Genomic DNA, 57,671 nt, shown 5'->3' on the forward strand with positions numbered 1-57,671 from the left:
AGCACGTACGTACTCAGGTAATACCAGAAGCCCAACCCATCTATCCAAAGCATCGGATACACGAGCATCAGCGGAATACCCATCATGATGAAAAAACGGCGTCTGCCGAATTTACGACCTAAGCGGGTTCGGTGAAAGTTGTCGCTGATAAAGCCCATGATCGGATTGCTGACCGCATCTATGATGCTGGCAACAGAGAAAATGGCTGCGGCCTGAACAGGAGACAGTCCGCAAAAGGTTGTATAAAAGTACATTAACCATGCACCGCTAATAGCAAGTGCACCACTTCCCAGCATGTTACCGCTTCCATAGGCAAGTGTATGTTTCAGTGTGATTTTTCGTTCCATGATCTGTTCACCTCATATTTTGTCTGGTTATGAGGACAATCACCGGTCGCTATATTATGCAGAATGGTCTAGGTTGGTAGATGGGCCAGGCGTCCTGATTAGGTGGGGCTTTTACCGTGCCCCTATATTTCCGCTCGGAGTACCCGAGCCAATCAGATCGCTTCCTTTGGCCAGCTTAAGGAAATCACCCAGCTGGATGGAACCGTCTGTACTTCGAGTGATGGAAGGCACGAGACTAACAAAGTCGTCTGCACTGGCTGCGAGACCTTTAGCATTCGTCGTTTTTTTGTTTTTCCACCAGACGTTTGAGTTATCTTGATCCGTACCACTTGTTTTATCACTTGCTGTTCCCTCGAAAGAAAGATTGTTAATGAACACGTGTTCACCCTTATCAAAGGCGAAATTGCTTTGTCCATTGTCCCATGAAGTATTGTTGGTCAAAGTAATGGTGCCAGGGTTGCTATTGTAGGTGAAACCGTGTTTTTTGTTTTGGAAAGCAATACTGTTTTTTACAATATGGTTGACCTTGATTTTGTCTCCACCCAGCTTAAAGCCGTTGCCGTCACTGTTCGCAGTAGACGTTCCATCAGAGGTTTGCCCGTTGTGATGGGCCACACTGTTCAAAATGGTTACGGCACCGATAGGGCCTGTTTCCGTTTTACTGTACAGATCCCAGCCATCGTCTACGTTGTATGCTGCCAAGCAGTTATCGAACACATTGCCTGATCCTACAGTCAGTTTAGCCGCGAAGCCATCGGCATCCTCGCCATTATCGGGATCGGCGTTATCGTGAGAGTAGGAATTCAAAATCAAATTGTTTGCAGGCCACTCACTGGTGGAAGCGTTAGGGGAGTAGCGTCCGAGTTGGAGCCCGGTATCCCGATTGTGGTGGGTCTCGACGTTTTCAATTCGGTTATTGCTGCCGCCAATATAGATACCGTTATCTCCGGCACCTTTGACTTCAAGACCTTTCACCAGCCAGAAGTCCCCGTTAAGCTGAAGTCCCCGATTAGCTGAACCAAAGGCCTGAGCAGAGAAATCAAGTACGGGTTTTTCACTACCGTAAGCGACTAATCCTTTGAGTGAGCCGTTATTGCCGTTATTTCCACGCTGAATTGTAATCGTTGAGGAGTAGGCGTATTTACCACCGCGCAGGTAGATGGTTTTGCCAGGAGCAATTTGTGTCAGTGCTGCTTCGAGGGTGGTAGGACTAGATATGGTACCCGGATTGGACACGTTACCATTTGGAGCCACATACAAATCGCCTGCCGCTAACGTGGTGGAAACAGTTGTTGAATCGGTTGCACTAACTGCCTCCTCTGTGAGTGTGGTAGAGGGGAGGTTGTTGGATGGAATATCCGCGTAAGCGGTTCCAATAAGACAAGAAGAAGCAAAAACAAAAGAAACACCGAGTCTTAGAGCGTTAAAGCCGTTTTTTGAACGATCATTCCGTTTAAACATGTAAATTCCTCCTTATCTGAGCTCATATTTTAAAAGAAGATAGCACATATAAAAGTCGCTCATGCTGTCTTTCCATTAAAAAAACAGGACACCTCCTGGGGGGACAGATTGATCTATCATAAGTCCAAAACGCTCTAAGAAGTATATGCACAGTGTAATATATGTTAACGTTTGCATCAACAGTTTTTTATTGTTTTTTTAATATTGTGAAAAAAAGTTCACACTTTTGTTTCAACTAAAAATACAGTTTTGCTAGACTGGGAAAATTTGATTATACTTAAACATTATACATATAATAGAAATGAAAACTGTGAGAAAAGGTGGGTTTAGCGCATGGAGAGCGGGAAGCATTTGACAAGTTCAACTTCCGAACCATTGCAGGAAAAGCGACCGCGAATGAACAAGGAGATGATCGATTGGCTTAAGGCAATTATTGTTGCCATTGTGCTCGTGTTCATTATACGTTGGCTGTTATTTGCGCCATTTATAGTTGAGGGAGCATCCATGGAACCGAATTTCAAAACAGATGAACGAGTGGTCGTGAATAAGGTGATTTACGATTTTCGTGACCCCAAGGCAAGTGAGGTGGTTGTATTTCATGTAAAAAAGGAACAAAAGGACTTTATTAAGCGTGTGATTGGAGTGGCTGGAGATACGATTCAGTATCAAGGTGATCATCTTTATGTGAACGGTAAGAAAGTAGAGGAGCCATACATTCAAGAGGCTATCCAAGATGCTCACGCCAAGGGAGAATTATATAACAATGTGGACTTTCCAAACGGAACCATATCCGATTCCAAGGTTCCTGATGGGTATATTTTTGTAATGGGTGACCACCGCAATAATAGTAGGGATAGTCGTGCAATTGGTTTTGTTTCCATCAAGGATATTGTCGGACGTGCGGATGTGATCTTTTGGCCGATCGATAACGCGCAATGGGTTAAGCATAAATAAGGCCAGAGCGCCTAAGATGGGAGGTAGTTGCTCACTTTAGGCGCTTTTTCAAACTCATTATATGTTTTTCGTAAACGGGTCAGGTAACTTGCGCCAGTCCTGTTCCATTTCTTCAGGGGTTAGCAGTGTCTCATCTAAGCTACGCTCGATTTCTTCCCGGTTCATATCGATACCAATAAATACGAGTTTGGTAACCCGGTCGCCATATTTCTCATCCCAATCGGGTGTTTTTTCAAAGTTTTCACCGAGATAGTATTGTCGTTCTTCTTCAGTCAAAGCAGACACCCATAGTCCTGCGCGTGCGAATTGTTTGGAGCTACCCGCCTGACTGAATGTAAAGGCAGTACGGTTTTGCGTGGCGAGCCACACTAATCCCTTGGAACGTACAACCTCAGTAGGCCATTGAGCCAGCCATTTCAATAAACGTTCGGGATGAAATGGGATTTTGCGCTTGTACACAAACGAAGCAATGCCATATTCCTCTGTCTCCGGTACGTGTTCATCCTTGTTCATTTCCTGTATCCAGCCCGCAGCCTGACTAGCTGTTTCAAAATCAAAGCGATGCGTGTTTAAAATCTCCTTTGGGTCCACTCTACCGTATTCGGAACGGATGATTTTGGCGTTCGGTTGAATGCCGCGTAGTGCCTTTTCCAGTCGTTCGAGTTCCTCTAAGGATACCAGATCGCATTTATTAATGATTAGCACGTCACAAAATTCCACCTGCTCTATGAGCAGATCAACGATGCCACGTGCATCCTCCACAGCCACTTCCTGCCCACGATCCTTAAGGGAGTCTCTAGAGTAGAAGTCTTTCCAAAATTCTGGCGCGTTCACGACAGTGACCATTGTGTCCAATCGGGTCAGCTTGGTCAAATCAATTCCATTTTGCTCATCTACATAACTAAAGGTTTGGGCCACTGGAATGGGCTCACCTATACCTGTGGATTCAATAAGAATATAGTCAAACTTTTTTTCGAGCGCCAGTCGCTCTACCTCTTTTAATAAATCTTCGCGCAAGGTACAACAGATACAACCGTTGGACATTTCCACCAGCTTCTCATCCACACGGGATAATCCTCCACCGTCGCGAACGAGATCAGCATCCACATTAACCTCACTCATATCATTGACGATGACAGCTACCCGTAAGCCTTCCCGGTTATTCAGTACATGGTTCAGCAGTGTAGTTTTGCCGGAACCGAGGTACCCACTTAGTACCGTGACCGGTATTTTCTCATCTCTTTCCATAGCGTTTGCCAACGTAATCACTCATCCCTTCGAAAGTTTCATAAAATGTTGACTGTGCAGTAGTAACTGTAATGCGAGATAGGAAAGCAGCAGCACTTTCTGTTTGATAACTTAATCGTAATAATTACTAATAATGAAATTAGTAAATCATTTATGTGGAGAAATGTCAAGGAAGGTGGAGCCAATCAGTCAAAAGGACTTGCGTAAACTTTACGCAAGTCCTCTGGGGGTCATCTGTCATGATGTAATTGCCTCAGCCTTTGACGGCCCCGGCCACTACACCTTTAACAATGTATTTTTGCAGAAAGATAAATACGATAATGGAGGGCAGTACAGCCATTACCATTGCGGTCATAGCATACTGCCAGTCTGATGTATATTGCCCAACGAAGGTATAGGCAGCCAGCGTTAGCGTTTTGGTGCTGGGTGAGCCGTTAACCATGAGCAGCGGAAGCAGAAAATCGTTCCATATCCACATCACGTCGATAATAACAATAGTAGCGGTGACCGATTTCAGCAAGGGAAAGATCACAGAAAAGAAAAGCCGAAAGCCTGAGGCTCCGTCGATCTTGGCGCTTTCGTCAATCTCGACTGGAATGCCTTTCACGAAGCCGTGATAGATAAACACTGCCAGTGGGGCTCCGAAACCCCAGTATAGCAGGCCAAGCCCCCAAGTGCTGTCTGCCAAATTCAAGTCTTTTGCCAGGCGCAAGACGGTCAGCATAATTGACTGAAATGGGATCAGCATCGGCATAATGCACAGCATGTAAATGGCGGAGCTCCACTTGCTTTTTGTCCGTGCCAGCTTATAGGCAGCGATGGAGGATATTAGCACAATGCCTGCCAGCCCGAGCACAGTAATAATCGTGTTATTCAGAAATAAGCGTGGATAGTCAATGAACTTCCATACGTATACGTAGTTATCCAGCGAAAGCTGCTTGGGCAGCGCAATGACGTCGGTCATGACCTCAGCGAAGCTTTTGAACGAATTGTTAATGGCGAGAAACAGCGGGTACAAAAATAACAGCGACAATACAATCATGCCCGCTTCCAGCAAAATACGTCCCGTACGGCTGCGTTGCATCAGGCTTCAACCTCCCTGCGTTTGAAAATAGACAATTGAATAATCGTAATGACCAGCACTGCAACGAATAAAATCAAGGCTTTGGCTGTTCCGTAGCCATACAGATTGTTCTGGAACGTGTCTCGGTAAATATCATACGCAATGCTGTATGTCGTACCTCCTGGCCCACCGCCAGTCAGCGATAAAATAACGTCGAACACCTTGATCGAGTTGGTCAGTGCCATGAAGACCGAGATTGTAATCGAGGGTGCGAGCATCGGTAAAATAATACTGAAAAATCTCCGAATCGGTCCTGCCCCATCCACGATGGCAGCCTCTTTTAGATCCTCAGGTACAGATTGCAGGCCTGCGATATAAATGACCATGTAAAAGCCAATGGATTGCCAGATGGATACTGCCAGAATGGAAATAAACGCGAGCCCTTCCTCGCCTAGCCAACTGAGCTGGAAGATGCCCCAGCCTGTACTGTGCCCCAGTGACTCAAAGCCTTGCATAAAGATGAATTTCCATATAAAGCCGACAATGACGAGGCTGAGGATATAAGGAATGAAGAAAGCCGCGCGCAACCAAGCCGAGCTTTTGAGCTTCATGTCGAGGACGAGCGCCAGCAAAATGGCCAGCACGTTTACCAATACAATGTACAGAATGGCATATTTGATCGTAAACCAGGCTGCATGTGCAAAGTTAGCGTCTCCGAGCAGGATTTGCTTGAAGTTATCTAGACCTACGAATTTCGGATGTTTGGATATGCCGTTCCACTTGGTCAGGGAATAGCGTATCGTCATCAAAAACGGAATATAAAATGCAATTGTAATGCACAAAATTACGGGCAGTGTGAACAAACCAAATTCCAGCTTACTGCCCTTGTCGCCCCATGTTCCCCTTTTTTTCAGCATAACGCACCTCTTTTTCTCAGCATTTTCCGGTCTTTCGCTCCAAGCTGTTTAAGATATAATGAAAGTATAGGATAGCCCCTAGGGCCGGACCAATGGATTTAAGAAAACAGTTGAGGGTAAAAATGTGTACGCTTTCAAAAGGGGCGGTTATCATGATGTCAGGGCATGTAGGAACAATCCTTCGATCCATGTGGAGGCGGATTACGCAAAAATTAGTGAACAAGCTCATTCTGCTTTTTACCTCGGTGATTATTCTGGTGGTGGGCTCACTCACGATTATTTCCTATCAGATGATTGAAAAGGAGTCGGTCAATCATAGCATCGCCAGCACGACGAATAATCTGCTGCTGGTCAATCAGAATTTGGAGGATTACTTGGAGGGAATGCAGCAGTTGGCCCTTCCGCAGCTTCGCTATAACGATATCATGAACGCGATTGCCAATGAGAACCGGGACTACGCTGCACGAATGGTCATTGAAAATTACTTGCGCAACATGTTCTATTCCCGCAATGATCTGGAAGCGATTTATCTGTATGTGGCGGACCGGCATCAATACTACGTGGTGACTAGGGAAACGTACAATATTACAGTACGCAAAGGAATAAACACGGATATTCCCAAGCTTCCCTGGTATAAAGAGGCGATGGACAGTACCGCTAACGAATCTTTTCAATCCTTTGTGGAGTCCCGCTCTGATATGGGCTATGTGGCGCCACAAGCCAGCTTTATGGCTTACCATCGAGTGCTGAGATCGATTGCATCCCGTCACCCGCAGGCAGTGTTGTCCTTTTATTACAACACGAGTGCCGTAGATGAAATCATGCGAAATATTCCACTGGGTAAAGGGGATCAACTGATGCTAATCAGCCCCAAGCGGGTTCCCTTTTATGTGAACAGCCTTCCGCTGTACGAACGAATGCGTGATTCTGGCGTATTGGCCCAGATCGGAGAGGGAGGAAGCGGACAAGTAACGTGGTCAGACAGCAACAGCAACCAGGAGTATTTAGTCGTGTATGATGCAGGTGAAAAGGATGGGTGGCAGCTCATCAAGCCGATTCCATATCGCCAAATTTATGAGGCAGCTACGACCACACGGAATTGGAGTTATGTCATCGGGGCTTTATTTTTAGGTGTGTCTATTATTTTGGTGACCCTGACCTCGAACGCAATTACCCGACCTTTACATAAGCTATCTACCCAGATGAAACGGTTCAGCACCGGAGATTTTGAGGCAAGGGCTCCTGTGAAGGGGCATGACGAGATTGCATATTTGTCGCTGCACTTTAACGAAATGGTCCAAAGAACCGAAGAACTTATTAATGAGCGCTATCGCATGAAGCTGGTCGAAAAGAATGCCATACTCAAGGCGCTGGAGGCTGAGATTAATCCCCATTTTCTGTACAATGCCCTACAAGCCATATCTACACAGGCATTAAAGCGGAAGATGTTCGATATGGCGGATATGGTGGATGCATTGGCCCAAACTTTGCGGTATTCCATCAACGGCAAGGATATCGTAGCTGCCCGCGAGGAGCTCAAGCATATTGAACGATATATAGGTCTGCAAAAGGCAAGATTCGGGGCGAGACTTCAGGTCGAAGTGGTATGGGAGGACACGCTGATGGAGCTGCCAATTCCGAGATTATCCGTGCAAACGTTGGTAGAAAACTCTATCAAGCATGCATTAGAAAAAGTATCAAGTGACATTCTGATCGTCATTTCAGCCGAATCGGGTGCTACAGACGCTACAATTTCAGTCAGGGACAACGGACCCGGAATTTCAGAGGACAAGCTGAAAATAGTGTTGGATTCGTTCCACGAAAAATGGGAAGAGCGGGAGAGCGAGCATATTGGCTTGAAGAATTTGAACACACGGTTGAAGCTTTTGTATGGAGATCAGGCAGGATTATTCATACTTACGGATGAAACGGGCACGGAAATGAGAATGCAAATTCCCCGGGGAGGAGTCGACCATGTATAACGTATTGATTATTGACGATGAAGAACCGTTACGAGAGGCCATTCGTATTGTTGGAGACTGGGATCGTCTGGGCATCGAACATATTTATGAGGCGACGAATGGAAGGTTGGGGATGGAACTGCTCGGTCAGCATCCTATCGATGTGGTGATGGTGGATATGAAAATGCCGGAGATGAACGGCATTGAATTTCTTCGTGTGATCGAAAAGGCATATCCCCATCTGCTGACCATTGTCATTAGTGGCTACAACGACTTTGAATTTACGCGACAAGCGATTCAATCACGGGTAGTAGATTATCTGCTCAAGCCTATCAACCGCCAGGATCTGAATCAGGCCCTGCGCAAGGCGGTGGACATTCTGGAAAGCCGCAAGCAAAGCCAAGACGAATTCATCAACCAGAGCATCACGCTGAATATGTCACTACCGAAGCTGAAAGAGAAGCTGTATGTATCCATTTTGGATGGCAGCTTTAAAAGGCAGGCCAATACGTCGTTGCTCCCACTAATTGGAGCCGATCGGGCGGAGAACCGCTTTGGGGTGATCGTGCTACGGTTACTGAACAGGGATGAGATTCGCAGGACTCGTTTTCATGGCGATGTCGATCTGATGGACTTTGCCGTAACTAATGTATTAGCGCAGACATCAGATGAACGGTTGCGTTGCTTTAGCTTCCCCCATCCGCGAAGAGAGCGTGAGGTCGTTTCGATCTGTACCCTGGCCCCAGGACAAGAAGAACATATGTCCCTCCAGTTGGCACAAGTGGCACAGAAGGCGGTTGCGAACCTGCATGGGCTGTTCAGTATGGTGGTAGCAGCCGGAGTGGGCAAGCTCTGTTCAGACGTAGTGGAGCTGGCTTCTGCGTATAGGGATGCCAAGAGGTTCATTCACAATACAGATGTGTTGAAGCTGGAAGGGGAATCTATTCTCCATACGGTACCCCGGAAAATGGGGACGTCAGAGGAAATGCCATGGACGGATCGGCTGTTGTCGATCCAAAAGGATGCTCAGACCGGCCAGGCCAACCGAGCAAAGGTACTGCTGGGCGATCTGTTGAAACAATTGGCAGCGAGCTCTGTTTTTCGTTTGCAGGATGCGGATCGATTGCTGCGGGAGTTCCATTTTTTATTGAGAGAAGCAGCGATTGAGCTGGGTACGCCTATGTCCGCGTCTAATCAGGAGGGAACTTTGGGGGAATTGGGTCGTGTGGTTGAAGGCAATTTGTCTGCTGATTTTACGAGCTTTGCCGAGTATAGTCAGAGATTACACCGCATGCTGGAGCTTTACATTGCCGGGGTCCAACATGCACAAGCGGGAAGCCAGCCCTTTGATATTACAGAGATCAAAAGGTATATCGACCGTTACTATTTTGAAGATATCAAAATCTCATTTTTTGCCGAAACCTATTTTTTGAGCCGGGAATATCTGATGAAATTGTTCAAACAGCAGTTTGGTTACGGCATTCACGAATATGTACAGAAGGTCAGAATGGACAAGGCAAAGGAACTGCTGGGTGATTCCAGTCTGAAAATTCAGGAAATTTCCGATATGCTCGGTTACAAGGATAAAAACTATTTCAGTAAGGCTTTTCGCAATTATTATCAGGTGTCACCGTCGGAGTATCGCGTGAGCCTGCAATAAACCACTTTTTTACCCTTAACGCTTCACTAATCTGCCTTTTTAAATTGGACCATATTTTTTAGAATGAGCGCATGGACGTTGATCACAAACAGATGGGGGAGTATCCATGTTAAAGAAGATGATGGCGTTATCCGGCAGTTTGCTTTTGACGGTCGGTTTGTTGAGCGGATGTGGAGGTAGCGGCGGCACAGATGCGGCTAAAGAAAGCACTGGCGGCAAAGAAGATTTGAAAACGGTTACAATAAATATGTTTACAGCCTCACCGGAGTATACCGATGCTTTTAACGCGTATATCGAGGAGTATAAGAAGGTCAAACCTAACGTGAAGATCAATCTGGAGATCATGCAGGCAGACTACAACACCATTCTCAAGTCAAAAATAGCTTCAGGTAGTACACCGGATGTGTTCCAGACCACAGCCGGAGGCGACATCGACACCTATGCTGATTATAGCGCTGATCTGACCAATGAACCGCTGGCAGCAGCCATGACAGATGCCGTCCGGGCCAATATGAGTTCCAGTGACGGCAAAGTGCTGGGATTACCAGTCAAGGGGAACCTGTTTGCTTTGATTTACAATAAAGATTTGCTTACCAAGGCTGGAATAACCTCTCCGCCGAAGACGATTGCCGAGATGCAGGATGCTGTTACCAAGCTAGAGGCGAAGGGCATTACTCCATTTGCTAATGCATATAAAGAGTGGTGGGTATGGAAGCATATCTTCCAACACTATGTAGATGCTGCTGCGCAGGATGCCGGGGTAGAGCCAAAGCAGCTCGTTGATGATTTTATTGCAGGTAAAGCAAAAATCAAGGACTATCCAGTGCTCTACAACAACTTCTTTAGCTTCATTGATCTGACGGTGAAACATGGTACAGATAAGCCGCTGGAACGGGACAGCAATGCGGGAGTAAGTGATTTTGCATCTGGAAAAGCTGCATTTATGACGGGTAAAGGTGCGTGGGATGAGGAAGCGATCAAGAAAATTAACCCTGATCTCAAGATTGGCATCATGGGATATCCGGTGAGTGACAAAGCGGACCAATCGGTCATCATTACCGGTGCAGATCAGGCGCTACGTATCAACAAGGACTCCGAAGTATCCAAAGAAACGATTGAATTCTTCAACTGGCTGTACACTTCGGAATACGGTAAGAACTGGTTCTCCCAGGTAGCGAAGGTGATTCCTCCAATTAAGGATGCACCGCTTCCTGATCTGGAAATGCCTAAGGAAATGGATAGCATTTTGAAAACATCCAAGTCCGGTGATCTGTCTGTCAACTACTCGCTGGATACATTCCACCAAAAATTTGGTGAGCTGATGCAGGCTTATATCAGTGGTAACATGAACAAGGATCAGGCGGTTGCAGAGATTGAGAAGGCATGGGTCCAATTAGGCTCAGCGCAATAAAATTGGTTTCGCAGAGGCGCCCGTAAGGGCGTCTTTTTGTGTTATGGCTAAGAGTCGGAAAAATGCAGACAAAAAAATATTTAATAATATTTAAATATTTACTTGCAAAAAGTTATTAAGTTGTGGATAATAGATTGTGTGCAATATATCTACAACATACGATATACATAATGACTGCACGGTGCAAATATGAGGGATACCCCAGTTGGGGGAATCTCTTTGTTTCGTTTGGACTGTGCCGATTGTGCTTATAATAGACCGTGTAATTTGGAACACATTTTTAGTTATGTGGTAGAGATGAAAAAGGAGATGAGCGTTTTGAAGACTTCGTTGTTTACACCGTACACACTCAGAGATTTGGAGTTAAAAAATCGTGTGGTCATGGCCCCAATGTGCCAATACTCGGTGACAGCCAAGGACGGAATTCCGAATGATTGGCATCATGTCCACTACCTAAGCCGGGCTATTGGAGGCACGGGTCTGATTATTATAGAAATGACGGACGTGGAAGCGGATGGGCGGATTACGGATAACGATCTGGGTCTTTGGTCAGATGAACATATTCCGGGGTATAAAAAGCTGGTTGACGGTATTCATGCGCACGGGGCCAAGGTTGGCATACAGATTGCTCATGCAGGCCGTAAAGCTGAGGATGCAGCAGAGCCGGTGGCTCCTTCGGCCATTGCATACCCGGATGCAAATTATAAACAGCCACGCGCACTGACCACAGAGGAAGTCCGTGGTATGGTACAAAAATTCGGAGACGCTGCCCGCCGGGCGGTTCAAGCAGGCGTGGATACAATCGAGCTTCACGGTGCACACGGGTACCTGATTCACCAATTCCACTCGCCAGTTACGAACAAACGGGATGACGAGTATGGTAAGGATTTATCCCGTTTCGGCGTAGAAGTCGTTCAGGCTGTGCGTAAGCAAATGCCTGCGGGTATGCCGTTAATCTTCCGCATCAGCGCGGTGGAATACGTAGATGGTGGATACGATGTGGATCATGCTATTGAACTGAGCCGCGCATATCAGGCTGCAGGCGTAGATATGATCCATGTCAGCTCGGGCGGAGAAGGCCCGGCTGGAGCCAGAAAACCAGGCAACTACCCGGGCTATCAAGTGCCGTTTGCTCGCCAAATCCGCGAGGCGCTGAACATCCCAGTAATCGCCGTCGGCATACTGGATGACCCAGCCTTAGCGCAGTCTGTAATCGGCAATGAGGATGCCGATCTGGTCGCTGTAGGACGCGGATTGCTGCGCGACCCTTATTGGGCGATTCATGCAGCGGTGGCGCTGCGCGGCGAAAAGCCCTCCGTACCTGAACAATATCAACGTGGCTACTGAGGCCTAAGTATTCCCACGTTGTTTATATATAAACAGGCACCTGCAACGAAGTGTACGCTTCGTTGCAGGTGCCTGTTTTGTTTTTATGGGGATAATGATCGTAAATGAATAATAGTGATTACTTTTACATTTTGTGGATAGATAAATCTGTATACTGTATAATAGTTGTATTTGGTGTGTATAGGAGGATGAAAGAAATGCAGTATGTTATTGAAACGAAGGAACTCCGCAAACAGTTTGGGATGTCGATAGCTGTAGACGATATTTCCTTACATGTAGAACGGGGCAGCATCTACGGTTTTCTAGGTGAAAATGGAGCTGGCAAAACAACTACCATCCGCATGCTGATGAGGCTGATTGAGCCTACAAGTGGGGAGGTTTTTTTATTTGGCGAGCGGTTAGAGAAAAGCTATCCTTCTATCTTCTCAAAAATAGGTACGATTATCGAAACGCCTGGTTTATACGAAAATCTGAGTGCACGAGATAATCTGAGAATCTGCTGTACGTACATGGGGGTACAGGATGATGGGAGAATTGAACGAACCCTAACTACGGTGGGGTTAGAGCATACTGGAAAAAAGAAGTTCAAAGATTTTTCCCTGGGAATGAAACAGCGATTAGGGATTGCCAGGGCCCTTGTTCATGATCCTGAGTTGCTTATATTAGATGAGCCAACGAACGGGTTAGACCCGTCAGGAATTAAGGAAATTCGTCAGCTATTAAAGAAGTTGTGCGAGGAACAAGGGAAAACAATTCTTATTTCTAGCCATATTCTAAGCGAAATTCAACAATTAGCTACACACATCGGGATTATACATAATGGAAAACTGTTAGCGGAGGATCGTTTGAGTCGGTTAGAGGAAGGTTTTGAGCAATATACAGATGTAAAGGTAGACGATGCAAAAGCAGTACAGACATTTCTACAAGAACACATGAAGCAGCTACAATCTCAGGTATTATCTCCACAACAACTAAGAATTTATAGTCCGATTGAAAATACATCTGCGTTAAATAAACAGTTAATAGATCATCAATTTTCCGTCTATGAGATACACACCTCAAAACAGACGCTAGAGGAGTACTTTCTGACTCTCATTTCAGGAGAGGATGGGCGACGTGATTAGAGCAGAACTTATTAAGCTTAAAGGCTCTAAAGCCTTCCTGTTAAGCTATATTATATTGCTGGCTGTTGTACTGTTGATGTTTGGATTGAGCGCTATTTTTTACAGATATTCAATTGATAATCTGGGTTGGGACTACTATTTTACAAATATTGTTTCCTTGATCAATATTGCAGCGGGATTTATCAGCTATTACATTTTAACGGGTCATATTTTTGCAAGAGAGTATCAGGAAAACACGCATCTATTTATGTTTACCACGCCTGCCACCAGGGTTAAATTTTATTTTAGTAAATTGACCATTATTTATGTATTTATTATTGTATCCTTATTTCTCGTTTTGTTTTTGTCTGCCTTATTAGGCATGTCCATTACAGATCGACCTTTAACGATGGCTATCTGGGTATACCAAATCCAAGTGTTTGCTAAAATGTGTGTGATGCATGCGATGTTAATCCCAATCGCCTCTTTTTTTGCTATACGCTGGAAGAGCATCATGGTGGTTGTACTCGTAGTTTGTACTGCAATATTTTTGAATTTTATATACAAAAGTGAATGGTACCCTTGGATTGTGCCCTATCTCTTATCTCCTAATGAAAGAAATGCGACTATACCTACCAATGTTTCAATAGCATGGTTCAGTTTATCCGTGACCTTTCTTCTTGGATTGTTTTTATCCATATGGACATATCAAAGAAGAGACTAAATGGAGAGTTTTTGAGAGGAGGGTTACTATGCTTGACCTGTTTAAAGCAGAGTGCTTGAAGATGAAAGGAACTAAAATTCTTTTTCTAAGTGTGTTTATTTTAATAGCAACCGTATTTTTAACTTTTAGTACTTTCGCTGTAAGTCCCAAGTTTTCCTTGGAGCGTAATGGATGGAATGATTACTTTATGGATTTGGTGTTTTCCATAAATTTTATAACGGGGTATATGAGCTACTACATTTTGACCTGCTATATCTATGCGAGAGAATACCAAGAGAAGACCCATATTGCTCTGTTTTCAAATCCTGTTCGACGGAGTCGCCTCTACTTCAGCAAGCTGCTTGTTATTTATATGTACATCGCTGTTAGTCTGTTGTTGACATTTGCGCTATCTGCCATATTGGGTATGTTTATTACGACCAGGCCATTAACCTTTGAAATCGTTATGTGTCAGCTTGGGATCTTCATCAAAATGGTTCTTATGCACGCTATGCTCATCCCGATGATCACATTTTTCGCCGTTCACTGGAAAAAATTTGTGCCCGCTATTATGGGAATGTGTACGGTCATGTGTTTAAACTTTGTTTTGGTTAATGCACCGGGGAATACTTTTTACCCATGGGCAGTACCGTTTTTATTTTCTCCGCATGGCACATTTGGTAGAACATTTACATATGTTCCTGGAGGAATCATCAGTATTTGCTTCATTTTTGTGCTAGGGCTTTTCTTGGCGTTGCGAAGTTATGTTCGTATAGAAAAATAAGTAGGGTATAGCAAAAAGAAATAGACCGCCCTGCTCAAGGGGAAAACGGTCTATTTCTTTAGAGCGCCTTTGAACAGCCGACCGCTCTTCAAAGCGGCTGTTGCCAAGAGTAGGGATGTTACCAGCATCCTTGCTCTTTTTTAGCATATCCTTCTATAACTTATTTTAGCACATCTGAATAATCAATGTAACTGAATGTGACTGTTACTTGGTGAAAACTTTAACTTCCTTTGGAGCGAGAGTTACGGTGATCGAGCCGTTGTTAATCTGAACGGAGTCGTTGCTCAGCTGGTTAGTCAGGCGGGTTCCGTTGGACAGATTATCGAAGTTGCCAATTGTGCGGGTTTGACTATTCCAGGAGTTGTTGATAAATACAATGGCCTCGTCGCCATTTTTAGAGCGCTGGAAACTGTAAAAGGAGTCGTCCACCCATTTTTCCCTTTGGCTACCGTTTTGCAGAGCAGGGTGGTTGTTGCGCACATAGTTCAACTTAGCGATGTACTGATACAGGTCATGGTTGGCGTTGAAATTCATATTCTCCCGATTGGCGGGATCATCTCCGCCACTATAGCCTTGCTCAGTGCCTTGGTAGATAATTGGAATCCCGCGAGATGTCAGAGTAAAGCCCAAAGCGGCCTTGAGCTGTGGCCATTTGTCATAGTTAGCACCCGGCTTGCCAGATGCGTCATTCAGGAAACGTTTTACATCATGATTGTCGATAAATACACCGTTGGTCTGAGCATCGCGATAGTAACGATCATCGGAGTAGCGATCCTTGATTTTTCTCATGGATTGATCGTGTCCGAACACGTCCTTGATTGTATAATACATCGGAAAATCTAGTGCAGCATCAAGATACCGGGTGTAATCGCCCACATAAGTAGGGTCGCCATGGAAAATTTCACCCATGGTGAAGGTGTTGGCAGCTTGGTCAAAATCCTTTAGAAAACCCTTCGGTACATGCTTGGCGGTATCCACCCGCAGCCCGTCGATGCCTGTCTCATTAAGCAGCCATTTGATCCAGTTTTTAAGCTCGTTTGCGGTAGCGGGGTTTTCATGATTTAGGTCATCCAGTCCAGCTACATCACCATTTTCGATTTTCCATTGATTGTTGGAGTTGTAGTCCCCGCCTGTAATGTCACCATTGTGATGATACCAGTCTGCTTTGTCAAAAGGAGCCTTGGCGAACCCGTTCCCCGGTTGGAAATCACCTGTGTGATTCACAACTACGTCCAGCATCACAGCAATATTTTTGTCATGTGCCTTGCGAACCAGCTCTTGGAGCTTGTCCATTGTTCCGAGATGCCCATCTACTGCATAAAAATCATACGTATGATAGCCGTGGTAAGCGTATTCACTCTTTTGCATCGTTACTGGGGTAATCCAGATCGCGGTAAACCCCATATTTTTAATGTAGTCGAGTTCGTTAATAATACCTTGAAAATCGCCACCATGCCACTTGCGCTGATCACTGTTGTTGGAATTGAAGCCACCGTAGTTATCATTGGATGGATCACCGTTGCTGAAACGATCTGTCATGATAAAATAAATGCTCTGTTTGCTCCAGTCTGTGCTGAGGGAGGTGGGCTTGGAGAGGGTACCCAGATCCATAGGGGTGAAGACGCCCGAAGGCGCCTCCGTTTGAGCTGTTACTTCAACTCCGTTAGAGTTGGGTGCGTAGGTAGAAGTGCTTACGTTTAAGGATACACCTGAAAGTTTTTCTGTTTGGATAGGTCCTGTAACTTCGTTGAGGTCGGTTGCGTAGGTGGAAGTCACTACGCTGAGGACACTCCCTGAAGGTGCCCCTGTTCGGATAGTTCCTGCGGCTCCGTTAGAGCCGGGTGTGTAGGTAGAAGTGCCAGTGCTGAAAAGGTAGTTTTTGGTATTGTTGCTGTCCCAGTTGTTATTGCCATCATTAAAAGCGGCTTCCAATTGGGAGGCAGAACCGATATCGACGGTAATTTTAGCATAGCCGCTAATTTCGGCATCCTGCATTTTCACACCAGGTGCAGCAGTCCAGCTACCACCAGCCGGACGGTAGTGAATGTAAGGTGAGTTAAAGCCTTTTTTGTAGTATACCGTTACTTTGTTAGTTGTACCGCCGCCATCCCCGGGATTCGCACCCGCTGGAGCGCCTGAAGTGATCGTTCCTGCATTGCCACTATTACCGGGCGTGTACGTAGAAGTGCCCGTGCTGAAGGAGTAGTTTTTGGTGTTGTTGCTGTCCCAGTTGTTATTGCCGTCGTTAAAAGCGGCTTCCAATTGGGAGGCAGAACCGATATCGACGGTAATTTTAGCATAGCCGCTAATTTCGGCATCCTGCATTTTCACACCAGGTGCAGCAGTCCAGCTACCACCAGCCGGACGGTAGTGAATGTAAGGCGAGTTGAAGCCTTTTTTATAGTATATCGTTACTTTGTTGCCTGTACCGCCATTGTTGTCAGGCTTGGCTTTGCTGATGATATATTGTTTGAATCCACTCAACTCACCGGTTGGTGAGCCATCATTGTTGACGAGATTGTTGATGCGTAATAACGTAAACCCGTGATAACCGAACTTCGTGATTTTCTCCTCGATTTTTTGGAAGCCGCTGCCGCCTGTCGGAAGTGCATTTTCACCATTCAGGCGAACACCCTTGGCATTCGCGATGGAGGAGACGGTATCAACCAGGGTGGACGGCAGCGAATAATTCGGTGCTGTGCCACTGTCACTCATCTCCAGGCAAGTAAATGTCAAGTCTAGATCGGCATCCTTGAATTTCTGAATGAGACGGTTGTAATCATAATATCCACCCGCTTGTTCTGTGCCGTGCGGCATGGCAGGATTGTTCATTTGCCAGTGCAGACCAGAAATTTTGGCCCCGATCCGGACACCAAACACAGAATCGAAGTTTTTGTGGGCCGCTGCTCCGATGACACCTAGATGCTTCTCAAGCACACTTTGGTACCACGATAGGAAATCCTTTCCATACGCGGAATTATACCCGCCGTTCGTGTAAAATCCGTCCCCGTCGGTCGGTGGATTGATTTGGCTAAGGCTGGTAAGCTTGGTGCCCCAAGCAGCATTAATCTTGTCCAATGATCCGTACTTGTCATTCATAGCTGTGCGGAATGCATTTTTGGCTGTTTCAGTATAAGCTTGGAACTTGCCTCGTCCCGGGTAGCTCCATCCTGCTGCTGGATAGTAGGACGGATAGCGCAATTCCCCGGAAGGACCGCCGCTCAAATAAATTTTGGGAATGATACTTTTATACCCGGCAAAGTTTTCAGCGAATGAGGCATACAGCTCATCATATTGTTTACCGGTTCCGCTCCACAATGGGGAAAGGGCTTCGTTATTGGGATAGCCGCTTTCGTCCTTGAACTGCATTTCATCTGCACTACCCTTGCTTGACAGCCAGCTTGGCAGTGGGATGTTGCAATCATCTCCCACATTTCCTCCACACTTATGCGTAGAGATAATAGGAACCCACTTCAGTCCCGCTTCTTTCACGGCATTTGCATAGGTTTTGTAGTAACTCCAATCGAACTGGTTATCTCCTGCGCTCTCCACATAGCCCCACCAGACGTCGGTAGTGATGGCATATACGCCATTGTTTTTCAACGTTTGTAGCTGCTTTTTAAAGGAACCCCAGTCATTGATTTTCGCCAGCGGTCCCATAACGGAAGCTTGAAAATCATCTGCAACCGCAGCGCTCGCCGTATTAGAGGGTGAGCCAATGAAGGCGGTCAGAGACAGCACAAGGCTTAGTAGAAGCATACACCCTTTTTTCCATAGACTTCGATACAAGGTCAAACCGATCATCCTCCCCAAAAGCATAGTCTAATTCGACAACATTTTGTAAACGTCTACAAAAATAGTATAAAGCAAGCGGTTGCATAAAAAAGAAGAATTTATTGCACATTCAGAGTGGACAAATATGACATTTTGCGTTAGCAACCGTGTGCATAAATTAGACCATGCGAAAAAAGACACAGGTCTGAGTAAGACGTGTGTCTTTTATGGTATTCCCGTGAAAGGGGAGGCAAAACCCAGTGTGTATGCAAGCAACGCATGAGGCTATCTGCTTAATAGATAGGGCGATTTTTTTCGTCGGGAATACCACTTTTGCGATAAAAATACGTATTGATCCGATCCCGCCATTCCTTGGCGTGCTCAGCCTGATGCTCCAGCCGCGTCAGCACCTGTTCATAGATCAATTCATTTAGATGCTCCCGCAGACTAATCCATGTTGCTTGGAGATGGGCCGCACGTTCGGCACCTTCAAAATGAGTATCATAAATATGCTGTATGACCGTTTGGCCGGATTGGAGCACGTGCGTATAAGGAACATGGTGAAAGAATAAGAGCAGCTCATCTGGACAGGTGTCTGTAGATTCGTAGATTTCGGCAACAGGAGGAAAATATTGTCCTGCATAGCCCGTTCCAGTTGCAGTCGTCCGATCTACCCCGATCCCCCAGCAATCGGCAAAATGGTAGGTGCCCCACATCGAATATTCATATCCATCAACATCCGGCCCATAGTGGTGATTGGGACTGACCATCCAGCCGACCCCCAGAGGGGCGGTATAGGACTCATAGATATTCCAAGAATCGAGCAGCATTTGCTTAATAGTAGGAATCAACTCAGGATCGCCGTAGTCCTTGCCTTGATTGCTAAATGTTAGCCGAACCCATTCATCCGCGATTTCATCTGCGGATAGATCCGGGTCCCATGCCAACCGGCCGTAGCCGTAAAGATTGGACTGGGCGAGCAAATGTCCGGTCCAATTGGTGTCTGCACCAATATTGGAAACAGCGGCTATTCCAAAGTTCGTGCCCTTGGGAACATGATTCGTTGGCTCCTCCTGGAAACTGCCGCTGCCTGCATGGACAGTAGCCTTCCTGTGATGAGAACCAGATTCGCTGTTGCTATGCAAAACACCACTTACGATGCGCTTGATGGTGGAGCCTTTTCCCTGTGCGTAGGTGTCAAAATCAAGCACTTCCTTCCATTGCGGAACCAGGTAACATAGATGCTTTTGTTGTCCGGTATACTCCTGTGCAATTTGGAACTCCAGCAGTACCTGAGTGGCTTCCAGCGCGCCGAACAGAGGGGAGACAGGCTCTCGCACCTGAAAATCCATCGGGCCATTTTTGATCTGTAAAATGACATTATCCCGGAACAGTCCATCCAGCGGTTTAAAATGGTCAAAGGCCGCGCGAGCCCGATCCGTCTTGCGGTCACGCCAGTCCTGTTTGCAGTCGTAGACAAAGCAACGCCAAATCACACGTCCGCCATAGGGCCGTAGTGCATCCGCCAGCATATTGGCTCCATCGGCGTGATGGCGCCCATAGCTGAAGGGACCGGGCCGATTTTCAGAATCGGCCTTGACCACAAAACCACCCAGATCGGGAACTGCTGCGTAAACCTCCTGTGCTTTGGTCTGCCACCATTCAGCTACACCGGGATCCAGAGGATCGGCTGTGGTTAATCCACCGAGCTGAATCGGGCTGGCATAGTTAATGCTCAAGTAGATTTGGATACCATAGGCGCGAAATACGGCTGCTACTTTGGCTACATCAGGTAAAAACCGATCTGTGATCAGCTCAGTTTCTACCTGATGGACATTCACATTGTTAATGGATAACGCCTGAATGCCTACAGAAGCGAGTAGACGGGCATAGTCTCGAAGGCGCTCCATATTTGTAGTAAAGGCATTGTTGTTGTAGAAAATAGATGCCCCGGCATATCCACGTTCAACACTACCATCCATGTTATCCCAGTGATTAATCATGCGAATGGAGTTAGCCGGATTAGACAGCAGGTCTAGAGTGGGAGCGTGCAATGATTCCCCGGCAGTGGGCTTCAGATTGCCGTCTAGTCCTCCTTGCAGGTAGCGCAGCAAATGAAAGACTCCATACAATACTCCTTTTGACGTCTGCCCCGCAACTATAAGGCACTGTCCTTTGATATCATCGTGATCTTGCCCAGTTGAATCTGCAAGTTTCGGCACTTCTACTCCGCGAATTCGGTAGCCTTCTGCGCTCACTTCTGCCTGTTCTTCTGCACTAAACCGTTCTGCGATACATGGATGGTCTTGGAGCGTACCCAGCGCAACGAATGGTACATTGACAGGAACGGTACTTATCTTCGGCTGCTGTCCGAACATGGAAGCCAATCCTTGCCGAAGCTCACTCGCAGCCGTCTGAAGCACTTCATCATCTGTTTCATGAACTACGATGACTCTGCACCAAGCAGGCATCTTTTCTACAAATTGGTCGCGATGGTAGTGCAACCAAGCGTCATAGCCGCTCTCGCTTGGCATATTCATCCGCTTGCTCATATTATTTGGGCCTCCTTTGGACGAGTGAGGGTTCGTTCGTCTCAGGCATGCTGCTTCTCATCTTGACTCATATGCTGAGGGAGGGTCAGCCGATTCCCTTTGCCTTCATACAGCCACAAAATAGCGGTAACCCCGCGTGGGTAATATTTGCTGCCGTGGGCAATACCGGAGAGCATTTGGTCGCTCCAGCACCAATAGGATTCTTCAGGATGGAGGAGCCATGAGACATGGGCTGCGTCAGCCGCCTGCCCCGTTTCCTGCCAAGGCAGCTCCAGTAGCTCACGAGCAATAAACTGTGACAGATAGATTTTGCTTAACCAGGAGTTGTTACTGGTCGAGGATAGCTTCCAGCCTCCGTCTTCAAATAGACAAACTCCTGGTACCAGTACGGTTTGCAAATGGCGTCGAAGTGCCTGGATATATCCACCGAACCGCCCATCACTCTTAAGCGCATCTTCACATCCTGTAAAATAGGGGAAGATCAGCCCCTCAATGGCAGGAATGATTTGCGAGTCGTTGCCTTCCTTAATGACTGCAGGAATATAGCCCTTGTCAGTCATGTGAGTGGTGATTGAAGCTGCGCATTTGTCTGCCTGTAAGCCAGCTTCCTGTGAAAGGGAGTTAAGCCCCTTTAAGGCAAATATCTTTTCCAGCGCAACATATACCGCCCAGCATTTGCTGCCTAAATAAATGTTATTGCGGGATTGACCCAGGGATACATCCAGACTATCGTAAGTCGTAATTTCTGCCCCTCCCTGGGTTCTTGAGCTGTCTAGACCCATTAAGCCGTTTCGTTGCGCCGGGTCTGGATGATCCCGCCGTAGCATGCTTTCAAAGCAGTCGCACAAGACAGGCAGCATACGTGTCGTAAATGACTGATCCTGTGTCTGCTCGATATATACCGTGGCGCAGCAAAGCCAGTTCACCAGTTCCTCGTGGCTCATGTAAGAGAAGCAGTCGTCAATCCCTGCCAGCTCATAACAGGAATACCCTTGCCGGGAGAACACATTGGCCACGCCCATATCATGTGTAAACGTGATCCCACCGGGATAGGCCTGTTCCTCCCCCGGGAAGCGTACTTCATCCCGATAGCTGTACCGTTGGACAAACCACTCCAGCTCGTTGCGCACCGTCCATGGATTCAAAATCAATTCATAATAAAGCTGGTCTGCCGTCAGATCGAGTGTATTCATCATTCGGTACTCGCCTTCATTCACAATCCAGATTGGTTCGCCATCCTCTTGCTGACTGAGCAATTGGGTGCTGCCGTAATAGCTGTGAATGGCCTGAGCGAGCATAAATTTCTGATCCAGACTCAAGCTCGCCGATTCGATCCAGTCGTTCGCCTGAACACAGGCTGCGGTTAGGTTGGTAAAATGCTTCAACGCATAGCTTCCCACGTCTTCGATATCCTTGAACAGCCGGGTATAGTAATATGATGCTTCGATACCTGTTGTCACAATGCCGCCGCGATAAAAACATATAGCGAAGGCATACGTGCGCTTCTCTCCTGCGGGAACGTCCATCAGGAGCGCACCCGTTGCACCTAAGCCAAAGGATAAGTTATCAGCCATGGCCTCCCCAAGTAGCTTCTCCATCGCAAATCCGCTGGCAGGTACCGCTTCGCTGCTGTTGGTCACAATAGCAGTGCTTCGTCCTTGGCCGATGCCTGTGAGTCTTTCCTTCAATCGGGTAGAATCCATAACGTCCCTGCGTGGATCTTCTCCTATAATGCGTATGCCGCTATACGGGTCACTGCCCTGGTAGCCGAAAAAGGCTCTCCGTGCAGCGGCACCCTGTGTATTATCGATCGTCAGCTCGGCAAATACAGCCGGAACCAACGCTGCCCGCAGCTCATCTATGCCCGCAATTCCCGGCTCGGGCACCGGGCGAACGGGGGAGTACAGCCGGAATGTCAAATCGCCTGCCTGCCATGTATCGGTTCCTGCTTTTAGCTCACGGGTGATGTCCTGATCGGCAAAGACAACGAGCAGAGGCTCCGTTTTTTTATCCTTTTTCTCCACATCATAGCGGGTACTTTCATCCTGTATGGATGCAAAAAAGGGAAGCGCCTCATACGATCCTCCATCCCTGGATTGCAGCCCGATGTATACATTTTCATCAGCAGGCTTGCCCAGTTCCAGGCCGAGTCCGCCGCGATTACCCTTAAACCCAAGTGTAAAGCTGGAGAATGAACCGATAGGTGCATGCTGCGTGTTATAAAATATATTTTTCGACATATAATGAAACCCCTTTCATAATAAAATTTAACATTGACTAGCTTCAATTAGAGCCTAGCATGACATGTGCCGAGGAACCATTGTCAAATCGCTCAACTATTTATCCAAATCGCGCTGGAAACGATATACTGAAGTATATCGATGTAAGTAAGCTAGGAGGGAAAACATGTCGTCACCACGTTTGCCAAAGCGACCCCATGATCCAAACCTTACGGTCGCCGGAGAGGAATTCTTTTTTCCCGATGTGCGGACTACGGTCAATCTGTTTGCCATTCATACGCGAAGTGTCGGAAGAGACTGGAGCTATCCGCCACATGAACATCCGCAATATGAAATTAACATCGTGCTTGCGGGAGAACAGATCATGGTTGTGGATGGTCGCAGCTTCATCCAGCGACAAGGTGATCTGATACTTTTGCGCCCAGGAATTGTCCACTCCAGCCGTAGTAACGGAGAGGGGTTTACGTATTTTTGCATGCATTTCGACATTGATGATAAATTGTTTCTTTCGCTCCTGAGTCGTTTGGAGCAAGTACTTTTTCCAGCGGATGGCACAGTAGCGAAGCAGATGGGACCAGCGCTAGGCAAGCTGCTCGGTCTTTCTGCGCTTGAGGACAAAGGTATAGATGGTGATTCAGTGGCAAAGCGTATGCGGATTCAATCTGCTGTGTTCGAACTGTTCGCAACGTTGTGGGAGGCTGTATCCAGTGAAGCCGCTCATCTGCCAGGGCGTGGATATGTGCAGGCAGAGCTTGCCCATCAGATTGCAAGTCGTCTTCAGGGCAGGGTCAATCAGCCTTATAGACAGGCCGGCTCGTTGGAAAAACAGGATGGGATCGAGGGTATTTCATCCGAACTGGGTATTAGCGTATCTCATTGTAATCGTGTATTCCGTAGCGTTTTTGGCGTATCTCCGCGGGTGTATCTATCCGAGCTTGTCTTGCATGAGGCGAAGCTGCTGCTGGCTGATCCGCAATGGTCAGTGCAGCAAATTGCTGATTTGCTCGGCTATGGGGATATTGCACATTTTAGCAGGCAATTCAAACGCTGGGCCGGTCAGTCGCCGACATCCTACCGCAAGAATATAGCCCTTGAAAGTTCACCCGAATAAAAATATATATGCTTATAAAATAGTTGTAATACAATCCCCCATAGAGGAGATGATAATGATATGAATTTACATAAAGACTTTTTAATTGAACAATCAAAAAGAAGAGGAAGTACAGGCGTTTTTTGAAAGGGTCAGCGCTTTCGATCATTTGTTTACTCCAGGTGCGAGCTATACACGTGGTCCGATCACCATAGATACGGAAAAGGCGAAGACTCCATTCGAGGGGAAATTCTGGCCGCAGTATTTTGCTGCCAAGCATGCGGTACCGCATATCTCCAAGGATGGCTCAATCGTTCTTATGTCTGGAGCCTTCAGTCAACGGCCGATGGGATTTGGTGCTACATATGGAGCGGCTAACGGCGCGATTGAAAGTTTGGGCAAGGCGTTGGCGGTGGAGTTGGCTCCAGTACGGGTCAATGTGGTGTCTCCCGGCACGATCTGGCGGGACGGCCCCGAGGGGGAGCAGTGGGCGCAGGCTTTTGAAGAATACAAGGAAGTAACCTTGCTACGGCGAGTGGGGTATAATGAGGAAATCGCACATACGGTGTTGTACCTGATGACTAACAAGTTCACCACCGGAAGCGTGCTATTCCCGGATGGCGGTTATACGCTGATCTAATTTGTCTGGAAGCCAACGTGTACACGTCCACCAGCCCAATACACGCTTACAATGTGTTGGACTGGTTTTCTTTTTACAGGAGATGTAGCGGGATGGATCAGGTGGATTAAACTCTACAGATACTTCAAAAGCAGGCGCGCACGTCCATGACTGAGCTGGGCAAGGAGGTTGGACTTTTGGAAAAAAACAATCAACGTGGTAGAACGGTCATATTTGCCGCACTTCGTCCATAAATCCTCCAATCGGGGCATAGTTTATGCCATGATGGGCTTTCCCATTTTCCAGGTGAAACCACGGCATTATATCATGCAATCGTACCTTTATCCTCCATGCGCCGCACTCTTTCCGTTACAGTCAGCTGAGAAAACTAATACCGTACAAAATGCCAGAGAACAGCTTCAAGTGCTGGTCTTTTTTTTTTCAAATTGCTGTTTTTTGATGAAAAAACGATAATTCATATTTACACATGCCATCCTAGAATGAGTTTCATTAGGGGAATTTAAATGAAATGTAAGAAATGTTACATCAACAACTAGAGGCTGTAAAACAACAGTTTTATTATTTGTATAATTTTTCAAAAAAAGGTACTTCATTTAATGTATTTACAGTAGTGATTAGCTTCACAAAGACACCTTTTAGCTCAGAAGCTAACCAGTCTATCTAATCGGAAGGTAGCAATAATTGCCTTAGTCGATTCATCCAGAATTGTTTCTTATGGAACATAAATTATCAGATATAGAAATTGACTTCAAAGCGTGAGTACTATTGTCCTACTGGATTGATGGGGGGACAAAACTACAACTTATTGATTTTGTATCTTTAACCATTTTAAGTACTATGAAAACTCACGAAAGCAGCGAAGTACATAGTTACTTTATATTGCAGACCAGATTTATGATGTGCTCCCAAAAAGGCAGTCTATTTCCCTCTCTAATTTGATTAGTTTAGAAGTTTTTATTGTGTTGGAATAAAGGTCTACTACGAAACTTTTAGTTGTTAACCAAATTGTATGTTGCAGAAAAGAAAATTATGGTTTATAGTTTTACATATACTTCTAATATATTGATTAATTTTGAAGTATAACCAAAAAGAGGATGTTAAAATGGAGAGTTTAATGAAAGAACTAAATCTCGAAGAATTGGAAAAGTTAGAAGGAGGGGATGGATACACTAAGGCACAATGTGCCGCCTTCTTGGTTCAGTGTCTATCAGGGGGTACTATTGGATGCGGAGGTAATGGTGCATTTTGGTGCCAATTGTACCATGATTATTGCTAATAATTTAGTATAATCCAAATTTTCCAGGAGGGGGGATAGAGATATTCCCCTCTTAAATGATCTTTTTAACGCTTTCACCTTACTTCGATCGGTTGAATTACTAGGATGGATTGTAAAACGAAGTGCGATATGTGCCGAAGAGTATGGAGTTTATTTCCTTACTTGTCAGAAGAGATTTGCAGAGTGGCTTAACCCAAAGACTGTGGACCGTTAAGGCAAACAGCAAAAGTGGTAAAAAACCGAAAATCGTTTCTAGTGGGTGCGTCTATTAGCTAAGGTTTAAAGAGGTCCGCTCCAGTATCACTCACAGATTTCCTTCGCGCTTGGTTTGACAATCGGTCATTTAAAGAAATAAAGCCTTAGAGTTTATCAACAAAAGAGGAAAGAATTAAGAGGGGGCTTGCGGTTAATGAAAGGGAAACTTCCACATATAAGGCAGAATAGCTATAACGATTGTGGGATAGCTTGCTTGAATTCTTTGTTAAAATTCTATGGATATAATTATCAGACTGATTATTTGCGTGATTTTTTAGTACAAAAAGATAGATACAGCTTACAAGACCTGATTTTTGTACTTAACAAATTAGGTATAAAAAAGGCTAAAGCATTTAAAATTAACAAAGTTAAATTCGAGAATGTCTTAAGTGAATTAAACAGACCAGTAATTGCGTTAATAGAGCAGGAAGAGAGAAATCATTTTGTTGTAGTTTACAATTCGAAGAAAAAGTACTTAATTATAAGCGATCCGATGAAAGAAAGCATAATTAAACAAAGAATAAGTTCATTTAATGAAAGTTTTTCAGGAGTTATTCTTACTATTGATTCTGAATATACCAATCTCAATTTATTAAGAAAAGAAAAAGCTCAAACTAAAAAAAGTATATTTTTCGATATGATAATTGGTAACAAATGGAAAATATTAAGTGTGATATTTCTTTCCTTACTTGTTGTGATTTCCACAATCATTGGTTCACTTTATCTTAAATTTATAATTGATGCTGTTGTTCCAATGAATCTTGATGGGGTATTAAGCTTTATTACATTAATTTTTTTAGCAATAGGTATGTTTAGAGTTACTGCTGAGTATCTTAGAAACCATATTATCATTAGACTAAATTTAAAAGTAGAAAATAAATTAGTAAGTTTATTTTTTTTGAAAATTTTAAGATTACCAATACTTTTTTTCAAAAACCGAGAAAACGGCGAAGTTTTCTCCAGATATATTGATGGGTTAAATATCAAAGAAGCAATAGGAAACAATCTGATAGGTGCAATAGTTGACTTATTTATTTTAGTAGCAATAAGTAGTACATTGTTTTTTATAAATATGTCTATTTTTTTAATTATTTTAGTTACTTACTTATTGATAATTGGGCTTATATTTGTTTCATCAGAATTAATAGATAAAAGAAATAATGAATCAATTATATCTAATTCTAAGGCTTTCTCATTTCTGGTGGAACAATTTGGAAATATGCAAATTAACATTGCGTTAGGTTTAACTGAAAAAACAAAGGAAAAATTTGAAACAGTTTATAATAAGAAATTGGAAAGCGGCTATAGAGAATCTATTGTTTTTAATAATGCGAATTTTGTGAAAAATTTATTTTCGAATATTTTTTTTATCTCAATAATTTGGGTGAGTACAAAGCAAATATTTAACGATAACATAAGCTTAGGGTCGCTAGTGATGATAAGCACCCTTTCTAGTTTTTTATTACCTTCTTTAGATAGGTTAATAAGTAGTTACCTAATTATACGTAAATCGTTAATTTCCCTCCAAAGATATTCTGATATTATTAATTATCCAGAGGAAAATTACGGACAAGAGAGATTGGAACTTTTTAACTTTTTGACAATAAATGAATTTTCCTATGAATTAAATAGCAAAGACTATTTATTTGAGGATATCAATCTCTCCTTCAAGAAGGGGGATAAATTATTAATTATAGGAGATAGTGGAAGTGGGAAAAGCACTTTTGCCCAGTGTTTCGTTAGATTCAGAGACATTAAAGATTCTTCTATTTATATAAATGGACTTGATATAAATAAATATGATTTAAATAGTTTAAGAGAAAAGATTATTTATATCGACGAGTCGCCATATTTATTCAAGGGAACTCTAATGGAAAATCTCCAAGTGAGAGAAAATATTGATATGTCTCTAGTAATATCAATTTGCAAAATGTGTAAAATATATGAAACTATAAAAAAACTCCCTGGAGGATTTAATTATTATATCAATGAGAATGCAACAAATTTATCCACGGGACAGAAACAAAAGATTGCACTAGCTCGTGCCCTTTTGAAGGAACCAGACGTATTAATATTAGACGAGGCGCTATGTAATGTGGATTATAACAGTTTGCAAGTAATTGAAGAATTTCTTATAAAATCAACTCTAGGTATCATTTTTATAACCCATAATTATCAGCATTTAATGGATTTGGATAAAGTATATATCTTTAAAGAGAAGAAGTTAATGCCTCTGAAAAATGAGGAAACCGAAAAAACAAGAGGTGTACTGGCATGAAAGCAAAAAAAATCATCGTATTTGTTGGAATAATGATATTATCAATTGGTATTTTAATTTCAGTTTTAGGGGGAAACAATCTAGATAAACCTCCTTATCATAAAATAAATCTCAAGCAATACGAGGAATTTATCGATTCAAAAACCTCCTTTATTATGTATATCCATAAAACTAATTGTCCTGCATGTCAACAAATGAAACCTGTGGTTAAAAAGGTGATTGAAACGGGGAAAACTAATATGTATGCAATTAATTTAGATGAAAAAGATAATTACAATGTCTCTTTTCTAAAAGCAAATAGAATCGATAAAACTCCAACCCTAATAGTTTATGAGAAAGGAAAAGAAAAGAATCGCCTTGAAGGAATACAACCCCTAGGTAACATATATAAGCTTTTGAATTTGAAAGGAGCAAATTGATGAAGCTTTATGAACTTTATGATCTTTTGGTAAAAAACTATGAAACTTCCTCTATTAAAAAGGATATGGATTTAATCTTAAATATAGAGAAACAAAAATATAACCTTGATTTGACTAAATTCAAAGCAGAATATATCCAGAAATATGATACCTTACCAACTCCAAACATCACTTGTGGAATTTTAACTTTTAATGAAGAAAGATGCGTGGATAGATGTTTGAAAAGCGTGTATAACATTTTTGATGAGATTATCGTTTTAGACTCCTATTCAACTGATAGAACTGTCGAATTGATCAATGAAAGTTATCCTAAGGTTAAAGTTTATCAAGAGAAATGGAGAGACGATTTTTCATTTCATAGGAATAGGATAATGCAATTAGCAACAAAAGATTGGATATTTTTTATTGATGCTGATAATTGGTTGGAGAATAAAGAAACAAATTCTATTCCCCGTATAGCAAAGCTGATAGAATTTCTTAATATTGAATGTGTTGTAAGTCCTATAATAAAAGAATCAAATAACCATATTCATTACGATAATAGAAAAATGATAAAAATCTCAAGTGGCATAAAATATTATGGTTTAGTACATGAGGAGCCACTTCTTGAGAATAAACAAACTATTCCATATAATCTAACCTTAAAAGTTTTGTTGAATCATGATGGTTACGAGTCGAAAGCTGTAAATCAACAAGATAAAAACTTAAGAAACCTTACCCTTACACGAAAAATGATAGAGATTGATTCCCAAAATCCTAAGTGGTTTTATTTTCTGGCGAATGAGTTAAAGAATTACGACGAAATCCAAAATAAGTCTAAAGTTATAGAATTATTAGAGAATTCTATAAAAATGTATGAGGCTCATCCTAAACTGTATAGGCATCGATACCTGTTAGAATCAATTTTACTTCTAATTGAAGTATTATTTAACAACAAACAGTACTCTAAGATTGCAAAATATTTAGATAGATTAACAAGCATTGCTCCGAATAATGTAGATTCGAGTTACTATAAATCTTTGCTAATTATCGAAGATATGGATAAAAAAGTGGGAATTCTAATAGATCAACTTGAATTATTATTAGAGGGGGACAGAATAAGTTTTTTTAATTCAAGTAAAGATCAGATTAGATTTATAATTATATTAATGGCAATCCGTATTTTTGATTTAAAAAAATTAAGTATTCATTATAATAGTTTAACATCAGAAAAGATAAAAAAGCTAGTTGCTGATAATATTATGGGATTATCTAACTCTATAAATCCTAAAGTATAAGAAATGATTTTTCATTAAGATGAAATCCTTTTTTAGATTTATAAACAAAAAAAATCAGCATTTGATCATTATGAGGGAGGAAAAACTTTTTGCAACAATCAATTTATAGCATCGGTTGATCGTTTGTAGGTTTAGATATAAAAACCTCATTTCGTCATATGTATCAAAATAGGTAAGACTAAAAGTCATAACATATCAGTTGACTGAAATCTTAACTAAAGGAAAAGACCAGTAAGGGAAGTGCTATTAATGTTTAAAATATCCTATAAAGATTTTCTTTTAATTTGTATTTTTTTATCCCTACTAGCGGTAGTAGGAAGTTTATATTTTAGCATTATTCAAGGATACATTCCTTGTGATCTCTGTTGGTATCAGCGGATATTCATGTTCCCACTACCTGTAATTTGTATACATTCATTATTTCAAAATAATACAAAAAATGCTTCAGTGATTAGAACTTTAAGTTTCTGCGGCGTAATAATATCAAGTTACCAATATGTGATACAGTTACTAGGTGTTAAAAGTAATTTTTGCTCAATTCAAAGTGATTGTACCACAATTGTATTTTCGCTTTTTAATTTCATAACATTACCGCTACTTTCTTTTATTTCATTCATGCTAATAGTTATTCTGTCCTTTCTTATAAAGAAAACATAATATTTCAATTTAGAATTAAAGATTGTATCACTTGCTATTTTTTTTCTATTATGATTAGTATTAAGCACTTTATGTCCTAAAACGAAAGGGACTATAACGAATTGTTAAGCGAAGTGCGATAGAACCTCTTTGGATGATGTAAAGAGAACTCTTTAAAGTACTATTATTGGTCTACTCTACGGGAAACTAACACTAATTTCTATGGCTTGTATAGCACAGCTTTTGGGTGAACTTCTTGTGAATTCCTGTAAGTAATTAATGATTCTCCTCGTAGAGGTGACCTGGGAGCTTCATTTTACACAAATCAGGCAATTAGCATTCCAGCAAGACATCGCATTTCGCTTTGCAATTTGTATAGAAAAAAATTTTAGGAGGAAACAGCATGTTGGGAATCGGTATAAAAAAGGAAAGTAATAATTTGGTTATTACTTGGCAGTTATCAAGGATAGAAGTATCTCTTGAGGATATTGAAGATGTTTCGTTTGATAACACTTATGCTGGACAGGAGAAAGATGCAATAAGAATAGGTACCCCTTATGCAACAACGGACAGGGTTGTAATTAAAACCAATTCAAAGACATATATTTTGTTTACTACAAATGGTCAAAATATTCTTAAAAAAATACAATCCTATCTTTAATTAGTTATTCATAAAAATACAGCATGATGTGGGCGGAGAATGATATTGCATTACTTCATGGGACATTATGATTTGCGTTGTACCCCCGTTACTCAAAATGAGAAATGGGGTATGTACCGTGTTTGTACATCTTATTTATTTTTAGCGAGTTTCAATTTTTCTAATCAAATGATCGATACTGTATCCAATGAGATACCAGAAACCTACCGTAGTAAAGTATACAACGGCTATAGGGATATGTGCTTTTCGCACAAATTGAAAGGATTCATACATCCAAACCAACGGGCTAATCATAGCCAATAGTATATTATAGTCGTCGTACCCCGTAAGATTTACAACAATAACTATACAAGAGACTAGGACCAGCCAAAAGCGAAAGGACTTCATTGACTATACTCCATTCCTTTAAAAAAGAAGCCGCGAGACGATTATCAGCAGCCTGAGATCGTGGCGGCTTCTAAGGATTTTTTACTACACTTCTTTTACAGGACGTAACACTGCGTAGCCGTATCCCTCAGGGAAATGCCGTTGATAATCCTGCTTCGTTTCCTCATCCCATGTATATCCCATACTGCGTGGGTCAAAGCTCCAAGCTTTTTCCTCCACCACTCTCATAACATCTCCATTGTTTTTTAAATAATGGAAGGGCGGGTGGAAAAACACCAGGTAATCTGATTCGGGGATGTTTCGGCACTCCATACCTGCTGGGATCTCTCCATTGTAGTCAGCAGCAACCGGTATTCCATACAGATAGCCCTTCTGACCATTCTGATAGAACCAGCCTGCAGTTTGACCTAATTGTCCGGGAAGCTTGAGGTGAGACATACTTTCCAGGGTTCCGCAAATTTCATCACAATTATGGCCGTTTCTCCAGAAATCGCCGTAGTTTCGAGAAGAGATATCCCAGATTCCAATAAATTTGTGTGCTGGTATATGCTCAATTTTGACTTCGGCTTCTTGTAAATGCTCCTTAACCATCTTATCCCGCTCCTTCAAATGGTAATGATAAGGAGAGAATACCTCGGCGCGAATGGCTAATGGAATAGGACGGGGCTCCTTCCGGTATACAGCCGGAGTTACCTCGAACGCTTTTACAAATGCTCGTGTAAAAGCTTCCTGTGAAGAAAACCCATACTTTATGGCAACATCGAGGATGCGGACATTGCTGTCCCGGAGTTCAAGGGCTGCTCGGCTAATCCTGCGCATCCACACGTAATCCCTTAACGTCATTCCTGTCAGAGAATGAAACTGTTTTGTACAGTAGTAAGGGGAGTAGCCTAACTGATTGGACATTCTCAACAATGATGGTGCTGAAGTAAGATTATTATCAATCCAATCAATCATAAGCTGGACCATTTCGTTCCATTCGTACACGGGGGTTCCCTCCTTTCGACTCCATCTTAGCAGCCAGGATGCACGAATATTTGACCTGAGTTGCATGCACACTTTTGTCTCGTTCTAGTTTACTCCTCTACATAACGGATATATGGGTGTTGAAAGTACCTTTGATCAGACACGAAATAATATTGTTCTCCTACAACCAGCGGAGGGACTATAGACTTTGAGGAAATATATAATTCTTTATATTCACCTCCGTTAGAAGCCTCACTCTGTATGACTAAGTAATCAACATTCGCGCACCACCCCATAATCCACGTAATAAGTAAGACGACAAGAGAAAAGAATCTGACTATTCCATTCTTTCATTTGTAATAATATATGTAGGATGGTTATTTAACCTGAATATGTATATTGTATGACGTATGATCGGATGTTGAAAGTGGTCTTTTGATAAAAGTAACTATTCACACAAAAAGCCTACCTACCGGAACACCGGCAGGTAGGCTTTTATAACATAAACATTCACTTACTTCGCATTCTATGCAGTCTGTGCCTTTGCGTTGCAACTGCACCGACAACGTATCCTAATCAATCTTAGTTATTTTTGCGTTGACGGGCGCGAGCTTCGCCGCCTTTGCGGCCTGCTTCTTCCCTGCTCATTTTCCCGTCGCTATCACTTTGGTCTGAATTGCCACGGGCTTCACCGCCCTTGCGACCGATTTCCTGATAGAACTCCTTGTCATGGTTTTTGGAAGTGGCTTCGCCGCCTTTTTCACCAATCTCCTGATAGAAGTCCTTGCCATGACTTTTGGAAGTGGCCTCGCCACCTTTTTCGCCGATCTCTTGGTAAAATTCTTTGTCGTGATTTTTAGCAGTAGCTTCTCCACCTAAACGTCCTGCCTCTTCGCGACTCATTTTGCCATTTTGGTTGTTGTTAGCCATGTTCAATCACTCCTCATCGAATTTTAGTAAAGCGTCTACGTGTATCTATTAACCCTCGTGTCAGGAATTAAACATGTCTATTTAATTTTGATAAATGGAAAATTATTGGTAAATAACTGGGTATACCCGTCTCTATTAGACTTCCCAGGACTCTGTGCGCAGTTGTTGCTGGCGGGTAAATAATGTCGGGTAAATGAACAGGCTGAGCAGCACGCTGGTCAAAATGGCAGAGGTCATGGTAGTGAATACGATGAGCAATTGCAAACGCACGGCGACAATTGGATTGGCGCCTGCAATGATTTGTCCGGTCATCATGCCGGGAAGCTGGACAAGCCCAAGTGTTTTCTGCCCCTCAATGGTTGGAATCATACTGGAACGTATACAATTCTTCAGTATAGGGAAGATGGCTTGTCTCGGTGTTCCTCCCAACGCGAGAATAAGCATGATTTCAGGCTTGCGCAGCAGGACTTCCGACTTGAGCCGCGATACCAGCAGACTGGACAAAATCATGGAGCTGCCAATGATCATGCCGCTAATCGGAATCATGTACCGGGCTGTCGCCGGAATGATATGCAGGCCAATTAGAAATGCCTGTGTAACGATTTCCACACACAGCAACGTCAGGAATGACTTCCACATGAGCCGGGGAATAAAACGTCCTTTGCGCGCAACATTTTGAGAAGCTACAGTGATCATGAGCAGAATGAATAACACGATAAATCCGTAGCTTTGCATCCCAAAAATCAAATGCAATACATATCCAATCACCAGTAGCTGAACGGATGCTCTGATCGTAGCAATAATAATATCTCGGTCCAGACCGAGTTTGAAGGACTTGGACATGACGATGGCGATAAATACAAAACCAAGAGAGAGAATCAAGGCAACAATCGTCATACCCATTCTCCTGCTACAAACCTGCGAGTTTCACTATGTTGTGGAGCGTTAAAAAACGTTTCCGTATCCGCTTGTTCTACCAGTCTTCCGTCGATCATCAGCCATGTTTCGTGGCCTACTCTGCGGGCTTGTTCCATATGGTGCGTAATCCAGATCATTGTTGTTCCCTCTTCTTTGTTCATTTGAAGCAGCAGTTCCTCAACCTCTTTGACTGAGGCGGGGTCCAGTGCAGAAGTAATCTCATCCAGTAGTAAAATATCCGGACGGTTCGCAAGCGTCCGTGCCAAGGCCAAGCGCTGTCTTTGTCCACCGGACAACTCCTGCGCCTTCTGTTCCAGCAGGTCACGGGTAAGCCCTACGCGCTCTAACAGGCCAACCGGATCTTCCAGTACCGTACCATGCAGCCGCTCTACAGTCTGGAGATTGTAGAGGACCGTCCCCTGAAGCATGGGAGCATCTTGAAAAACCAATGCTACCTTTCGTCTCAAATCAGGGATCTCCCACTCGGTTATAAGCTTGCCGAGGACGCTGACTTCTCCTTCATCCGATGTTAGCAAGAGATTGCACAATGAAAGCAGTGTGCTTTTACCAGAGCCTGACGGACCGACCAGTGTCGTGATTTTTCCGCGAGGGACCTTTGCTGTAATCCCGTTCAGGACAGCGCGTTGCTGCCCCGATCCAGTGAAATATTTGGTGACGTGATTGAATTCAATAGCTGATAGTGGCTGGGGTTTCATAGATATAGCTAGCTCTCCTTTGCAGGGAATCGGAAAAGATATCAGATCCGCTCTATAATCTCTTTGTATTATATCAGTAATATCCTATAGGCTCTTCTCTTAAAAAATCCGGAGGTTGGAACTGTTGCAAACGGTACTTTCTTTGTATAAACTAACAGGATTAGTTAAGATGAAATAAGAATTTAGTCTGTATAGTACGAAAATCACCTTACATAGGAATTCAACGAAAGGGGACAGGATGATGTCACCTAGACATGGAGTAAAGCTACAAGATATCCTGAAGGCTGCTGAGGATATTGCCAATGAACGAGGGATGGGAGATGTCACGCTCACTACGCTGGCGCAAAAGCTGCATATTCGTCCTCCATCTTTGTACAACCATGTGGACGGGTTGAACGGATTGCGTCAAGTGCTGGCATTACACAGCCTCGAAAAGTTAGAGGAGGCATTGATGAGCGCAGCCGTAGGCAGAGCAGGCGAAGATGCGCTGACTGCGATGGGGAGAGCGTATATGCAGTATGCGCGCGAGCGACCTGGTTTGTATGAAGCGATGCTGTATACAACCGACCGAAATGATACCGAGCTGAGACATGCAGCGGATCGCGTAGCGGAACTTGTCATTACCGTGCTATCCAGTGGCTACGGTTTCAACGAAGCAGATTGCATTCATGCAGCGAGGGGATTCCGTAGTCTTCTGCATGGTTTTGCCTCGCTTGAACAAAAGGGTGGTTTTGGTTTACCTGTGGATGTGGATCGGAGTATCGAAGTGATGATGGACACCTTTTGGGCAGGTCTTCGCGTGTTACAGCATAAGCGAGATGTGGAGCATTCAGAAAAAAACTGAGTTCAATCTGATATAGCCCATATGATTGCGTCCTAGACTCAAAGGGTAAAATATATCAGTATAAAGTAGATGACAGACCGTGAATACAGGAGGGATAAGAGTGAACGTATTGGTGATTGGTGCCAATGGAAAAGTAGGCAGACATCTCGTTCGCCTACTGGGGCAACATGAATTGCATCGCGTAAAGGCGTTGATTCGCAAACCGGATCAGGCCGAAGCGCTTGAACGTTTGGGAGCAGAAACGGTAGTAGCTGACCTTGAAGGGACAGTTGATGAAATTGCTGCAGCTATAAAAGGCAGCGATGCTGTCGTGTTCACGGCAGGCTCCGGCGGCAAAACAGGAGCGGATAAAACACTGCTCATCGACCTTGATGGAGCAGTCAAGGCGATGGAGGCCGCTGAGCAAGCGGGTATCCGGCGCTTTATTATGGTCAGCGCTCTACATGCGGAGAACCGGGAGCAGTGGCCCGAATCGATTAAGCCGTATTATGTGGCAAAGCATTATGCAGATCGCTTGCTGGAAGCGAGCAATCTGGATTACACGATTCTTCGTCCCGGCGGGCTAACAGATGATGAGGGTACTGGCAAGGTTGCTACTGGTGAAAATCTTACCAGCCATACCATCTCACGTGAAGATGTAGCGGCAACGGTGGTAGCAGCACTGGAGGAAAAACAGACGTATCATCGTGCGATTGATTTGGTGTCCGGCAGTACGCCTATTGCTGAGGCCATCCGGTAGAGCTAATGAATTGAAAGACATGTGCATAATATGAATAAAGGCAGACCCAGAGGTAGGATTCCGGGTCTGCTTTTTGCTTTGTATAATCCTTTCCTTTAACGCTACGTATGACCAAAAAACCAACGTTCCGATGGGCATATTACGAAAAAATTTGCCTAAAACTAATTACGTTAATTATAATGCTAATATAATTAGTTTAAGATCAAGAAAAGGAGATGAGATAAAATGCGTATCGTTCAGGTGCAGCATGTGTATCAATTGACGTTTATGCCCCGGCTGTTCCCGGTGAACTGTTATTTGGTGGAGGAGAAAGAGGGGCTTACCCTGATCGATGCCGGAATGCCATACAGTGCTCAGGGTATTGAACAAGCTGCGGCGCGCATTGGACAGCCGATTGTACGAATTGTACTTACCCATGCGCATGGGGATCATGTAGGTGCGTTGGATAAGCTGAAGGCAAAGTATCCTGAGGCACAAGTATTCATTTCAAGACGGGATGCTCGGCTGCTGAAGGGTGATGTATCGTTGGAGGCAGGCGAACCGGACACTCCTATTCGGGGCAGCGTGCCGAAGAATATCCTTACCCAGCCTGACGTTTTACTGGAGGATGGGGATCATGTGGGTTCGCTGCTGGCAATCAGCGCACCGGGACATACGCCGGGCTCGATGGGATTTTTGGATACCCGTACACGTGCGTTGATTGCAGGTGATGCCTTTCAGACTCGGGGTGGTGTTGCGGTGGCGGGAAGGCTCAAGCCGCTGTTTCCTTTTCCGGCACTAGCTACCTGGAACAAGGAAATTTCGCTGGCAAGTGCCAAAAAGCTGGCGTCTTGCAATCCGTCTCTATTAGCAGCCGGTCATGGCAACATGCTGAAGCATCCACAATCTCAGCTGGAAAGAGCGATCATGGAGATGGAACAGCAATGTTCAGTGTGATGATTCCGTATTCAGCCAACATTCAGCCAGAACTCACAAAGTCCTAAGCTAAGGCAGATACAATATGAGGAAAATAGAAACAGAGAGAGGTGCATCGGATTTGAACGTTTGGAAAGCGAACGGTCTGAAATATATACTTCTATTTAGTCTCATATTGTGTGCTGCCGTTAGTATCGTGTCGTTATGGAGTTACTCAGGTAGTTCCGCGTCTCAGTCTGCGGCAGTGAGGCAAGGTCCATCCGGCGGGTTTGGAGGAGGACCAGGCGGAGGTATGGGAGGGCCGGGGCAACGTTCCTCTGACGGTCAGACTGCGGGGAACCGTGGAACAGGAAATGTAGGACAGGACCAGCAGAATTCGTCCTCAGCATCTACGGATGCGACGAACAGCTCTGACGGCAAGAATCGGGGAACGACAGGTCAGGCGACCAATTCTTCCACTGAGAATCCATCGATATCAAGTGACAAAGGCACAACGGCCGGGAATGATACGTCTGCATCGGGCGGCAGTGGTGTTGCTAGAGACGGACAGCATAGAGGTTCCGGTAGTATGTCCGGTAAAGGATCTGGAATGGGCATGGGAGGTCCTGGCGGTGGTATGGGTGGTGGAAGAAATGGAAATTCTTCATCTGCCTATGCTACTCCGATGACGATTTTCGCCGCTTTATTCTTCGGCGCGTTCGTGTTTATTGCTTACCGTTTTCGGGCTCAAGAATGGAAGCTCGGGGAACGTAACCGGGGACTGATGCTATGGACAGTGCTTGGTGCGGGGTTCTTTTTAAGAATGGCGATCGCCCCATGGATCTCGGGTCACATGGACTTAATGCTATTCCGAAACTGGGCTACGACAGCAGCGAATAGCTTGTCAGGCTTTTACACGAATGGTTCCAGTGACTATCCACCGTTCTATATTTATATTTTATATGTGATCGGTAAAATCGGCTCTACGGATGCTTTTAGTCCTTATATGTCTGTATTGCTGCGTCTTCCGAATATATTAGCCGATATCGTGACAGCGTACATGCTGTACCGGTTGGCAAGCAAACGGGTCGGCTATGGAGTGAGCCTCGGATTGGCCATATTCTACGTGTTTAACCCGGCTGTATTTATCAATTCGACCTTCTGGGGGCAGGTAGATTCATTCTTTACCATGCTGATTGTAGGCATGATTGTGCTGCTGGTGGAAAACCGAATTGGCTGGTCCGCTGTACTGTTTACGATAGCGGTATTAATGAAGCCACAGGGGATTATTTATGGGCCGGTTCTGTTCTTCGAGCTGCTGAGACAGCGCAAAATACAGCCTTGGCTGTTGTCCATTGGTGGGACCGTTGTGACAACCATTCTGGTCATATTGCCATTTTCATGGGGGCAGGAGCCATTATGGTTGCTTGATTTATACAAGGGGACAGTTGGCGAATATCCATATGCTTCGGTGAACGCGTATAACTTCTTCGCACTCATTGGTGGCAATTATACGCAGGATACTACAACGCTGTTCCTGTTCAGTTACCATACATGGGGTATGATCTGCATTGTGCTGGTGACTTTGTTTACATGGTGGATGTATATCCGCAGTCGGAAACCACAATTTGCAGCAGCAGCTGCACTGGTACTCATTGCAGGTGTATTTACCTTCGCTTCCAGCATGCATGAACGGTACCTGTTCCCTGCGGCCGCGTTAGCTGTAATGGCGTACCTGTATTTGCGAGATCGCAGATTTTTGTGGCTTGCGGGTGGATTCAGTCTTACGATTTTCCTGAACACCTTTGATATTTTCTATAGCTCCAATTCTCAGGATCATTACGGTATTATTTTGTGTGTGACATCATTGCTAAACGTGTTGTTGTTTGTGTATTTGGTCAAGGTAGTGTGGGATTGCTCCAGGCCGGCTACAGTTCAGGCTGCGCCTGCCAAGGACATGGTTCTCCCGGAGCTTCCATCGGAGCAATTAACATGGGGAGCGTCATCCCAAGGTGTGAACACAACGATGGAGAAATAGCTGATAGCAAAATGTAAAGAACAAAAGAAACCGCTCTTTGGCAAATGGGAAGTGGCCAAGTCGCCACAAGCCATAAGCTCAAAGAAGCGGTTTTTTATTTAATCCATATATTCGTTCAGTTTCTGTACATCGCAGATGGTAATCTCTCGTGTACCTTTGATATGAATAATCCCCAGTTGTTCAAATTTTCCGAACTTGCGGCTGATGGTTTCACGTGTCACACCCACATAATTAGCCATTTCCTCGCGTGAGAGGGGGAGATTTATTTTAATATTGGAGCCGTCTGGCTTGCCGTATTTATGTCCGAGTTCGAGAATCATGTAGGCAATACGGATTTCCGGGTCTTTGGTAGCCAGACTTTGAGCCAGGTTTTCAGTATGTGCCAAGCGTTTGGTAATCGTTTTAAGCAGCCTCAAAGAGATATCGGGATTGTTGCGGATCAACTCCTCCATATCATCCTTGGTGAGCATACAAATATCAGTATCCTTTAAGGCGTACGCACTAAAATTACTCAGCTCGTCGTTATTAAATATGTTCAACTCACCAAAAAAATCGCCAGTAGTCAGAATGTGTAGAATTTGCTCTTTCCCCTGAGGTGTCATCTTCAGCAGCTTGACATGCCCGCTTTTAATAATGTATAGCGTATCCGATGCCTGTTCCTCGACAATCAAGGCCTCGCCTTTCTGATATTTTCGGTGCCGGATCATGGAGCTAACCTTGCACAAATCTTCGCAGGACAAAGAGGAAAAGATAGGCACTTTGCGGGCACAGGGCTCCTGTTCGCACTGGCAGGGGCAGGACATTTCATTCACATTCATTCACTCCATTCATCAACCGGAAACTAAAAAGTATAGTGTGTTCTTGTTATTTTGTATCATCTATAGGGGCAAAATGGCTTTGATCCTCACCGCAGACTGGACAAACCCAGTCCTCTGGAAGGTCTTCGAACGCTGTACCTGGCATCACGTCTTCATCAGGGTCACCTATAGCAGGATCATAAACGTATCCACAGGGCTGACATACATATTTTTTCATTGTTAATTCTCCTTGTCATCTAAAATTTTTGTAAGCTCTGGTGCGTCCGGACTGAGTCCTTGGGTAATGGCTGCTTTATATGGAAGTGAAGCAAGAGCATCTCCGAAGCCAATCGCGCCACAGATAGAGCCGTTTTGTATGAACATACGTGTATAAGAAACTTGATTTTCACGGGTCAGGCTGTTGTCGCAGGCCTGTTCATCTACCAGACCGATGGAAAACAAGGGGCATTCATAGCTGTTGGACAGGGTGGCAGGAATGGGACGCTGGTAAGCTGCGGAGGCGCCCGCCATATTAGTGCCTGCTATTTTCCCTTGTTCCATAGCACTTTCCCATAATCCATCTACTCTATTGTGGAACTCGGCTACATCACCTGCTGCGTATATATTGGGGAAGCTGGTCTCCATCTGCGCATTCACCTGAATGCCTTGTCTGATATCAAGACCGATTTGGCGAGCAAGCTCCGTATTAGGTACAATGCCGATAGAATACACGACATGTTCACAGGGAATAACAGTGCCGTCCTGCAGTTCTACGCCCTCTACATGCTCCGTGCCTGTAATACGCTTTACGCCTTGTCCAAGGCATACCTGGGTGCCCTGTTCGATTACTCGGCGGGTCAAAATAGCGGATGCCTTTTCATCTAGCTGGCGAGGCATAAGCCGTTGCGAAGCTTCCAGAATGGTAACGGTATATCCGGCTTGCTGGAAGGACCAGGCGGTTTCTACACCCTGAATACCACCGCCGATGATACATATCCGGTCTCCTTGTCGCAATTTCGTTTTAAGTCTGTCTGCATCTTGTCGAAACCGAATATTGTGAACGTTCCTTAGTGAAGCTCCGTCCAGCACAAGCTTACGGTTGTGGGCTCCTGTACACAGCAGCAGCTTGTCATAAGCAACGGTTTGCCCGTTGGCTGTTTCGATGGTGCAGTCCTCTGCGTGTATCGCCGTGATCTTTACGCCGGAATACACATGAATCCGTTGACTGGCAAACCACTTTTCCTTTTTGATCAGGATTTTGTCGCTGTGCAAGTCAGTGAATAGTGCCTTCGAAAGCTTGACTCTGTTATATGGAAGGGAGGACTCTTCCCCGTAAATAGAAATTTCTGCTAGCTCATCATGATCTCTAATCGCTTTTGCCGCGTTGACAGCGGCCACGCCCCCTCCGATGATAACGTAATGTTGGTTATCCATTCGGCATCTCTCCTATTCCCTCTAAGCTTCCTGTGCTCAAATAACACTAAGCAGCAGATCTGAGACAAATTCAGCGGCATTTTTAATTTTTTTCACTTTTTCAACTTCTGTAGGAGAGAAGCGAATGCGTACTGGGAATTCCACATGCGTCATACCCGTTGACTTGATTACATCTGAAGTGCTTTGGACTTTCATATTAGTACCGTTCAAGTAATCCTGTACGACTTCAATGGCTTCACCGCTCCAGCCGTAGGAACCAAAGGCGGCAGCAAGCTTACCTTCCAAATTCATCTTTTGCATTTTTTGCAGCAGATCTTCCAATTTGCCTGTCATGTCGGCATATTTGGTAGAGCTGCCGACGAAAACAGCATCCGCTGAGGTAATACTATTTAATATCTCGGTTTCATCCGCTTTATCTACATCCCATAACTCCACCTTGATTTGGTTCTCCAAAAAGCAATCTCTCAGGATGTTTGCCACTTTTTTAGTATTATTTTTTAAGGTGGCATAAATAATCGCTACTTTTTTATCATCCTTGGTTTCGGTGCTCATCGATGCGTACAAATCAATAAATTTGGCAATATCATGTCGGATCGCGAAGCCGTGGGAAGGAGCAATCATCTCAATATCCAAGTCAGATACAGCTTCGATTAATGTACGCACATATCTGCGATGAGGATGAATAATAGCCTGATAATATCCGATAAAATCCTCGGTGATATCAAAGCCGGCCTCATCGGCAAATAGATGTTCTACAGCCACGTGTGTGCTGAAAATATCGCAAGGGAACAAGATTTTGTCTTCGATGCAATACGTAATCATAGTTTCTTCTGTATGGAGATAAGGTGTTTCCTTGAACAGCAGTGTCTTGCCTCCAATATCCAGTTGATCCCCGTCCTTGATGACGAGGAAATTCCGATGCTGGAGCTTGTACATCTGCTGAATTTCCGGAACGGCAATCTCCGTGCAGACAATTGTGGCGTTTGCTGCCTTGGAAGCAAGTGCCGCTAACCCGCCGGAGTGATCCGGTTCCGTGTGATTGACGATTATATATTGAATATCCAACGGGTCGATTAATTCCGCTACAGCTTCCGCAAATTCTCTGCCGAACGCCATATCTACGGTATCTACAATGGTTGGTTTTCCAGTTTTCAGCAGATATGCATTATATGTTGTACCCTTTGATAGTAGAAGACGATGAAAGGGGACCTCACGATTATCAATTTTTCCTACCCAATAAATATCCTTTGCCAGCTTAAATCCTGGTTTCATAGGAATAACCTCCTGCTTTTTTGGTTTGTCTGACACAATTCGATTTTAGTTGGATGTGATGATGAAAAAGATGATTGAAATCAAATTTTTGAATATTTCAAAGTATTTATGACTTAAATTTATGTTTGTGATCGCAATCACAAGACGAGCGTAATAATCAAATACAATAAGACTATATAGGCCCAATCCAATTACAAACAGGAGAGTGAATCTACATGAAAAAATCAAACCTCATTCAATTTCAGGAATATAAAGAAGCTGCATTTACAAAACGAATTGTGCATAAGGAAGCCGACAATGTCATTTTTATTCTCAACTTCACCCCTAATGCTGAGCTACCAACACATAATCATCCAGGAGCGAATGTATATTTGCTTGTTCTGGAAGGAAGCGGTATTGTAACTGTAAATGGTGAAGAAACGGAAGTTGTCCAAGGGGATATGATCCATATTACCGGAGATGAGCACTTTTCCTATCGTGGTAGTGTGGAAGCGAATTCCAGCCTGCATGTGGTGTTGACCAAAACGCCAAGTGAAAACTATGCACAAAATATATAAAGTATAGAAATCGCAAGAAGAGGAACTGCAGTCCAAACATATAAAAGCCGCTTGGTCATTTAGACCAGGCGGCTTTTGTATTGGAGAGACACACCCCGGAATACGCTATAAACCGGCTGTCTAGCGGGATTACTGTACCTGTGACAGCGCTGAATGTCTAAGCCACAGTAGGTCACGGTTGTGTTCAGTGAGGAAGAAGCTGGGGGCAATAGTTTTCACGCTTTGGAGCGACCTTATGATGAAATCCCGTCTGTACAAATGGCTTCCGAAGTGCCACAATACGTTTTAAAGGCCATTTTTCTCCAGCTGGAATATCGTGCAAGGCTCGTGAAGTAGTTAACCCCAATAAAATGACGTTTCATCGAAAGGAGGAAGCAGGTTATGAAGCTGCATCGAGCCATTGTAGTGGATGATGAAATTTTCACCCGCAAAGGGCTGATTCAACTTGTCGATTGGGAAATCTGTGGCTTTGAAATCGTGGGTGAAGCTGATAACGGTGAGGATGCGCTGGAGCTAATCAGTCGTCTTCACCCAGACCTGATCATTACCGATATTCGTATGCCTGTGCTGGATGGATTAGAGCTGATTCGATCTGTACTCGAACGGAGTACCCAACATCCTGCTTTTATTATCATGAGCGGCTACAGTGATTTTGCTTATGCGCAGCAGGCACTCCGCTATGGAGTTCATGATTTTATACTTAAGCCGGTTGATGATGAGGACTTTTCGGCTACACTGCGCAAGCTGAGTGAAAGATTGCACCGTGAACAACAGAACGCGCAGCGATATCAGAACCACCTTACAGGCGGGCTGCTAGAGACGATGATGATGAACCCAGTGGATGATGCAGTGGTGACACATTGGGAGCAACAGTTGCGGCTTGGAGAAGCCACGTATATGTACTATGTACTCGTCGAGCTGAACGATCAGCATCCTTGGCACTCCGGTGACGATGGCGTCATGCTATCACTTTTCCAGTTCAGGGAACTTATAGAGCAAGCACTTCATCGTTTAATGGGCAGCAAGTACCCTCTCTATGTCCATGAGCATCGTAACCGGATTGGTCTTATCGTACCGGACTTCTTTTTAGAGTGTTTTGAAGCCAAGGTGGAAGTTTTTATGAAAGCGCTACAACAGGAGATAGAGGGGATGGAGTCACTAAAAGACCGGTTGGGAAGTCGGGTGTTCGTTTATGCGGGAAGTCCTGTGAATCAGTTGCGAGATATCCAGCAGTCCTATGCCAGTGCAAAAGAAGCAGTGCTCCATAAATACATTCATGACCATAGTGGTATTGTTGTCTATCTGCAGGGAGAAATGCCACCCCTCCACTATAGGACCATTCGTCAGGACGTACTCGATAGCTTGACAGAGCAGATCGAGGAACTCCAATTGGAAGAGCTGCGTGCGACCGTAGATTATTTATTTAGCAGCTTTCGGGAAGAGCATTATGCCCCTGAGGCTATGAAAATGAGTCTGCATCAATGCGTTCTTAGTATCGTGCGGGTCATTCAAAACATGCAGGGAAATGAGCGCTCAATTCAGTCACTGGAACCAATGATCAACTGGCAGGATATGAATCTGTCGCTGGGTGAACTCCAGCGATTGTTTACAGCCTTTGCCGAGGAAAGTGGAAAATATATTGGGATGCTGCGCAAGGAATGTCAGCAGGGAGGAATCCAGCATATCCGTGCTTACATTGAGCAGCATGCTGACGAGAATATAAGTCTGAAAAGTATTGCGGCCCGCTTTTACATGAATCCGGTATACCTCGGTCAATTGTTCAGAAAAACATACGGGGTGTACTTTAACGAATTCCTGCTGAAATTACGCATTCAGGAGGCGAAACGCCTGCTACGGCAGACGGATCTGCGTATATATGAAATTGCGGAGCGCGTGGGCTTCGGCAGTTCAGACTATTTTGTGACTCAGTTTGAAAAGCTGGCGCACGTCACGCCAAGTGAATACCGCAATAGCCTGAGTGTTGGGTACGAGCCAGAGAGGTCCGGCGAATGAAGAGGCTGAGAACTATCCTGGATCATATACGGCTGCGAGATAAAATGCTGCTGCTTTATTTCCTCTGTGTTTTTACACCTATAGTGCTGACCAATCTGATCTTTTACCATGTTACCTCGCAAAATGTGAAGGAACAGCGTATTCAGGATATTACGCGCGCACTGGAACAAATTAAAATTGAATTTCACCGGGAATTTGAAGATGCGATGGAAATCTCGTCTATCTTTTATACCGATTATCGACTCAATGAGGTGTTGGAAGAAACATATCCCCACCCTGCTGACTATATTGCTGTTTATGACTCTTATTTACGTCGTATCTTAAACAATACGTACAGCCCTGTGTACCAATCCGTAGGTGGAATTACGATCTACACTGATAATTCAACGCTGCTGAATTCCGGGGGAATCAGCTTTATAGATGAGAAGGTCAAAGGCTTCCCCTGGTATACCCAAATCCCGCCTGGACGCCAGTCCAAGCCTATATTTGTCCGTACCGACGACAGTACCGACGAGCAGACACACCCCTTCAGCCTGATTCGACGGATGAACTACTTTTATTCCCCAAGTGGTCGTGAAAAAATACTAAAAATAGAGCTGCGAATGTCGTCCATTCGGGAGATTTTCAATAACCTGAATTTACAGGGGAGTCTCTTCCTGCTTAACGAACGGGGAGAAATTGAATACACAAATGATCCCAAGGTGGATATAAACCATAAAAGCGTGGCCTATAGTACCCTCAAGCTGCCCGAGAACACCATGGAGTTCAAGACCAGTTATGTGCTTACAAATAATCTGAACGGCTGGAGCATTGTGGCCGCAGTATCAAGGGATGAAGTGCTGTATGAAATGCAGGAACCTCGCAATTTTGCGCTCTTGTTAACCTGTGTGAATATGCTGCTGCCCACCTTGATCATTATTTGGATTACACGTTCGCTGAACGTGCGGCTTCATCGCATTTTGAAACATGTGAAAAAGGTGAAAAATCAGCATTTTGAACTCATTCCAGGTATGGAGTCGAGTGATGAAATCGGACAGCTAACAGGTGAATTTAATCGGATGACGCTGAGAATCAAACGACTGATTAACGATGTTTATATGGCCGATATTCAGCGAAAAAATCTGGAGATTCAGCGTAGACATGCCCAGCTGAATGCACTTCACAGCCAGATCAACCCCCACTTTCTGTTCAATGCGCTGGAGACGATTCGCATGCGAAGCCTGATGAAGCATGAGGATGAGACAGCCCGCATTATTCATAACATGGCACGGATTTTCCGCAATTCGCTGGTGTGGAACAAGGATCGAGTTACTTTGCGGGACGAGTTGGAGTTGATCCGTTGTTTTCTGGAAATCCAACAATATCGCTTTGGTGAGCGAATACAGTATGAGGTACAGGCACGTTCTAAAGACTTGGAAAATCTGATCCCCAAGATGGTCGTGCTAACGCTAGTTGAAAATGCAAGTATCCATGGCATTGAGCCGCTCAAGCATGGGGGACGCATTGAGATCCTTTTTGAGCATGAGGAAGGACGACTGATTCTAACGGTTCGGGATGATGGGGTTGGCATGTCTGCGGAACAGGTGCAGCGCTTATATGGTTACATGCAAAGGCAGGAAGAAATGGGTGAGCGTATAGGTCTGCAAAATGTCATCTATCGTCTAAAACTTTACTACGGGAAACGCTTTGAGCTCGCCATTCGCAGTGCACCCGGCGAAGGTACGGAGATTCGTATCATGATTCCTGCGGATCGGGTATAAAACCTTCAAAAGTGTAAAAAACCTAAATAAATCATTTTTCTACAAAAAATTTCATTTTTCGCTATATACTCCCCTTCTATTATATGGTAAATATGAATATATACTAAAAATCAATAATAAGAAGAAATAGTCTAGGATATCTTAACACTAACGAAGTTTTGAATAGCTGGCCAGCTTTCAAATATAACTAATTTTTTTATTGGAGGAAGAGTATGAAGTTTACTAAAAAGTTAATTAAGTCCTTAGCGGTTGTTGCTATTATTGGTTCAATTTCCGCCTCTGCTTATGCTTCTAGTACCATTGAAGGAGGTTGGATTGAAGGGAAGGGTAATTTTTCTAATAATAATTCTCGTCAAGAGCTTTCCTTACGTGCTGCGAAAAGTGTTCCAGATCACCAAGGTTATACGGAAGCTAAGCCAGGAAATTCAGATTTAGAAAGAGCAGTTGCTATAACAAAGTGGGAGGGTGAATACCACTATTCCAGAGCACAATTAACTTGGGCAGGAAGTGTACGTCTTGATAGCGACAGACAATGGGGGTGGGATCGTACCAGGGCTGTCACTGGTTATGGTGAAGCTATTCTTGTAGCGAGAACTTTTTACGGCGGTAGCCAAGAATAATTAAAAATTAAAGAAGGTGAGATTGTTATTTCTTTAACAATTTCACCTTTTATTACGAGAGGTATTTGAAATGAAAAGTAAGCTGAAGGAAATTTCCGGAAATGGACTAATACCAATATTCGTACTGTATTTTTTATTGAGTATGATTATGATCTCTGTGAGTTATTACATGGTACAACAAAAAGAATTAGACTCCTTGTCCAGAGGTCTTTACCAAGAAAATAGTTTATTCTTTATGGTAGATCAAAATTCTGCTCACGAATTGGACTGGCGTAAGCTCCGAACTACGTACCCATTTACCATATTCAAGGAGCTTGAAACTGGGGAAATGAATGTGCGAGCTCTTTATTATAAAGAGGATACATATAAGCCACCAATTGTTGCAGGGAGATTTTTTAATGAGGACGATTTTTATAGTGATCATAGGTATGCTGTAATTGGACAACATATTGCTGAATCAGCACTTACGTCTCTTGACGGGAGACGGTATTATCTGTTCCAAGGAAAAAAATTTGAAGTCATAGGTTCTATGGGGGCGGCCTATCCATCAACTCTGGATACAACGGTGCTACTAAACTTGGATGCCCTTGGTCAACAAACTCACCTAAATAATATCTATGTACTAAATTCTCCCGCAGTGTCCTCTGTTATCAAAAATGGATATTTAATTTTTGAAAACTTAAGCGCTAAGGTGAATGTATTTGACCGCGGTGATGCTGGAGCACAGAGATATGTGGGCATAGACATATATCGTAATACGATCATAATTACTGTATTTCTGTTGTTGGTTTGCTCCAGTGTTATATTTACTATGAATTGGTACGATAAAAAGAAAACTGAAATAACTTGGTTATGGATTATGGGAATTAAGTCAGAGAAAGCGATAGTGAAATTTTCCAAACGATATTATGTAGCCGTCTCCCTGTCTTATTTGCTTATGTGTACAATAAGCCTTTTCTTATTTTTGATCGCTGGGGCTTCAATAGAAAATATTGAACTGTACGTACAATATCTGCTTATAGGCTACGTATTAATTCTCTTATCTTCTTATCTTTCCATATCCGTTACTGTCAAAAGGATAGGTAGATCAGGAAAGGACTTAAGTTTAAATGAGAATGGTATACAGTGAAGTTTTAGAAAGCGTACAAAAGAACAAAAGTACAACGATATTTATTCTCCTTCAAATTACTATTTTGTTTTTTTTAGTTACTGTTTTATTTTTGAATTTTAATCATTTAGTTACGAAATCAAGTAAAACAGCAGCCTTAGGGGCACAAGACAGTTTCCAGTTATCAGACACTCTAACGAATAGTGATGAATTAAAAGAACTTATGAATCAACCGATGTTCTTAACCAAAATTAAAAATTTTTATAATTATGTAGAGAAACATATAGGTGAGAAGTATATCTACATTTTTACGCAGCCTGTTGACCTCATTCATTTTGAAGGAGCGGACAAGGCAAAATTTTCACAGGATTATGAACAAGGATTTGAACCGAATGTCTTTACTATCAATAACAAAGGCCCTTATGTTTCTATAAAAGCTTTACAAATTAATAAACAAGGACTAGATCAGTTTTCCATTGAAACAGATGAGGGGGAGAACTTGACCGCACATGATTTTAATCATGTGGGTCATACAAGCATTCCTGTACTCCTAGGAGCAGAATATAAGCAACTATATAAAGTAGGAGATATTTTAAAAGGGAAATATTTGTTAAAAGATTTTGAGTTTTATGTAAAAGGGTTTGTTAAAAAGGATTCACTTGTTTTTAATGCTAATAACCCGGAAATATATCTTGATCGGTATATTATTATGCCCGCACAACAGTTTACAAGTGTCCCAGATACTAAGGAAGACTTTAACTTTCAACAGAAACACTATCTCCAAATGATAAATGGGGACATTTGGAGTTCGGAAACCGAGTACTTTGTAAGGAGCAAGGTAGAAGAAGCCCAAAAAAAGACTGGTTTTTATGATACCCAAGTTCTTGGAGCAAACAGCCCACCATTAAATTTTATTTTTTCAGCGCTACACGAGAATATCATGGTACTCAGTGTTATAACTATAACTATATTTGTGGTGTGTATTCTCAGCATTTCGATTTTAATGGTAACTAAATTAGAAAAAAATATGAAAAACTTATCTATTCACTTGATCTCTGGAGCAACGATAATGAATATACTTTTCTATTTTATTGCAGAGATAGCATTTTTGGTGATAGTTCCAGGTTTAATTAGTCTATTTCTGTATACTTATCTTATTAACTTTAAAATGGGTAGTTACTTCATCACGATATTGCTGAGTATGCTAATTATATTCGCGTTGTCTACACTTCTACTTTACTACAAGACGAGGAAGTTGCAGGTTAGTATGTTTTTAAAACGAATGGAGTGATTGGTTTTAATGATTACAATAAATAATCTTCACAAAACTTTTAAGGTGGGGGAGAGGGTTTTGGAAGTATTAAAGGGTGTGGATTTGAGTATTAAAAGGGGCTCTATGACAGCAATTATGGGTAGGAGCGGTTCAGGAAAATCCACTTTGCTAAATATAATTGCTGGATTAGACAAACCGGACAGTGGGACTTACATGTATGAGCAAGAAGATCTGACTACTAAAACTCTAAATCAATTAGCAGATTTCAGAAGAGAAAAAATAGGATTTATTTTACAAAATTATGCTCTGATTGATACCAAAAATGTGTTCGATAATGTGGCTTTACCCCTAAAATATAGTAAATACCCTAAAGCAAAGATTAGTCATATGGTGGAAGATGTTTTAGAAGCATTAGAGTTAGAAAAGTTAAGTTTTCATTCTGTTGATATGTTGTCTGGTGGTGAAATGCAGCGGGTGGCGATAGCAAGAGCTCTTGTTCAAGAACCAGAAATTATACTGGCTGACGAACCGACAGGTTCCCTTGACGAACACTCTGAACAGAATATTTTGGGTATTTTCAAGGATTTAAATATACAGGGGAAAACTATTGTAGTCGTAACGCATGACCAGCAAGTCGCAGATGCATGTGATGAAACGATTTATATCAAAGAAGGGAAAATACGTTATTACTAATTTGTTTTGTCATGGACGCCGATGCTGGATTGGCGTCCATTTGCTTTGAAGGACCTTCACCTATAGTTTCCTAAGTAACACCTTTAGATTGACAGGTGAACAAGATGAACGGCATTTTATAAAATGAAAGTGCTTACAATTTAGGGTGCGCGGGATCTCGTTGTTCAAGGGGCGTGCGCATGATATTCACACATAATTGACAAAAGAGGCCGAAAGGGGAAGGTCTGGCATGACAAGCAAAAGGTTCGGAATCATCAGTCTGGTAATGGTTATGATGGCATCTATGATCACTGCTTGCTCAGGGAGCTCGGATAAGGAGCCTGCGTCGGGAGATAGCAAGGAGAAGGTCACGTTCACGTATTTTAATGCCACGGCGGGAAGAGACATTAATACCAATGAAACGCGGATCGGAAAAGTTTTGGAAGATCAGACCGGCGTGAACTGGAAGCTGGAGCATTTGGTAGGGGATTCGAATACGAAGATTGGCACGTTTATTGCAAGCAACGATTACCCGGACGTAATTGTACCGGATGGGACGATTGATAAACTGCTGGATGCCGGGGCTTTTATTCCCCTGAATGATTTGATCGACAAATATGGGCCAAATATCAAGCGTGTATACGGACCCTACTACAACCTGATGAAAGCGGAGGATGGGAATATCTATTTCCTGCCGTTTAGCGCGGTGGTCGGCGATTATTTGTCTGCTCCTAACATAGAGCAGGGAGCTTTTTGGATACAGCGCAGAGTGTTGAAGGAGGCGGGATATCCAAAAATAAAAACGTTAGATGAGTACTTGGCTCTGATTCGGAACTATACGAAAAAGCATGCAGACGAGGGATTAACCGGGTACTTGGCGCTAACCACGCAGGATAGGTTTTATGCGCTTACGAATGCGCCGATGCATCTGGCAGGCTATCCCAACGATGGCGGCACAATTATTGATATGAAAACACACCAGGCGACGGATTATGGAGATAAGGACATCACTAAACGGTACCTGAAAGAGCTAAATCAGCTTAACGCAGAGGGCCTGTTCGATAAATCGTCCTTTGTGGACAATTACGATCAATATTTGGCGAAGCTGACCTCGGGCAAGGTGCTGGGCTTTTTCGATTACCGCTGGCAGGCAGGGCAGGCTCTAAATAACCTGCAGGAGGCTTCCAAGCGATCGGGTAATGATGATCTGGAATATGTAGGGCTGCCTGTTGTATACGACCGGAATATAAAGGATCAGTATCTTGATCCGTCGTCATTTGTTAATAACCGAGGCATTGGAATTACAGTCAGTGCCAAGGACCCGGTACGTATTATCAAATTTTTCAACAATCTGCTGACCGACGAAAACCAAGTATTATCCAACTGGGGGATCAAAGGTGAAACCTATGATGTAGATAAAAATGGGCGCTTTTATCGGACCAAGGAGCAAATTAAAAAGACGGGTGAGGATGCGTTCCGTGACTCATTTGGGTTCAAATATTTTGAATACAGCTGGCCGCGATACGGTAACGGTTCTTCCTTGCCCGACGGCAACTCGGCTAGCCCCGGACGGCAGCCTGAGGTTGCGCGTATGTCGTATACCGAAGGTGATAAAAAGCTGCTAAAAGCAAACGGTGTAGAGTCCTTCTCGCAGATGTTTTCCGCACCTGACGAACGTCCATGGTTCCCAGCCTGGAGCATTCAGGTTGCCCAAGGCTCACCAGCGCAGATCTTTCAGCAAAAAAAGGGAGACCTGCAGCGCAAATATTTCCCGCGCTTGGTGCTGTCTGCACCGGCACAGTTTGATGCCATTTGGAATGAATACACCACCGAGTTTAACAAGCTGGATGTGAAGGCTTTTGAGGAACTGATCACGAAGGAGGTTGCCAAAAAAGTCAAGACGGTCGGGAAAAAATAAAGGAGGAAGCAGCTATGAGCTACACGTCACCGCCACCTGTTACGACCTCCTCGGGTCGTTTGCCGTCCTCACGGCGAACCGGCTTTAGGGGATTTATACACAAGCTGAACCAGCAGCGTGCACTCGTATGGATGTCCGTCCCTTTTTTAATCTGGCTGTTTATTTTTAAATATTTGCCTCTTTGGGGCTGGACGATTGCCTTCCAGGATTTTAAGCCTGCCCGCAAGCTGCTTGATCAGCAATGGGTTGGATTGAAGCATTTCCGTTTTCTATTTCAGGATGAACACTTTCTGCGGGTGATGCGCAATACGCTGGCGATGAGCTTTATTAATCTGGTGCTGGGATTTGTTACCGCTATAACACTAGCAATTTTGCTGAATGAGCTTCGTCAGATTGTATTTAAGCGAGTGGTGCAGACGATCAGCTACTTGCCACATTTTATTTCGTGGGTAGTTGCGGCCAGCATTATTAGTACGGCGCTATCAGCAGACGGCGGCATTGTCAATGAGGTGCTGATGTGGCTTGGACTCATTAAGGAACCTATTCTGTGGTTGGGTGAGGGAAGCTACTTTTGGGGGATTCTCGGAGCGTCGGAGGTATGGAAAAATGTCGGCTGGAATACCATCATTTATTTGGCCGCGATGACCACGATTGACCCCTCGCAGTATGAAGCGGCCGAGATGGACGGAGCAGGGCGGTTTCAGCGGATTTGGCATGTGGCCTTGCCGGGATTAAAGCCTGTATTTATCATCCTGCTCATTATGAACATTGGCAACCTGCTGGAATCAGGCTTTGAACCGCAATATTTACTGGGCAACGGCATGAACGTGGATTACTCGGAAAACTTAGATATTTTCGTCCTGAAATATGGTATCCAGATGGGGAACTTTTCGCTTTCCATTGCTGCTGGAATGTTCAAAACGGTGGTTAGCTTCATTCTGTTGTTTAGCGCCAATCATATTGCGAAGCGGTTAGGGGAGGAGCGGTTGTTCTAAAAAAAGAGTGAGTTACGGGGGAGAAGGTCGCTTCGCGTGCGGATTGTTCTTCCGATCACTGTTATCCCCGGATTCTCTTATTGGAATAAAAATCATAGGTTAAAATCCGGGAATAAAGGTGAACGCTCCGCTTCTTTAGAACAATTCCGCCCGCTCCGCTGCTATCCTCCGTAAAGTCATTTTTTAAGAACTGAGGGTTGTAGCAGGGGAACTTGCTCATCCATTCTACAGGGAAGGTCAGTGGATTTTTAACAGGCCGCTTCGCGGACCTCATCAAGACCTTACCAACGAACTACAACACGACTTCTTATAGTCCCAAAAATAATCCACATAATTCACTCCAATTGCCACTAGATATAACCACTCAAAATGATAGTTCCAAGTAACAGTACCAACAAACTCTAAGAATAATCAATCGGATTTAAGTGCAGGACTAGGCTATTTTTTAGAAAGGAGAGGAAGTCATGGGCAAAGGGAAGGCCATACACGGGCGATTTCGGGCGCCCTCGGATCGGATTTTTGATGCGTGCAATGTTGTGTTTATGCTATGCCTAATGGTGTTCACGCTGTATCCATTTTTAAATACGTTGGCGGTTTCATTAAATGAAGCGAATGACTCGATTCGGGGTGGGATTTATTTGTGGCCGCGTGAATTCACGTGGAGTAATTATGAATTTGTATTCAAGGAAGCGACGATTTTTCATGCTACGTTAATTTCTGTATTACGTACGGTCGCGGGTACAGTGACCTCAGTGTTTTGCTGCGCAATGGTGGCGTATACGATCAGCCGACCGGAATATGTGCTGCGCAAATTTGTTTCGATTGCTTTTATTTTAACGATGTATTTTAGCGGTGGATTGATCCCCAATTTTCTCTTGATTCGTGAGCTTGGGATGCTGGGAACCTTTTGGGTGTACATCGTGCCGGGCTTGATCGGGGTGTTTAATGTCATAGTCATTCGCTCCTTTATTGAGGGATTGCCAGAGGGAATTTTGGAGTCGGCACGTATTGATGGGGCTGGGGAGTTTGCTACTTTTATGCGCATTGTTTTGCCGCTGTGTGTGCCAGTGCTGGCAACGGTATCCCTGTTCACGGCGGTCTCGCAATGGAATTCCTGGTTCGATGTATTTTTGTACAATTCGTCGTATGAGCAATGGAGCACTCTCCAATATGAGCTGATGAAAATTCTGCAAAATTCCAATACGTCCGTTAACGCTCAGGACTATGCCAGCCAATTTGCAGGGTCGGAAAATTTGGCGAAGGCGGTTACGCCTACCTCTATTCGTGCCACGATGACGATTGTTGCTTCAGTGCCTATTATTTTAGTCTATCCGTTTTTACAAAAATATTTTGTGAAGGGTATGACCTTGGGAGGCGTCAAAGGATAGTGAATATTTTACATTCATTCTAAGAGCCGTTTCCAATCCGCAGATAACTATAACCCAAGAGTGCCAAATATGAATTCAAAAATTTGAGTGCAGGAGGGATTGCTGTGCGGTCATGTTGGTATACGCCTTTTTGTCTAGTGCTGGCTGGAGTGCTGTTGTTATCACCTATCGGATGGTGGGGAACGTCTGTAGCGAAGGCAGCTTCGTCTATGGAACATTCTCCGTCGGTTTCGGACAAGGTGCTATCGGCAGGGAAGATCATTGGAGCGTATGGATTTGAGCAAGGAAACAGTGACGGCTGGAAGCCCCGGGGAGCTTATACCCAAATTGCATCCGTCACGGAAGCGGCCTATGGCGGCACGCACAGTCTGAAGGCAACCGCTCGTACGGCGGCTTGGAACGGAGCAGAGCTGGATGTGAAGCCGCTGCTGCTGCCGGATGTGGAGTATGAAATTAGCGGGTATGTGAAACTGGACGGCAATGCGGCAATTCCAAGCGTGATTAAGCTTACGCTGGAGCAGCAGTCGACAGGGGGGACTACAGCATGGAAGACTGTAGCACAGACGGAAACAGCAGATACTTCGTGGATCAAGCTTCAGGGGAGATATACGTTTACCGGGGAGATGAATGCATTGAAGCTATATGTGAAGAACTCGAATCCCGCTCAGGCCTACTATGTGGATGATGTGGAAATTAGACAGGTATCAGTAACACCAACGAATCCTACAAGTGGGATCGTATCCGGATTCGAAGACGGTACAGCCCAAGGATGGGTATCCCGCTTGGGAGACGAGACCGTGCAGGTCTCGAATGCCGATGCACGGACCGGCTCATACAGTCTGCTGACAACGGGCAGACAAAAGGCATATGCCGGACCCAAGCTGGACGTGACTGCCACAATGCAAAAAGGCAACCGATATACGGTCAGTGCCTGGGTGAAGCTGGCTCCGGGTGAGCAGCCTGCTAAGGTGAGGCTCAGTGCACAGCGTGATTACCAAGGTCAAAGTGCATATGAAACGGTTGTAGGCGATACGGCTGTCACGACAGGGGGATGGGTGTATTTGTCTGGTACGTATACGCTCGCACATGATGCAGATACCGTTTCTATGTACCTGGAATCGCCAGAAGGGACGTCTTCCTTTTATATGGATGATTTCGAATTGTCGCTGGTGCCGCCGCTGGCGATTGAAAAGGACATACCTGCTTTGCATGGATTATATCAGGGACAGTTCAGCATCGGCACAGCGATTGAGGCTTTCCAGACCAAAGGGGCTTACGGAGAACTGGTACAGAAGCATTTTAACAGCGTCGTTGCAGGGAATGCGATGAAGCCTGTCTCCTTGCAACCATCTGAGGGACAGTTTCATTGGGAGGA

47 protein-coding genes and 1 pseudogene (2 of these 48 only partly in view) are annotated in these 57,671 nt (G+C 44.0%); 32 read left to right on the top strand and 16 right to left on the bottom strand.

Annotated features, from left to right (window positions below; translation table 11 throughout):
* On the bottom strand, positions 1–347 hold the 5' end (the start) of the coding sequence (locus G9G57_RS01080) for an MFS transporter (RefSeq protein WP_025366158.1). It extends 1,186 nt beyond the left edge of the window; 347 of the gene's 1,533 nt are visible here — the first part of the coding sequence; the start codon lies at positions 345–347; the stop codon falls past the left edge of the window.
* A 111-nt stretch (positions 348–458) separates the two neighbouring features.
* Positions 459–1,808 carry a right-handed parallel beta-helix repeat-containing protein gene (locus G9G57_RS01085; protein ID WP_019688971.1) on the bottom strand — a complete coding sequence of 450 codons (1,350 nt, stop codon included), beginning with the start codon at positions 1,806–1,808 and terminating at the stop codon, positions 459–461.
* 333 nt (positions 1,809–2,141) lie between these two features.
* Here G9G57_RS01085 and lepB point away from each other — a divergent pair, with 333 nt between their 5' ends.
* Positions 2,142–2,762, top strand: coding sequence for a signal peptidase I (gene lepB / locus G9G57_RS01090; RefSeq protein WP_107733717.1), 621 nt, complete (start codon positions 2,142–2,144; stop codon positions 2,760–2,762).
* Between the two features lie 57 nt (positions 2,763–2,819).
* On the opposite strand, the gene G9G57_RS01095 is transcribed toward lepB, so the two are convergent.
* The 3 genes from G9G57_RS01095 to G9G57_RS01105 all read right to left on the bottom strand — a co-directional run bounded on the left by G9G57_RS01095 (position 2,820) and on the right by G9G57_RS01105 (position 5,990).
* Complete coding sequence (locus G9G57_RS01095; protein ID WP_164964468.1) at positions 2,820–4,010, bottom strand: GTP-binding protein; 1,191 nt, start codon at positions 4,008–4,010, stop codon at positions 2,820–2,822.
* 253 nt (positions 4,011–4,263) lie between these two features.
* The gene (locus tag G9G57_RS01100) at positions 4,264–5,094 is read right to left on the bottom strand and encodes a carbohydrate ABC transporter permease (RefSeq protein ID WP_013373701.1); all 831 of its coding nucleotides are present in this window, start codon (positions 5,092–5,094) and stop codon (positions 4,264–4,266) included.
* Complete coding sequence (locus G9G57_RS01105; protein WP_016822645.1) at positions 5,094–5,990, bottom strand: carbohydrate ABC transporter permease; 897 nt, start codon at positions 5,988–5,990, stop codon at positions 5,094–5,096. The genes G9G57_RS01100 and G9G57_RS01105 overlap by 1 nt, the downstream gene beginning before the upstream one ends.
* A 122-nt stretch (positions 5,991–6,112) precedes the next feature.
* Here G9G57_RS01105 and G9G57_RS01110 point away from each other — a divergent pair, with 122 nt between their 5' ends.
* From G9G57_RS01110 to G9G57_RS01140, 7 genes are all read left to right on the top strand, one after another.
* Positions 6,113–7,972, top strand: a complete 1,860-nt coding sequence (locus G9G57_RS01110) for a cache domain-containing sensor histidine kinase (RefSeq protein WP_107733719.1) — start codon at positions 6,113–6,115, stop codon at positions 7,970–7,972.
* A complete protein-coding gene (locus G9G57_RS01115) occupies positions 7,965–9,611 on the top strand; it encodes a response regulator transcription factor (protein ID WP_113050112.1) in 1,647 nt (548 codons plus the stop codon). The genes G9G57_RS01110 and G9G57_RS01115 overlap by 8 nt, the downstream gene beginning before the upstream one ends.
* Before the next feature lie 106 nt (positions 9,612–9,717).
* Positions 9,718–11,022 (top strand): extracellular solute-binding protein, encoded by a 1,305-nt coding sequence (locus tag G9G57_RS01120; RefSeq protein WP_113050113.1) that lies wholly within the window; start codon positions 9,718–9,720, stop codon positions 11,020–11,022.
* A gap of 318 nt (positions 11,023–11,340) precedes the next feature.
* Positions 11,341–12,369 carry an NADH:flavin oxidoreductase/NADH oxidase gene (locus tag G9G57_RS01125; RefSeq protein WP_185156672.1) on the top strand — a complete coding sequence of 343 codons (1,029 nt, stop codon included), beginning with the start codon at positions 11,341–11,343 and terminating at the stop codon, positions 12,367–12,369.
* A gap of 197 nt (positions 12,370–12,566) precedes the next feature.
* The gene (locus G9G57_RS01130) at positions 12,567–13,493 is read left to right on the top strand and encodes an ABC transporter ATP-binding protein (protein ID WP_113050114.1); all 927 of its coding nucleotides are present in this window, start codon (positions 12,567–12,569) and stop codon (positions 13,491–13,493) included.
* Positions 13,486–14,196, top strand: a complete 711-nt coding sequence (locus tag G9G57_RS01135; protein ID WP_113050115.1) for an ABC transporter permease — start codon at positions 13,486–13,488, stop codon at positions 14,194–14,196. Before G9G57_RS01130 ends, G9G57_RS01135 begins: the two co-directional genes overlap by 8 nt.
* Before the next feature lie 28 nt (positions 14,197–14,224).
* Complete coding sequence (locus G9G57_RS01140; RefSeq protein WP_113050116.1) at positions 14,225–14,959, top strand: ABC transporter permease; 735 nt, start codon at positions 14,225–14,227, stop codon at positions 14,957–14,959.
* A 204-nt stretch (positions 14,960–15,163) separates the two neighbouring features.
* Here G9G57_RS01140 and G9G57_RS01145 read toward each other — a convergent pair whose 3' ends face one another.
* From G9G57_RS01145 to G9G57_RS01155, 3 genes are all read right to left on the bottom strand, one after another.
* Positions 15,164–18,754: a family 14 glycosylhydrolase gene (locus tag G9G57_RS01145; protein ID WP_164964382.1), complete on the bottom strand. Its 3,591-nt coding sequence runs from the start codon at positions 18,752–18,754 to the stop codon at positions 15,164–15,166.
* 272 nt (positions 18,755–19,026) lie between these two features.
* The gene (locus tag G9G57_RS01150) at positions 19,027–21,285 is read right to left on the bottom strand and encodes an alpha-glucuronidase family glycosyl hydrolase (RefSeq protein ID WP_017426123.1); all 2,259 of its coding nucleotides are present in this window, start codon (positions 21,283–21,285) and stop codon (positions 19,027–19,029) included.
* Between the two features lie 41 nt (positions 21,286–21,326).
* On the bottom strand, positions 21,327–23,525 hold the full coding sequence (locus G9G57_RS01155; protein WP_113050118.1) for a glycoside hydrolase family 52 protein: 2,199 nt from the start codon (positions 23,523–23,525) through the stop codon (positions 21,327–21,329).
* Positions 23,526–23,691: 166 nt separating this feature from the next.
* Between G9G57_RS01155 and G9G57_RS01160 the strand changes: the two genes are divergently transcribed.
* From G9G57_RS01160 to G9G57_RS01190, 8 genes and pseudogenes are all read left to right on the top strand, one after another.
* Positions 23,692–24,636, top strand: a complete 945-nt coding sequence (locus G9G57_RS01160) for an AraC family transcriptional regulator (protein ID WP_016822655.1) — start codon at positions 23,692–23,694, stop codon at positions 24,634–24,636.
* An 85-nt stretch (positions 24,637–24,721) separates the two neighbouring features.
* Positions 24,722–25,255, top strand: a pseudogene (locus tag G9G57_RS01165) (SDR family oxidoreductase); the annotation flags it as partial.
* A 1,114-nt stretch (positions 25,256–26,369) separates the two neighbouring features.
* Positions 26,370–26,531: a sublancin family glycopeptide gene (locus G9G57_RS25695; protein WP_274597690.1), complete on the top strand. Its 162-nt coding sequence runs from the start codon at positions 26,370–26,372 to the stop codon at positions 26,529–26,531.
* Between the two features lie 409 nt (positions 26,532–26,940).
* Positions 26,941–29,064, top strand: a complete 2,124-nt coding sequence (locus tag G9G57_RS01170; RefSeq protein ID WP_164964383.1) for a peptidase domain-containing ABC transporter — start codon at positions 26,941–26,943, stop codon at positions 29,062–29,064.
* The gene (locus tag G9G57_RS01175) at positions 29,061–29,483 is read left to right on the top strand and encodes a thioredoxin family protein (RefSeq protein WP_164964384.1); all 423 of its coding nucleotides are present in this window, start codon (positions 29,061–29,063) and stop codon (positions 29,481–29,483) included. Before G9G57_RS01170 ends, G9G57_RS01175 begins: the two co-directional genes overlap by 4 nt.
* Positions 29,483–30,760, top strand: coding sequence for a SunS family peptide S-glycosyltransferase (locus G9G57_RS01180; protein ID WP_164964385.1), 1,278 nt, complete (start codon positions 29,483–29,485; stop codon positions 30,758–30,760). Before G9G57_RS01175 ends, G9G57_RS01180 begins: the two co-directional genes overlap by 1 nt.
* A gap of 249 nt (positions 30,761–31,009) precedes the next feature.
* On the top strand, positions 31,010–31,417 hold the full coding sequence (locus tag G9G57_RS01185) for a disulfide bond formation protein B (RefSeq protein WP_113050073.1): 408 nt from the start codon (positions 31,010–31,012) through the stop codon (positions 31,415–31,417).
* A 382-nt stretch (positions 31,418–31,799) separates the two neighbouring features.
* Positions 31,800–32,057 (top strand): SunI/YnzG family protein, encoded by a 258-nt coding sequence (locus G9G57_RS01190; protein WP_025715709.1) that lies wholly within the window; start codon positions 31,800–31,802, stop codon positions 32,055–32,057.
* Between the two features lie 471 nt (positions 32,058–32,528).
* Here the strand turns inward: G9G57_RS01190 and G9G57_RS01200 are convergent, their stop codons facing one another.
* From G9G57_RS01200 to G9G57_RS01215, 4 genes are all read right to left on the bottom strand, one after another.
* Positions 32,529–33,431 (bottom strand): AraC family transcriptional regulator, encoded by a 903-nt coding sequence (locus G9G57_RS01200; protein ID WP_113050071.1) that lies wholly within the window; start codon positions 33,429–33,431, stop codon positions 32,529–32,531.
* Positions 33,432–33,992: 561 nt separating this feature from the next.
* Positions 33,993–34,340, bottom strand: a complete 348-nt coding sequence (locus tag G9G57_RS01205; protein WP_164964386.1) for a KGG domain-containing protein — start codon at positions 34,338–34,340, stop codon at positions 33,993–33,995.
* 135 nt (positions 34,341–34,475) lie between these two features.
* Complete coding sequence (locus G9G57_RS01210) at positions 34,476–35,237, bottom strand: ABC transporter permease (protein ID WP_058711032.1); 762 nt, start codon at positions 35,235–35,237, stop codon at positions 34,476–34,478.
* The gene (locus G9G57_RS01215; RefSeq protein WP_164964387.1) at positions 35,234–35,974 is read right to left on the bottom strand and encodes an ATP-binding cassette domain-containing protein; all 741 of its coding nucleotides are present in this window, start codon (positions 35,972–35,974) and stop codon (positions 35,234–35,236) included. Before G9G57_RS01215 ends, G9G57_RS01210 begins: the two co-directional genes overlap by 4 nt.
* Positions 35,975–36,215: 241 nt before the next feature.
* Between G9G57_RS01215 and G9G57_RS01220 the strand changes: the two genes are divergently transcribed.
* The 4 genes from G9G57_RS01220 (at position 36,216) to G9G57_RS01235 (ending at position 40,489) form a co-directional block, all read left to right on the top strand.
* Positions 36,216–36,818 carry a TetR/AcrR family transcriptional regulator gene (locus G9G57_RS01220; protein WP_044786969.1) on the top strand — a complete coding sequence of 201 codons (603 nt, stop codon included), beginning with the start codon at positions 36,216–36,218 and terminating at the stop codon, positions 36,816–36,818.
* Between the two features lie 100 nt (positions 36,819–36,918).
* Entirely contained in the window at positions 36,919–37,557 is a 639-nt protein-coding gene (locus G9G57_RS01225) for an SDR family oxidoreductase (RefSeq protein ID WP_044786968.1), read from the top strand.
* 225 nt (positions 37,558–37,782) lie between these two features.
* A complete protein-coding gene (locus G9G57_RS01230) occupies positions 37,783–38,493 on the top strand; it encodes an MBL fold metallo-hydrolase (protein WP_113050069.1) in 711 nt (236 codons plus the stop codon).
* Between the two features lie 271 nt (positions 38,494–38,764).
* A complete protein-coding gene (locus G9G57_RS01235) occupies positions 38,765–40,489 on the top strand; it encodes a glycosyltransferase 87 family protein (protein ID WP_113050068.1) in 1,725 nt (574 codons plus the stop codon).
* Between the two features lie 98 nt (positions 40,490–40,587).
* Here the strand turns inward: G9G57_RS01235 and G9G57_RS01240 are convergent, their stop codons facing one another.
* The 4 genes from G9G57_RS01240 to G9G57_RS01255 form a co-directional block, all read right to left on the bottom strand.
* A complete protein-coding gene (locus tag G9G57_RS01240; RefSeq protein WP_044786998.1) occupies positions 40,588–41,292 on the bottom strand; it encodes a Crp/Fnr family transcriptional regulator in 705 nt (234 codons plus the stop codon).
* 61 nt (positions 41,293–41,353) lie between these two features.
* On the bottom strand, positions 41,354–41,524 hold the full coding sequence (rd, locus tag G9G57_RS01245) for a rubredoxin (protein ID WP_016822672.1): 171 nt from the start codon (positions 41,522–41,524) through the stop codon (positions 41,354–41,356).
* Between the two features lie 2 nt (positions 41,525–41,526).
* Complete coding sequence (locus G9G57_RS01250; RefSeq protein ID WP_164964388.1) at positions 41,527–42,720, bottom strand: NAD(P)/FAD-dependent oxidoreductase; 1,194 nt, start codon at positions 42,718–42,720, stop codon at positions 41,527–41,529.
* Between the two features lie 36 nt (positions 42,721–42,756).
* Positions 42,757–43,992, bottom strand: a complete 1,236-nt coding sequence (locus tag G9G57_RS01255) for an FprA family A-type flavoprotein (RefSeq protein WP_164964389.1) — start codon at positions 43,990–43,992, stop codon at positions 42,757–42,759.
* A gap of 215 nt (positions 43,993–44,207) precedes the next feature.
* Between G9G57_RS01255 and G9G57_RS01260 the strand changes: the two genes are divergently transcribed.
* The 12 genes from G9G57_RS01260 to G9G57_RS01315 all read left to right on the top strand — a co-directional run.
* A complete protein-coding gene (locus G9G57_RS01260) occupies positions 44,208–44,549 on the top strand; it encodes a cupin domain-containing protein (RefSeq protein ID WP_040102590.1) in 342 nt (113 codons plus the stop codon).
* A gap of 180 nt (positions 44,550–44,729) precedes the next feature.
* Positions 44,730–44,885, top strand: coding sequence for a hypothetical protein (locus tag G9G57_RS01265; protein ID WP_013373670.1), 156 nt, complete (start codon positions 44,730–44,732; stop codon positions 44,883–44,885).
* Between the two features lie 45 nt (positions 44,886–44,930).
* Positions 44,931–46,562 (top strand): response regulator, encoded by a 1,632-nt coding sequence (locus G9G57_RS01270; RefSeq protein ID WP_164964390.1) that lies wholly within the window; start codon positions 44,931–44,933, stop codon positions 46,560–46,562.
* Positions 46,559–48,322: a sensor histidine kinase gene (locus G9G57_RS01275; protein ID WP_164964391.1), complete on the top strand. Its 1,764-nt coding sequence runs from the start codon at positions 46,559–46,561 to the stop codon at positions 48,320–48,322. Before G9G57_RS01270 ends, G9G57_RS01275 begins: the two co-directional genes overlap by 4 nt.
* Before the next feature lie 212 nt (positions 48,323–48,534).
* Positions 48,535–48,942 (top strand): hypothetical protein, encoded by a 408-nt coding sequence (locus tag G9G57_RS01280; RefSeq protein WP_013373667.1) that lies wholly within the window; start codon positions 48,535–48,537, stop codon positions 48,940–48,942.
* 70 nt (positions 48,943–49,012) lie between these two features.
* Positions 49,013–50,071 carry an ABC transporter permease gene (locus G9G57_RS01285; RefSeq protein WP_013373666.1) on the top strand — a complete coding sequence of 353 codons (1,059 nt, stop codon included), beginning with the start codon at positions 49,013–49,015 and terminating at the stop codon, positions 50,069–50,071.
* Positions 50,052–51,341 carry an ABC transporter permease gene (locus G9G57_RS01290; protein WP_013373665.1) on the top strand — a complete coding sequence of 430 codons (1,290 nt, stop codon included), beginning with the start codon at positions 50,052–50,054 and terminating at the stop codon, positions 51,339–51,341. The genes G9G57_RS01285 and G9G57_RS01290 overlap by 20 nt, the downstream gene beginning before the upstream one ends.
* Positions 51,342–51,350: 9 nt before the next feature.
* Positions 51,351–52,016, top strand: a complete 666-nt coding sequence (locus tag G9G57_RS01295) for an ABC transporter ATP-binding protein (protein WP_113050066.1) — start codon at positions 51,351–51,353, stop codon at positions 52,014–52,016.
* A 229-nt stretch (positions 52,017–52,245) separates the two neighbouring features.
* On the top strand, positions 52,246–53,913 hold the full coding sequence (locus G9G57_RS01300) for an ABC transporter substrate-binding protein (RefSeq protein ID WP_013373663.1): 1,668 nt from the start codon (positions 52,246–52,248) through the stop codon (positions 53,911–53,913).
* 14 nt (positions 53,914–53,927) lie between these two features.
* Positions 53,928–54,908, top strand: coding sequence for an ABC transporter permease (locus G9G57_RS01305; RefSeq protein ID WP_113050065.1), 981 nt, complete (start codon positions 53,928–53,930; stop codon positions 54,906–54,908).
* Positions 54,909–55,372: 464 nt separating this feature from the next.
* On the top strand, positions 55,373–56,296 hold the full coding sequence (locus G9G57_RS01310; RefSeq protein WP_016822680.1) for a carbohydrate ABC transporter permease: 924 nt from the start codon (positions 55,373–55,375) through the stop codon (positions 56,294–56,296).
* A gap of 104 nt (positions 56,297–56,400) precedes the next feature.
* Positions 56,401–57,671, top strand: the 5' portion of a protein-coding gene (locus G9G57_RS01315; protein ID WP_113050064.1) for an endo-1,4-beta-xylanase. The gene runs 853 nt beyond the window's last position; the window shows 1,271 of its 2,124 coding nt (coding positions 1–1,271); the start codon lies at positions 56,401–56,403; the stop codon falls past the right edge of the window.

It is taken from the genome of Paenibacillus sp. EKM211P (assembly GCF_011066175.1).
GTDB classification, from domain to species: domain Bacteria; phylum Bacillota; class Bacilli; order Paenibacillales; family Paenibacillaceae; genus Paenibacillus; species Paenibacillus polymyxa.

Excerpts from the sequence above, each read along its gene's own strand:
- G9G57_RS01085 (WP_019688971.1), bottom strand. The coding sequence starts at position 1,808 with ATGTTTAAACGGAATGATCGTTCAAAAAACGGCTTTAACGCTCTAAGA.
- lepB (WP_107733717.1), top strand. The coding sequence starts at position 2,142 with ATGGAGAGCGGGAAGCATTTGACAAGTTCAACTTCCGAACCATTGCAG.
- G9G57_RS01095 (WP_164964468.1), bottom strand. The coding sequence starts at position 4,010 with ATGGAAAGAGATGAGAAAATACCGGTCACGGTACTAAGTGGGTACCTC.
- G9G57_RS01100 (WP_013373701.1), bottom strand. The coding sequence starts at position 5,094 with ATGCAACGCAGCCGTACGGGACGTATTTTGCTGGAAGCGGGCATGATT.
- G9G57_RS01105 (WP_016822645.1), bottom strand. The coding sequence starts at position 5,990 with ATGCTGAAAAAAAGGGGAACATGGGGCGACAAGGGCAGTAAGCTGGAA.
- G9G57_RS01110 (WP_107733719.1), top strand. The coding sequence starts at position 6,113 with ATGTGTACGCTTTCAAAAGGGGCGGTTATCATGATGTCAGGGCATGTA.
- G9G57_RS01115 (WP_113050112.1), top strand. The coding sequence starts at position 7,965 with ATGTATAACGTATTGATTATTGACGATGAAGAACCGTTACGAGAGGCC.
- G9G57_RS01120 (WP_113050113.1), top strand. The coding sequence starts at position 9,718 with ATGTTAAAGAAGATGATGGCGTTATCCGGCAGTTTGCTTTTGACGGTC.
- G9G57_RS01130 (WP_113050114.1), top strand. The coding sequence starts at position 12,567 with ATGCAGTATGTTATTGAAACGAAGGAACTCCGCAAACAGTTTGGGATG.
- G9G57_RS01140 (WP_113050116.1), top strand. The coding sequence starts at position 14,225 with ATGCTTGACCTGTTTAAAGCAGAGTGCTTGAAGATGAAAGGAACTAAA.
- G9G57_RS01150 (WP_017426123.1), bottom strand. The coding sequence starts at position 21,285 with ATGAGCAAGCGGATGAATATGCCAAGCGAGAGCGGCTATGACGCTTGG.
- G9G57_RS01155 (WP_113050118.1), bottom strand. The coding sequence starts at position 23,525 with ATGTCGAAAAATATATTTTATAACACGCAGCATGCACCTATCGGTTCA.
- G9G57_RS01160 (WP_016822655.1), top strand. The coding sequence starts at position 23,692 with ATGTCGTCACCACGTTTGCCAAAGCGACCCCATGATCCAAACCTTACG.
- G9G57_RS25695 (WP_274597690.1), top strand. The coding sequence starts at position 26,370 with ATGAAAGAACTAAATCTCGAAGAATTGGAAAAGTTAGAAGGAGGGGAT.
- G9G57_RS01170 (WP_164964383.1), top strand. The coding sequence starts at position 26,941 with ATGAAAGGGAAACTTCCACATATAAGGCAGAATAGCTATAACGATTGT.
- G9G57_RS01175 (WP_164964384.1), top strand. The coding sequence starts at position 29,061 with ATGAAAGCAAAAAAAATCATCGTATTTGTTGGAATAATGATATTATCA.
- G9G57_RS01180 (WP_164964385.1), top strand. The coding sequence starts at position 29,483 with ATGAAGCTTTATGAACTTTATGATCTTTTGGTAAAAAACTATGAAACT.
- G9G57_RS01185 (WP_113050073.1), top strand. The coding sequence starts at position 31,010 with ATGTTTAAAATATCCTATAAAGATTTTCTTTTAATTTGTATTTTTTTA.
- G9G57_RS01190 (WP_025715709.1), top strand. The coding sequence starts at position 31,800 with ATGTTGGGAATCGGTATAAAAAAGGAAAGTAATAATTTGGTTATTACT.
- G9G57_RS01205 (WP_164964386.1), bottom strand. The coding sequence starts at position 34,340 with ATGGCTAACAACAACCAAAATGGCAAAATGAGTCGCGAAGAGGCAGGA.
- G9G57_RS01210 (WP_058711032.1), bottom strand. The coding sequence starts at position 35,237 with ATGACGATTGTTGCCTTGATTCTCTCTCTTGGTTTTGTATTTATCGCC.
- G9G57_RS01215 (WP_164964387.1), bottom strand. The coding sequence starts at position 35,974 with ATGAAACCCCAGCCACTATCAGCTATTGAATTCAATCACGTCACCAAA.
- G9G57_RS01220 (WP_044786969.1), top strand. The coding sequence starts at position 36,216 with ATGTCACCTAGACATGGAGTAAAGCTACAAGATATCCTGAAGGCTGCT.
- G9G57_RS01230 (WP_113050069.1), top strand. The coding sequence starts at position 37,783 with ATGCGTATCGTTCAGGTGCAGCATGTGTATCAATTGACGTTTATGCCC.
- G9G57_RS01235 (WP_113050068.1), top strand. The coding sequence starts at position 38,765 with ATGGGAGGGCCGGGGCAACGTTCCTCTGACGGTCAGACTGCGGGGAAC.
- G9G57_RS01240 (WP_044786998.1), bottom strand. The coding sequence starts at position 41,292 with ATGTCCTGCCCCTGCCAGTGCGAACAGGAGCCCTGTGCCCGCAAAGTG.
- rd (WP_016822672.1), bottom strand. The coding sequence starts at position 41,524 with ATGAAAAAATATGTATGTCAGCCCTGTGGATACGTTTATGATCCTGCT.
- G9G57_RS01250 (WP_164964388.1), bottom strand. The coding sequence starts at position 42,720 with ATGGATAACCAACATTACGTTATCATCGGAGGGGGCGTGGCCGCTGTC.
- G9G57_RS01255 (WP_164964389.1), bottom strand. The coding sequence starts at position 43,992 with ATGAAACCAGGATTTAAGCTGGCAAAGGATATTTATTGGGTAGGAAAA.
- G9G57_RS01260 (WP_040102590.1), top strand. The coding sequence starts at position 44,208 with ATGAAAAAATCAAACCTCATTCAATTTCAGGAATATAAAGAAGCTGCA.
- G9G57_RS01270 (WP_164964390.1), top strand. The coding sequence starts at position 44,931 with ATGAAGCTGCATCGAGCCATTGTAGTGGATGATGAAATTTTCACCCGC.
- G9G57_RS01275 (WP_164964391.1), top strand. The coding sequence starts at position 46,559 with ATGAAGAGGCTGAGAACTATCCTGGATCATATACGGCTGCGAGATAAA.
- G9G57_RS01280 (WP_013373667.1), top strand. The coding sequence starts at position 48,535 with ATGAAGTTTACTAAAAAGTTAATTAAGTCCTTAGCGGTTGTTGCTATT.
- G9G57_RS01285 (WP_013373666.1), top strand. The coding sequence starts at position 49,013 with ATGAAAAGTAAGCTGAAGGAAATTTCCGGAAATGGACTAATACCAATA.
- G9G57_RS01290 (WP_013373665.1), top strand. The coding sequence starts at position 50,052 with ATGAGAATGGTATACAGTGAAGTTTTAGAAAGCGTACAAAAGAACAAA.
- G9G57_RS01295 (WP_113050066.1), top strand. The coding sequence starts at position 51,351 with ATGATTACAATAAATAATCTTCACAAAACTTTTAAGGTGGGGGAGAGG.
- G9G57_RS01300 (WP_013373663.1), top strand. The coding sequence starts at position 52,246 with ATGACAAGCAAAAGGTTCGGAATCATCAGTCTGGTAATGGTTATGATG.
- G9G57_RS01305 (WP_113050065.1), top strand. The coding sequence starts at position 53,928 with ATGAGCTACACGTCACCGCCACCTGTTACGACCTCCTCGGGTCGTTTG.
- G9G57_RS01310 (WP_016822680.1), top strand. The coding sequence starts at position 55,373 with ATGGGCAAAGGGAAGGCCATACACGGGCGATTTCGGGCGCCCTCGGAT.